General features: G+C 71.3%; 48 protein-coding genes and 2 tRNA genes (2 of these 50 only partly in view). 41 read left to right on the plus strand and 9 right to left on the minus strand.

Going from position 1 to position 57,671, the window contains the following annotated elements; all coding sequences use genetic code 11:
• The 5 genes from OG933_RS28640 to OG933_RS28660 all read left to right on the plus strand — a co-directional run.
• Positions 1–846, plus strand: partial view of an alkaline phosphatase D family protein gene (locus OG933_RS28640; RefSeq protein WP_405629515.1) — the 3' portion only. 693 nt of this gene lie to the left of the window's left edge; the window shows 846 of its 1,539 coding nt (coding positions 694–1,539); the start codon falls outside the window, past its left edge; its stop codon occupies positions 844–846.
• Between the two features lie 112 nt (positions 847–958).
• The gene (locus tag OG933_RS28645) at positions 959–2,182 is read left to right on the plus strand and encodes a hypothetical protein (protein ID WP_405629516.1); all 1,224 of its coding nucleotides are present in this window, start codon (positions 959–961) and stop codon (positions 2,180–2,182) included.
• 259 nt (positions 2,183–2,441) lie between these two features.
• Entirely contained in the window at positions 2,442–3,941 is a 1,500-nt protein-coding gene (locus tag OG933_RS28650) for an SDR family NAD(P)-dependent oxidoreductase (RefSeq protein WP_405629519.1), read from the plus strand.
• A gap of 156 nt (positions 3,942–4,097) precedes the next feature.
• Positions 4,098–6,197, plus strand: a complete 2,100-nt coding sequence (locus tag OG933_RS28655) for a hypothetical protein (RefSeq protein ID WP_405629521.1) — start codon at positions 4,098–4,100, stop codon at positions 6,195–6,197.
• A gap of 176 nt (positions 6,198–6,373) precedes the next feature.
• Entirely contained in the window at positions 6,374–7,600 is a 1,227-nt protein-coding gene (locus OG933_RS28660; protein WP_267019942.1) for a glycosyltransferase family 2 protein, read from the plus strand.
• A gap of 54 nt (positions 7,601–7,654) precedes the next feature.
• Here OG933_RS28660 and OG933_RS28665 read toward each other — a convergent pair whose 3' ends face one another.
• Positions 7,655–9,055, minus strand: a complete 1,401-nt coding sequence (locus tag OG933_RS28665) for a polysaccharide pyruvyl transferase family protein (RefSeq protein WP_362524765.1) — start codon at positions 9,053–9,055, stop codon at positions 7,655–7,657.
• A 237-nt stretch (positions 9,056–9,292) separates the two neighbouring features.
• Between OG933_RS28665 and proB the strand changes: the two genes are divergently transcribed.
• The 5 genes from proB to OG933_RS28690 all read left to right on the plus strand — a co-directional run bounded on the left by proB (position 9,293) and on the right by OG933_RS28690 (position 14,294).
• Positions 9,293–10,399, plus strand: coding sequence for a glutamate 5-kinase (gene proB, locus OG933_RS28670; RefSeq protein ID WP_020127792.1), 1,107 nt, complete (start codon positions 9,293–9,295; stop codon positions 10,397–10,399).
• Between the two features lie 138 nt (positions 10,400–10,537).
• Complete coding sequence (locus OG933_RS28675) at positions 10,538–11,095, plus strand: hypothetical protein (protein WP_362524763.1); 558 nt, start codon at positions 10,538–10,540, stop codon at positions 11,093–11,095.
• A 95-nt stretch (positions 11,096–11,190) separates the two neighbouring features.
• Positions 11,191–12,477, plus strand: coding sequence for a glutamate-5-semialdehyde dehydrogenase (locus tag OG933_RS28680; RefSeq protein WP_142264289.1), 1,287 nt, complete (start codon positions 11,191–11,193; stop codon positions 12,475–12,477).
• Positions 12,478–12,545: 68 nt separating this feature from the next.
• On the plus strand, positions 12,546–13,157 hold the full coding sequence (locus tag OG933_RS28685) for a hypothetical protein (protein ID WP_362264502.1): 612 nt from the start codon (positions 12,546–12,548) through the stop codon (positions 13,155–13,157).
• A 66-nt stretch (positions 13,158–13,223) separates the two neighbouring features.
• A complete protein-coding gene (locus OG933_RS28690) occupies positions 13,224–14,294 on the plus strand; it encodes a hypothetical protein (protein WP_405629526.1) in 1,071 nt (356 codons plus the stop codon).
• 24 nt (positions 14,295–14,318) lie between these two features.
• On the opposite strand, the gene OG933_RS28695 is transcribed toward OG933_RS28690, so the two are convergent.
• Positions 14,319–15,461 carry a M48 family metallopeptidase gene (locus tag OG933_RS28695; RefSeq protein ID WP_405633549.1) on the minus strand — a complete coding sequence of 381 codons (1,143 nt, stop codon included), beginning with the start codon at positions 15,459–15,461 and terminating at the stop codon, positions 14,319–14,321.
• Positions 15,462–15,616: 155 nt separating this feature from the next.
• Here OG933_RS28695 and OG933_RS28700 point away from each other — a divergent pair, with 155 nt between their 5' ends.
• The 7 genes from OG933_RS28700 (at position 15,617) to OG933_RS28730 (ending at position 20,054) form a co-directional block, all read left to right on the plus strand.
• A complete protein-coding gene (locus OG933_RS28700; RefSeq protein ID WP_020127786.1) occupies positions 15,617–15,778 on the plus strand; it encodes a hypothetical protein in 162 nt (53 codons plus the stop codon).
• A gap of 107 nt (positions 15,779–15,885) precedes the next feature.
• Positions 15,886–16,050 (plus strand): hypothetical protein, encoded by a 165-nt coding sequence (locus OG933_RS28705; RefSeq protein ID WP_020127785.1) that lies wholly within the window; start codon positions 15,886–15,888, stop codon positions 16,048–16,050.
• Positions 16,051–16,147: 97 nt separating this feature from the next.
• Complete coding sequence (gene nadD, locus OG933_RS28710) at positions 16,148–16,774, plus strand: nicotinate-nucleotide adenylyltransferase (RefSeq protein WP_054244897.1); 627 nt, start codon at positions 16,148–16,150, stop codon at positions 16,772–16,774.
• 16 nt (positions 16,775–16,790) lie between these two features.
• The gene (locus tag OG933_RS28715; protein WP_405629531.1) at positions 16,791–18,644 is read left to right on the plus strand and encodes an LCP family protein; all 1,854 of its coding nucleotides are present in this window, start codon (positions 16,791–16,793) and stop codon (positions 18,642–18,644) included.
• A 121-nt stretch (positions 18,645–18,765) separates the two neighbouring features.
• Positions 18,766–19,218: a ribosome silencing factor gene (gene rsfS, locus OG933_RS28720; protein ID WP_020127782.1), complete on the plus strand. Its 453-nt coding sequence runs from the start codon at positions 18,766–18,768 to the stop codon at positions 19,216–19,218.
• Entirely contained in the window at positions 19,215–19,889 is a 675-nt protein-coding gene (locus OG933_RS28725; RefSeq protein ID WP_362524755.1) for a histidine phosphatase family protein, read from the plus strand. The genes rsfS and OG933_RS28725 overlap by 4 nt, the downstream gene beginning before the upstream one ends.
• Before the next feature lie 92 nt (positions 19,890–19,981).
• Positions 19,982–20,054 (plus strand) — tRNA-Ala (locus tag OG933_RS28730).
• 90 nt (positions 20,055–20,144) lie between these two features.
• Here the strand turns inward: OG933_RS28730 and OG933_RS28735 are convergent.
• The gene (locus tag OG933_RS28735) at positions 20,145–20,915 is read right to left on the minus strand and encodes a helix-turn-helix transcriptional regulator (RefSeq protein ID WP_362524754.1); all 771 of its coding nucleotides are present in this window, start codon (positions 20,913–20,915) and stop codon (positions 20,145–20,147) included.
• Between the two features lie 391 nt (positions 20,916–21,306).
• Here OG933_RS28735 and OG933_RS28740 point away from each other — a divergent pair, with 391 nt between their 5' ends.
• The 4 genes from OG933_RS28740 to OG933_RS28755 all read left to right on the plus strand — a co-directional run bounded on the left by OG933_RS28740 (position 21,307) and on the right by OG933_RS28755 (position 23,379).
• Complete coding sequence (locus OG933_RS28740; protein ID WP_405629533.1) at positions 21,307–22,695, plus strand: MFS transporter; 1,389 nt, start codon at positions 21,307–21,309, stop codon at positions 22,693–22,695.
• A 69-nt stretch (positions 22,696–22,764) separates the two neighbouring features.
• Positions 22,765–22,938, plus strand: a complete 174-nt coding sequence (locus tag OG933_RS28745; RefSeq protein WP_199920286.1) for a hypothetical protein — start codon at positions 22,765–22,767, stop codon at positions 22,936–22,938.
• Positions 22,939–22,941: 3 nt separating this feature from the next.
• Positions 22,942–23,175 carry a hypothetical protein gene (locus OG933_RS28750; RefSeq protein ID WP_003976229.1) on the plus strand — a complete coding sequence of 78 codons (234 nt, stop codon included), beginning with the start codon at positions 22,942–22,944 and terminating at the stop codon, positions 23,173–23,175.
• A 131-nt stretch (positions 23,176–23,306) separates the two neighbouring features.
• Positions 23,307–23,379: transfer RNA gene (locus OG933_RS28755), tRNA-Ala, on the plus strand.
• A gap of 160 nt (positions 23,380–23,539) precedes the next feature.
• On the opposite strand, the gene OG933_RS28760 is transcribed toward OG933_RS28755, so the two are convergent.
• Both OG933_RS28760 and OG933_RS28765 read right to left on the minus strand, forming a co-directional pair.
• Entirely contained in the window at positions 23,540–25,150 is a 1,611-nt protein-coding gene (locus OG933_RS28760; RefSeq protein WP_028806510.1) for an NADH-quinone oxidoreductase subunit NuoF family protein, read from the minus strand.
• Complete coding sequence (locus tag OG933_RS28765; protein ID WP_405629536.1) at positions 25,147–26,463, minus strand: ferric reductase-like transmembrane domain-containing protein; 1,317 nt, start codon at positions 26,461–26,463, stop codon at positions 25,147–25,149. Before OG933_RS28765 ends, OG933_RS28760 begins: the two co-directional genes overlap by 4 nt.
• Before the next feature lie 428 nt (positions 26,464–26,891).
• On the opposite strand from OG933_RS28765, the gene leuS reads away from it, so the two are divergent.
• The 8 genes from leuS (at position 26,892) to OG933_RS28805 (ending at position 38,012) form a co-directional block, all read left to right on the plus strand.
• Positions 26,892–29,786 carry a leucine--tRNA ligase gene (leuS, locus tag OG933_RS28770; protein WP_405629538.1) on the plus strand — a complete coding sequence of 965 codons (2,895 nt, stop codon included), beginning with the start codon at positions 26,892–26,894 and terminating at the stop codon, positions 29,784–29,786.
• 309 nt (positions 29,787–30,095) lie between these two features.
• On the plus strand, positions 30,096–30,836 hold the full coding sequence (locus tag OG933_RS28775; RefSeq protein ID WP_362264518.1) for a hypothetical protein: 741 nt from the start codon (positions 30,096–30,098) through the stop codon (positions 30,834–30,836).
• A gap of 157 nt (positions 30,837–30,993) precedes the next feature.
• Positions 30,994–31,839 (plus strand): DegV family protein, encoded by an 846-nt coding sequence (locus OG933_RS28780; RefSeq protein WP_057600032.1) that lies wholly within the window; start codon positions 30,994–30,996, stop codon positions 31,837–31,839.
• Between the two features lie 476 nt (positions 31,840–32,315).
• Positions 32,316–33,227: a helix-hairpin-helix domain-containing protein gene (locus OG933_RS28785; RefSeq protein ID WP_405629540.1), complete on the plus strand. Its 912-nt coding sequence runs from the start codon at positions 32,316–32,318 to the stop codon at positions 33,225–33,227.
• Between the two features lie 62 nt (positions 33,228–33,289).
• Positions 33,290–35,935, plus strand: a complete 2,646-nt coding sequence (locus OG933_RS28790; protein ID WP_405633551.1) for a ComEC/Rec2 family competence protein — start codon at positions 33,290–33,292, stop codon at positions 35,933–35,935.
• 227 nt (positions 35,936–36,162) lie between these two features.
• Positions 36,163–36,408, plus strand: coding sequence for a hypothetical protein (locus OG933_RS28795; RefSeq protein WP_057600029.1), 246 nt, complete (start codon positions 36,163–36,165; stop codon positions 36,406–36,408).
• Positions 36,409–36,515: 107 nt separating this feature from the next.
• Positions 36,516–37,505, plus strand: a complete 990-nt coding sequence (gene holA / locus OG933_RS28800) for a DNA polymerase III subunit delta (RefSeq protein WP_362524739.1) — start codon at positions 36,516–36,518, stop codon at positions 37,503–37,505.
• 111 nt (positions 37,506–37,616) lie between these two features.
• A complete protein-coding gene (locus OG933_RS28805; protein ID WP_054244957.1) occupies positions 37,617–38,012 on the plus strand; it encodes a nuclear transport factor 2 family protein in 396 nt (131 codons plus the stop codon).
• A 272-nt stretch (positions 38,013–38,284) separates the two neighbouring features.
• On the opposite strand, the gene rpsT is transcribed toward OG933_RS28805, so the two are convergent.
• Positions 38,285–38,551, minus strand: a complete 267-nt coding sequence (gene rpsT, locus OG933_RS28810) for a 30S ribosomal protein S20 (RefSeq protein ID WP_020127768.1) — start codon at positions 38,549–38,551, stop codon at positions 38,285–38,287.
• 268 nt (positions 38,552–38,819) lie between these two features.
• On the opposite strand from rpsT, the gene lepA reads away from it, so the two are divergent.
• The 5 genes from lepA to hemW all read left to right on the plus strand — a co-directional run bounded on the left by lepA (position 38,820) and on the right by hemW (position 48,101).
• The gene (gene lepA / locus OG933_RS28815; protein ID WP_362524734.1) at positions 38,820–40,688 is read left to right on the plus strand and encodes a translation elongation factor 4; all 1,869 of its coding nucleotides are present in this window, start codon (positions 38,820–38,822) and stop codon (positions 40,686–40,688) included.
• A gap of 247 nt (positions 40,689–40,935) precedes the next feature.
• Complete coding sequence (locus OG933_RS28820) at positions 40,936–42,810, plus strand: AMP-dependent synthetase/ligase (RefSeq protein WP_405629543.1); 1,875 nt, start codon at positions 40,936–40,938, stop codon at positions 42,808–42,810.
• A 224-nt stretch (positions 42,811–43,034) separates the two neighbouring features.
• On the plus strand, positions 43,035–45,137 hold the full coding sequence (locus tag OG933_RS28825; RefSeq protein ID WP_405629545.1) for a SpoIIE family protein phosphatase: 2,103 nt from the start codon (positions 43,035–43,037) through the stop codon (positions 45,135–45,137).
• 426 nt (positions 45,138–45,563) lie between these two features.
• On the plus strand, positions 45,564–46,655 hold the full coding sequence (locus tag OG933_RS28830) for a Dyp-type peroxidase (protein WP_405629547.1): 1,092 nt from the start codon (positions 45,564–45,566) through the stop codon (positions 46,653–46,655).
• 213 nt (positions 46,656–46,868) lie between these two features.
• Positions 46,869–48,101, plus strand: coding sequence for a radical SAM family heme chaperone HemW (gene hemW / locus OG933_RS28835; RefSeq protein ID WP_362264537.1), 1,233 nt, complete (start codon positions 46,869–46,871; stop codon positions 48,099–48,101).
• A gap of 31 nt (positions 48,102–48,132) precedes the next feature.
• Here hemW and OG933_RS28840 read toward each other — a convergent pair whose 3' ends face one another.
• A complete protein-coding gene (locus OG933_RS28840) occupies positions 48,133–48,936 on the minus strand; it encodes a DUF3097 domain-containing protein (protein WP_362524724.1) in 804 nt (267 codons plus the stop codon).
• A 42-nt stretch (positions 48,937–48,978) separates the two neighbouring features.
• A complete protein-coding gene (locus OG933_RS28845; RefSeq protein ID WP_362524721.1) occupies positions 48,979–49,695 on the minus strand; it encodes an MBL fold metallo-hydrolase in 717 nt (238 codons plus the stop codon).
• A 159-nt stretch (positions 49,696–49,854) separates the two neighbouring features.
• Between OG933_RS28845 and hrcA the strand changes: the two genes are divergently transcribed.
• The 5 genes from hrcA to OG933_RS28870 all read left to right on the plus strand — a co-directional run bounded on the left by hrcA (position 49,855) and on the right by OG933_RS28870 (position 54,461).
• Entirely contained in the window at positions 49,855–50,871 is a 1,017-nt protein-coding gene (gene hrcA, locus OG933_RS28850; protein WP_020127761.1) for a heat-inducible transcriptional repressor HrcA, read from the plus strand.
• Positions 50,872–52,008: a molecular chaperone DnaJ gene (gene dnaJ / locus OG933_RS28855; protein WP_020127760.1), complete on the plus strand. Its 1,137-nt coding sequence runs from the start codon at positions 50,872–50,874 to the stop codon at positions 52,006–52,008.
• A 202-nt stretch (positions 52,009–52,210) separates the two neighbouring features.
• Positions 52,211–53,299, plus strand: coding sequence for a nitronate monooxygenase (locus tag OG933_RS28860; protein WP_362524717.1), 1,089 nt, complete (start codon positions 52,211–52,213; stop codon positions 53,297–53,299).
• The gene (locus OG933_RS28865; RefSeq protein WP_362524715.1) at positions 53,296–54,042 is read left to right on the plus strand and encodes a 16S rRNA (uracil(1498)-N(3))-methyltransferase; all 747 of its coding nucleotides are present in this window, start codon (positions 53,296–53,298) and stop codon (positions 54,040–54,042) included. Before OG933_RS28860 ends, OG933_RS28865 begins: the two co-directional genes overlap by 4 nt.
• A 26-nt stretch (positions 54,043–54,068) precedes the next feature.
• On the plus strand, positions 54,069–54,461 hold the full coding sequence (locus OG933_RS28870; protein WP_020127757.1) for a VOC family protein: 393 nt from the start codon (positions 54,069–54,071) through the stop codon (positions 54,459–54,461).
• Here OG933_RS28870 and OG933_RS28875 read toward each other — a convergent pair.
• A complete protein-coding gene (locus tag OG933_RS28875; RefSeq protein ID WP_362524712.1) occupies positions 54,403–54,798 on the minus strand; it encodes a hypothetical protein in 396 nt (131 codons plus the stop codon). The two genes, OG933_RS28870 and OG933_RS28875, sit on opposite strands and share 59 nt — an antisense overlap.
• A 79-nt stretch (positions 54,799–54,877) precedes the next feature.
• Between OG933_RS28875 and OG933_RS28880 the strand changes: the two genes are divergently transcribed.
• Both OG933_RS28880 and OG933_RS28885 read left to right on the plus strand, forming a co-directional pair.
• The gene (locus tag OG933_RS28880; RefSeq protein WP_362524710.1) at positions 54,878–55,381 is read left to right on the plus strand and encodes a hypothetical protein; all 504 of its coding nucleotides are present in this window, start codon (positions 54,878–54,880) and stop codon (positions 55,379–55,381) included.
• Between the two features lie 45 nt (positions 55,382–55,426).
• Positions 55,427–57,671, plus strand: the 5' portion of a protein-coding gene (locus tag OG933_RS28885; protein ID WP_405629552.1) for a S41 family peptidase. It continues 962 nt past the right edge of the window; only the first 2,245 of its 3,207 coding nucleotides appear in the window; it begins with the start codon at positions 55,427–55,429; its stop codon lies off the right edge, out of view.

Genomic DNA, 57,671 nt, shown 5'->3' on the forward strand with positions numbered 1-57,671 from the left:
CCCTGGGTGGTCACCTTCGACGACCACGAGGTCGACAACGACTACGCCGGGGAGATCCCGCAGGATCCCGGCCGGCAGACCCACGACGCCTTCGTGGCCCGGCTGACCGCGGCCTACCAGGCGTACTACGAGCACATGCCGGTCCGGGCCACCGCGATCCCGGACGGGCCGCACATCCGCATGCACCGCCGCTTCCAGTTCGGCCGGCTGGCCCGGCTCAACGTGCTGGACACCCGGCAGTACCGCACCGACCAGGCAACCGGCCAGGCGGGCGCCCAGGACCCCGCGCGCACCATGCTCGGCGCCGAGCAGAAGCAGTGGCTGCTCGACTCGCTGCACGGCTCGGGCGCCCGCTGGAACCTCGTCGCCTCGCAGATCATGCTGGCGGAGACCGATCTGCTGGCCGGCCCCGGCAAGCAGTGGTACTACGACGCCTGGGACGGCTACCAGGTCGAACGAGGCGCCCTCCTGCAGGAGTTCGCCTCGGTCCGCAACCCGGTCGTCCTCAGCGGCGACCGGCACCTGACCATGATCAGCGACCTGAAGAAGGACTTCGCCGACCCGGGCTCCGCCGTCGTCGGCGCCGAGTTCGTCGGCACCTCCGTCTCCAGCAACGGCGACCAGGACCAGGCCGCCTTCCACGCCCAGTGGGACCCGCTGAAGGCCGACAACCCGCACTGGAAGCTGATCGACGCCCACCGCGGCTACCACCTCTTCGACATCCGGGCCGACGCCGTCGACGCGACCGTGCGCGTCGTCGACACGGTTCTCAAGCCGAAGGCGACCGCCCGTACGCTCGCGAGGCTGCGGGTCGCGGACGGTAAGAGCGGAGTGCGGCGGGTGTGAAACCCCCGAGGGGGAAATCGCCGACCGGCGCCCGGGACCACGCCCGGGACTCATCTGTGCCCCAGGCTCCTCTCAGCGTCCCCTAAGGAATCCCTCTTACCGTCTTCTGACCATGGAGACGGACTGTACGAACCCCGCGGACTGTACGAACCCCTCGGACCGTGCGAGCGACGGCGCCCCGGCCCCCGGGCCACTCACCCCGCTGCCCGCGGGCACCCGCCTGCTGCACATAGGGCCGCACAAGACCGGGACCACCTCGATCCAGGGCGCCCTCTTCGCGGCGAAGGAGAAGCTGCCGGCGTACGGCGTCGCGTACCCGGCGCAGAGCAGACACCCCATGCAGGCCGTGCTGGCTGCCTGCTCGCGGACCGGGATGATCGGCGACACCACGCCCACCGAGCGGCACTGGGCGCGGCTCGTGGACCAGGTGCACGCCACCGGCCGCCACACCTGCGTGATCAGCAGCGAGTTCTTCGCCGACGCCCCGGACGACGCGACCGCCGAGCGGATCGTCGAACAGCTCGGCGGAGAGTCCGTGCAGGTGCTGGTCACCCTGCGCCCGCTGGTGCGGATCATGCCCTCGCAGTGGCAGCAGTACGTGCAGAACGGCCTGCGCATGGGCTACGAGGACTGGCTGGAGCACATGCTCCGCAAGGCCCCCTACGAGAAGCCCAACCCTAGCTTCTGGCGCCGGCACCGGCACGACCGGCTGGTCGAGCGGTGGGTGCGGGTGGTCGGGGCCGACCGGGTCACCGTCGTCGTGGTGGACGACCGGGACCGGGGCGGGCTCATGCGCGTCTTCGAGGGACTGCTCGGACTGCCCGCCAATCTCCTTCAGCCCGTTCCGGACACGGCGAATCGCTCACTCACCCTCGCCGAGACCGAAATGCTGCGCAACCTCAACAAGGAATTCCGCGGTAATGGCCTCCCCGACGAGCTCTATTCACTGCTGGTTCGTAACGGCGCGGTCATGCATATGAAGAACACGTGCAGTCCCACCTCACAGGACGTGAGGATCTCCACACCCGACTGGGCCATCCGGGCGGCCGCCGGGATCGGCGCCGAGATGGCCGACCGGATCGGGTCGACGGGGGTGCGGGTGATCGGTGACCCGGCCCTGCTGTCCGCTCCGTCCGCTGTGCCCGAGCCCGCCGGGCAAGGGCCGGGGGAGGCCCGGATCGCTCCCGAGGTGGCCGCTCAGGCCCTGTACGGGGCACTCGCCGCGGTGGCCGCGGCGCCCGGCGGGGGCTCGGCGCGCGCGGTCCACCAGACCTCGTCGAAGGAGCTCGTACGGGTTCTCGGGCACCGTTGCCTCAAGCGGTTGCGGCGGCACTGACGCCGTCCGGCGCCGCTCGTGTCCGTGGTTGCCCGTGGCGCTCCGTCACTCTCGGCAATGACATACTCCTTGTGGAGTAACTCACAGGATTTCCAGGGACCATCCATGGGAAGCCGCGTCGGTGTGCAATCAATCACCGGCGACGCAAGGTGAATGGCGGGTTGCGTGCACATTTGCAGCGAACGGCGCTCACCTTGCATCGCGGTTACCGCAAGTGGGACCATTTCCCCGTTCCCTGTCGCCCCAAGGTAGGTCCTCTGTGTCCCAGCACATAGCCAAGCCCCGTACCACCGCAGTGATCCTGGCCGGTGGCACCGGTCAGCGGGTGGGTCTGTCGATCCCCAAGCAGCTGCTGAAGATCGCCGGCAAGGCAGTCATCGAGCACACCCTGACCACCTTCGAGAAGGCCGACTCGGTCGACGAGATCATCGTGCTGATGGCACCGGGCTATGTGCCGGACATCGAGAAGATCGTGTCCAAGGCCGGTTTCAAGAAGGTCCGGAAGATCATCGAGGGCGGCTCCACGCGGAGCGAGACCACCGAGCGCGCCATCGCGGCCCTGGGCGAGGGGCTGGCCGACGGCGAGGACCTCAACGTCCTCTTCCACGACGCCGTGCGCCCCCTGCTCTCGCAGCGGGTCATCGACGACTGCGTCACGGCGCTGGAGCGCTACCAGGCGGTCGACGTCGCCATCCCGTCCGCGGACACCATCATCGTCACGCGCACCCACGGCGAGGACGGCGAGTTCATCACCGAGATCCCGGACCGCTCCCGGCTGCGCCGCGGTCAGACCCCGCAGGCGTTCAAGCTGTCCACCATCCGCCGGGCCTACGAGGTGGCGGCGGGCGACCCCAACTTCCAGGCGACCGACGACTGCACCGTCGTGCTGCGCTACCTGCCCGACGTGCCGATCCACGTCGTGGCGGGTGACGAGTACAACATGAAGGTGACGCAGCCCGTCGACGTCTTCATCGCCGACAAGCTCTTCCAGCTGGCCTCCTCGGCCGCCCCCGAGCAGATGGGCGAGGAGGTCTACCGCGAGCTCCTCACCGGCAAGACCGTGGTCGTCTTCGGCGGTTCGTACGGCATCGGCAAGGACATCGCCGAGCTCGCCGAGTCCTACGGCGCCACGGTCTACGCGCTGGGCCGCTCCACCACCGGCACGCACGTGGAGAACCCGGAGGAGGTCGACGACGCCCTGTCCAAGGCGTACAGCGAGACCGGGCGCATCGACTACGTCGTCAACACGGCGGGCGTCCTGCGCATCGGCAAGCTGGCCGAGACGGACAACGCGACCATCGAGGAAGCGCTGAAAGTCAACTACCTGGCACCGGTGCAGATCGCACGTTCGGCGTACAAGTACCTGGCGGAAACGAAGGGCCAGCTGCTGCTGTACACCTCCAGCAGTTACACCCGGGGACGTGCCGAGTACAGCCTGTACTCCTCGACCAAGGCGGCCATGGTGAACCTCACCCAGGCGCTCTCCGACGAGTGGGCCGGTGACGGCATCCGGGTGAATTGCGTCAACCCGGAACGCACGGCCACACCCATGCGTACCAAGGCTTTCGGGCAGGAGCCCTCGGGCAGTCTGCTCTCCTCCGAGGCCGTCGCCCGCACCTCGCTCGACGTGCTGCTCTCCGAGCTCACCGGGCATGTGATCGACGTCCGCCAGCAGGACCCGACGGCGGCCGCCGGCCGGGCGTCGGGCTTCGAGGCGGCCCTGGCCGGAGTGCTCGACCGACAGGATGGCATGGCATAATCCAGCGTAAATAGCCATCGATTTTTCAGGCCTCTGTGACTCCCTGTTTACGGAGAATTCACAGAGGCCTGAGCCGTAAAACTCCCGAAACCTTCACAAAGGATTTTCCGGACTTTTAGTACCTCTGACCGGCCCCCTCCCAGAGCAGGTTTCTCCGTGATATCCACCGCTATTCGCGTAGCCCGGGTGGGCAGCGCGGCCGAACTGGCCGCGGCGGTCCTCATGATGCTGGGCTACCCCGGCCTCATGGCGGCCGCGCTCGTTCCGAGCGCCCCCGCCTTCGCCGCCGCGGCCGCCGTGACGTACCTGGCGGACCTTTACCTCCACCGCAAAGGCAGTCGCCTCATCGCCCTCCTGGGCAAGGTGCGGGCCGGTCTGTCCACCCGGTTCCTGGTCCGCGAGCTGCTGCTGATCCTGCTGCTGGCGAGACTCGACCTCTCCCAGGAGCCGGTCTTCTACGCGGCGATCGCGTGCTTCACGGTGTTCTTCGGTCTCCAGGCCCCGCACGGCGCGCTGATCACCCTGATCGGCAAGCGCCGTCAGATGCCGGTCGTGACCAGGAACGTCGACCTGGCCTCCAGGCTGCGCATTCCGGACGCGCCGCCGCGCCGGCTGCTGAGCCGAGCCACCGTGAAGATGCTCCACCTCGACCTCGCGGCCGTCGTGGGTCTCCTCGTCAGCGCGGTCACCGACTCCGAGGCCGCGGGCTTCGCCGGCATCGGCGTCACCCTGGGCCTGGGCGCGCTGTACGTGCTGGTGCTGGTGCCGCATCTGCGGGCGAAGCGGCTGCCGCCGAAGGCCGACAAGGTGCTCGGCACGGTCAGCGCCTGGCTGCGCGAGTACCGGCCGCAGACGGTGCTGTACTTCTCCGGCTCCGACGACTCCGCCTACCAGGTCAACATGTGGCTGGAGACCATGGAGCAGATGGAGTCCCGGCCCCTGGTCATCCTGCGTGAGCGCACCGTCCTGGAGAAGATGGCGCCCACCTCGGTCCCTGTCGTCTGCGTGCCCGGGGGGGTGCACCTGATGAACATGGACCTGTCCATGGTGCGGGTCGCGTTGTACTGCGCGAACGTCGGCAAGAACATCCACCTGCTGCGGGTGCCGACCATGAAGCACGTCTTCATCGGCCACGGCGACAGCGACAAGCTCGCCAGCGTCAACCCGTTCAGCAAGGTCTACGACGAGGTGTGGACCGCCGGCCGCGCGGGCCGCGACCGCTACGCCATCGCCGACGTCGGCATCCGCGACGAGGACATCGTGGAGGTCGGCCGTCCGCAGCTGGCGCCGATCAGGACCTCGCAGGGCACGCCCGCGGGTCGCATCGCGACGGTCCTGTACGCGCCCACCTGGGAGGGCTGGGACGACAACCCGGGCAACACCTCGCTCCTGCTGGCCGGCGAGAACATCGTGAAGAAGCTGGTCGCCGCCGATCCCCCGGTCCGCGTCCTGTACAAGCCGCACCCCTTCACCGGCACCCGCAGCGCCAAGGCGGGCGCCGCGCACCGGCGGATCACCGCCCTGATCAAGAAGGCCGCCGCCCAGCGCGCGGGCGACCCCCGTTTCATCGCGGACCCGGCGTCCGAGGCCAAGGCGAAGGCGGAACTGACCCGCCTCAAGGCCCGGCTGGACGGTCTCTCCCTCGCGTTCGACGAGCGCGCCGACGAGGCCGTCACGAGCCGTGACGGCATCGTCGACGTCCGCAAGCACCAGGAGGCCGCCCGGCTGCGCGCCGAGTGGAACGAGGCCTACTGGCGCTCCTTCCCCTCCTTCGAGCACCGGGTGATCACCGGCGCCGGACCCCGCCTGTACGACTGCTTCAACGCCTCCGAGGCGATGGTCTCGGACATCTCCAGCGTGGTCTCCGACTTCATCGCGAGCGGCAAGCCGTATGCGGTCGCGGACTCCGCGGAGCTGGGCGCCGAGGAGTTCAGGCGGCAGAACACCGCCGTGCGCGCGGCGGTGATCCTCACCAACAGCGCCGCCGAGCTGGACCAGCTGCTCGACGCGGTCGGCAACCCGGCCGCCGATCCGCTGGCCAAGGACCGCAAGGAACTCAAGGAGTACCTGCTCGGACCCGACGAGCCCACCTCGCTCGAACAGTTCGACACCGCGATCACCGACCTCGCGCTGAAGGCCGAGGCACGCAACGTCGGCCAGGAGTCGCACGCCTCCGCGGCGGACAGCGCGGTCGGTGCCGCGCCGGACGACGCGACGGAACTGCCCAAGGATGCCAAGGGTGTTACGGCCGGCTGACGCCTGTATTTCCTGAGGCCGGGCCCCCGGAGAGTTCTCTCCGGGGGCCCGGCCTCAGTTGCGTTCTGTGATGTGGGACACGTACCGAAACCCAGGCAACCCACCCCGTTCATCCATCGTCTACCGGGTATCCAAAGTGTTCATGCGGGGGAACCGGTGCGTGATGAGAGGGAAAAGTGACCACTGCGCAGCCTGACGTCACGGTGGTCATCGGGGCGTACGAAGCGATGCCGTACCTGGTCGAGTGCCTGGCATCGGTCGAGGCACAGACCCTGGACGCGGCGCGCCTGGAGGTCATCGCGGTGGACGACGGCTCCCGGGACGGCACGGGGGAGTACCTGGAGGAGTTCGCCGCCCGCGTGCCCATGGCCGTCACCGTGATCCGCCAGGAGAACTCCGGCGGCCCCAGCGGCCCGCGCAACGTCGGCCTCTCCAAGGCCACCGGGCGCTACGTCTTCTTCCTCGACGCCGACGACCGGCTCGGCGCCGAGGCCCTGGAGCGCATGGTGGCCATGGCCGACCGCAACGGCACGGACGTGGTCCTCGGCCGGGTCGAGGGCATCAACCGCAAGCCGCCGAAGTCGATGTGGGGCGAGACCCTCGACCGTACGGACGTCTACTCCTCCAACATCAAGTTCACGCTCAGCGCGCAGAAGCTGTTCCGCCGGGAGTTCCTGGAGCGCCACGGCATGCGCTTCGACGAGTCGCTGTGGACGGGCGAGGACGCCCTGTTCACGATGGAGGCCTATCTGCGGGCCGACGGCGTCTCCGTGGTCGCCGACTACACCTGCTACTACCTGGTGGGCCGCACCGACGGCAAGCATGTGACGAAGAGCGGGAGCTACACCCTGCGCTTCGACTCCGCGCGCGCCCTGATGGGCCTGCTGGAGCGGCTCGTCCCGCCCGGCGCCAAGCGGGACGTGCTCATGGTCCGCCCCTTCCTCGTCACCGTGCTGCCGCAGTTCGGGCCCGTCTTCCTCAGGAACGACGAGGAGATCCGGCGCACCAAGATGGAGCTGGCCAAGCCGCTGATGGACGCCTACTGGAACGAGGGCGTCGCCCAGCGGCTCCGGGTCCACGAGCGGCTCCGCCTGGAGCTGGTGGCCCGGCAGCGCTCCGAACTCCTCGTGGACGTACTCGAGTTCATCAAGGCCAAGAGCGAGCCGGTCCCGGTCCTGAAGAAGCGCAACACCCAGCTCTACCTGGCCTACCCGCACTACGGCTCCCGTACGGCCGGTCTGCCCGACCGGATCTACCTGGCCGAGCCGCGCGAGGCGAAGGACTTCCCCGGCTGGCGCAAGGACCCGACCGAGACCTTCCTCCGCGGCTTCGTCCGCAAGGTCCGCCGCAGGCTTCGCCGGCTCCGGCGCCCGATGCGACCGGGCGGCACGGCGGCCGCGTGAGCCCGCGTGGGATTCCGCCCGCCCGTGGTGTCGCCCGGTCCTGCTCGGTGGGGCCTACTTGCTCGGCTTCAGCGCCCGGCGCAGCGGGCCGCCCACGGCGCGCTTCGCGCGACGGTAGATCGACGGGGCGGGGATGACCGCGGCGGCCTTGGCCGCGGCCTTCGCGCCGGGCCGGTTCTTCGCCAGGTCCCGCTTCAACTGGGCGTTGTGGGTGTCCAGTTCGGTGATGCGCTGCTGGAGCCAGCCGAACCGGCCGGCCAGCGAGGCGAGGTCCGCGTCGTTCCAGGGGCGCACGCCCGGCGGGAAGGACAGCGAGCGCAGCTTCTTCTCGAAGGCCACGCCGCCGTCGCCGTGGGTGAAGGTGTTCGGCAGCCCGTTCTTGTCCAGGAACGCGGTGAAGCGGTCGAAGCGCTCCTTGTGGTTGCCGGTGAGCCCGCTGAAGTCGGCCTCCTCGTACAGGTCGGCCGGGTCGAGGTCCGCGGGCACCTCGCTGAGCAGCCGGTGCGGTATCTCGAAGTAGCGGCACAGCTCCAGCGTGCGCGAGTCGAAGGCCAGCACCGTCGCGGGCGTGCCCGCCAGCAGCGCCGCGATGTTGCCGTGGATGCGCGAGCCGAACGAGTAGTCGAAGTCCCGCAGGTCGTCGATCCAGGTGATCGGGTCGATGTAGACCCGGGCCTTGTCCTCCCGGTACATCGGGTGGTCGGGGTGGGTCGGCATCTCGGTGATCCGGCCGGCCGGGGAGTCCACGTCCCGCCAGTGCAGCTGCTTGGCGTCGGTGAGGTTCTGGCCTATGTAGCGCAGGTTCGGGTAGCGCTCGTGGGTACGGGTGATGACCTTGTGCAGACCGCCGCCGCGCACCGCGGTGTGCGAACCGTTGACACCGATCCGCGACTCCGCGGTCAGTGTCGGCGTCTTCTTCTCGACGGGCAGTCGGTCGCCGTGCATGAACATCGACGGGCAGCCGATGACCTCGACGTCCCGGAAGCCCATGTCGTTCAGGTACTGCTCGGTGAACTCGCCCCGTACGCCTATGGAGGCGCTGTGCTCCAGCACCGCCGCGCAGAAGGCGCGCACGCTGGCCTCCATGGGCTTCAGCCGCGCCGGGTCGTAGGTCACACCGGTCTGCGCGCCGACACCCATCACCACGACCGGGATCTTCAGCTTCCCGATGAGCCTGGTCAGCCGCTGCAGCGGCTGCTCGAAGGTCGGCCGGAAGGCGTTGGCGAGGGGCACGACGAAGGCGTCGTACTCCTCGTTGATCCGGGCCGCCGCGCTCACGTCCGTGCGCATGCCGTTCGAGAAGACCTCGGAGTCCGGCGTCGTGAGGATCTTGTGGGCGGCATCACTGAAGATCAGGTTGCCGGAGTTGGTGGCGATGACGTCGCGGTGGAGGGCTTCCTCGACGGGGACGACGTCGAAGGGGCTCTTCCCCGATCTCAGGAGTATGCGCTTCACAGGGCGAACTGTAGGTGACACAAACTTCAAAATAAATTTGTGTTCTCTTCAAATCAGATGGGGAACCAGTACAACCTTTTTGCCGTACGCAAAGCGTGAGCGAACGGTTACACCGGCGCACCGTCCGCGAGGTGAAACTCCTGCGCGGCCTCCGCCCCTGTTCGCGTAGATTGCCAGGCGGGCAGCCGTCGACCTACACAAGGGGCGAAGAACAAGGTGGCAGGGGCAAGGCAGGCCGTGAGCGAGGCCCGCAGGATCGTCGTCAAGGTCGGCTCCTCGTCGCTGACCACCGCCTCCGGCGGGCTCGACGCCGACCGGGTCGACGCGCTCGTCGACGTCCTCGCCAAGAGCCGCAGCGGGGGCGAGAAGGAGATCGTGCTCGTCTCCTCGGGCGCGATCGCCGCCGGCCTCGCCCCGCTGGGCCTGCGCCGCCGCCCCCGGGACCTCGCCCGCCAGCAGGCCGCCGCGAGCGTCGGCCAGGGGCTGCTCGTCGCCCGCTACACCGCCTCCTTCGCCCGCTACGGCGTCCGTGTCGGACAGGTGCTGCTGACCAGCGACGACATGAGCCGGCGGGCCCACCACCGCAACGCCTCCCGCACCCTCGACGAGCTGCTCGCGATGGGTGCGTTCCCGATCGTCAACGAGAACGACACCGTCGCCACCGACGAGATCCGCTTCGGCGACAACGACCGGCTCGCCGCCCTCGTCGCCCACCTCGTCCACGCCGACCTGCTGATCCTGCTGTCCGACGTCGACGGCGTGTACGACGGCGACCCCGGCAGGCCCGGCACCTCGCGGATCGCCGAGGTGCGGCGCCCCGAGGACCTGGCGCACGTCGAGATCGGCAGCGCGGGCAAGGCGGGCGTCGGCACCGGCGGCATGGTCACCAAGGTCGAGGCCGCCCGGATCGCGGCCGCGGCCGGCATCCCGGTGGTCCTCACCAGCGCCGTCCACGCGGCCGACGCCTTCACCGGCGGGGACACCGGCACCTACTTCCACTCCACCGGCAAGCGTTCCGCCGACCGGCTGCTGTGGCTCCAGCACGCCTCCACCCCGCAGGGCTCGCTGACGCTGGACGACGGGGCGGTGCGCGCGGTCGTCGAGCGGCGCACCTCGCTGCTGCCGGCCGGGATCGCCGCCGTCGAGGGCGAGTTCAGCGCGGGTGATCCCGTCGAACTGCGCGACACCCGGGGGCGCGCGGTGGCCCGCGGGCTCGTCAACTTCGACGCCAAGGAGATCCCCCAGCTGATCGGGCGGTCGACCAGGGAACTGGCGCGGGAGCTGGGCGCGGAGTACGAGCGCGAGGTCGTCCACCGGGACGACCTGGTGATCCTGCACCCGTAAACCCGATCGAACGGTCCGTACCGGTGGGGGACGTTCCGTGAAACCGCCCCGCGGAGCCGTGCGGCCTGCTCAACTTTGTTCCAGGGACAAGAGAACGCGGGACACATTCCGCACGAGCGCTGCGTAAAGGAGGCCGTCGTGAGACGAGTGCGCCCTGGGGTGGCAGCGACCCGTGGGAGTACCGGCGAAACCGGTTCGGCGGCGCCGCGTGCGGCCGCTCCGGCGTCGTCACGCGCCGCGAGTCCGGCACCCTCGCGCGCGCCGGGTGAGGAGCGCGCCCTGACCAGCGTGGCGGCGGGCGACCGGTACCTGGCCCAGGAGGGCGCCGAGTCGAAGGGCGGACAGCCCGTGGACGTCCCGCGGCTGTGGCATGTCACCCTCAGCGTCTCCGGTGAGGAGGCCCCGCTGAAGGAGGTCCGGCGGGCCCTCGAGCAGCTCGCCCACGACCATCCCTTCCTCCTGACCAGCAGGTACGCGGGCGATCACGCCGAGATCCGGTACTGGGAGGAGGCCCGCGACCTGCACGACGCGGCCGCCGTCGCCCTGCGGCTGTGGGGGGAGCACCGCCAGACCGCCGGGCTGCCGCCCTGGGAGATCGTCGGCCTGGAGGTCATCGACCGCCAGACCTACCACCAGCGCATCGCGGAGGGCTACGGACCGGCCCCGGCGACCCCGGTCGGCGTCCACCCGTACTGAGCCGCTCGCCGACGCGCCCCGGGGTGTTCCGGCGGCACATCTCGGGGTGTGGAACGAACGGTGGACCGGCCCGCGCGGCGCACTACCCTTCCCTTATGACCACGCTCTCGCCGTACGACTCCATGTCCCCGGTCACCCGCGCCGCCTACCGCGCCAAGGCGGCCGCCGCCGACCTCGCGCCGCTGCCCAGGGCCGCCAAGGACGACGCGCTGCTCGCCATCGCGGACGCGCTGGAGGTCCGTACGAGCGAAATCGTCGAGGCCAACGCGAAGGACATCGCCAAGGCCCGTGAGGCGGGCACCAGCGAGGCGATCGTGGACCGGCTGACCCTCACCCCGGAGCGGGTGCGGGCCATCGCCGCGGACGTCCGGGACGTCGTCGCGCTGCCCGACCCGGTCGGTGAGGTCGTCCGCGGTTCCACCCTCCCCAACGGCATCGACCTGCGCCAGGTCCGCGTCCCGCTCGGCGTCGTCGGCATCATCTACGAGGCCCGCCCGAACGTCACCGTGGACGCCGCCGCCCTCTGCCTGAAGGCCGGCAACGCGGTCCTGCTGCGCGGCTCGTCCTCCGCCTACGAGTCGAACACCGCCCTCGTCCGGGTGATCCGCGACGCCGTCGGCGGGGCCGGTCTGCCCGCCGACGCCGTACAGCTGGTGCCCGGCGAGGGCCGCGACAGCGTGCGCGAGCTGATGCGGGCCCGCGGCCTGGTCGACGTCCTCATCCCGCGCGGCGGCGCCTCGCTCATCCGGACCGTGGTCACGGAGTCCACCGTCCCGGTCATCGAGACCGGCACCGGCAACTGCCACGTCTATGTCGACGCCCACGCCGACCTCGACATGGCGATCGACATCCTGATCAACTCCAAGGCGCACCGGGTCAGCGTCTGCAACGCCGCCGAGACCCTCCTGGTCCACCAGGACATCGCCCCCCGGTTCCTGCCGCGCGCCCTCGACGCCCTCGCGGAGGCGGGCGTGACCGTGCACGCCGACGAGCGCGTGCTGGCCTATGCCAAGGACTCCAAGGCGACCGTGGTCGAGGCCACGCCCGAGGACTGGGAGACGGAGTACCTCTCCTACGACATCGCCGCCGCCGTCGTCGACTCGCTGGACCGGGCCGTCGAGCACATCCGGCTGTGGACCTCCGGCCACACCGAGGCCATCGTCACCACCTCGCAGCAGGCCGCCCGCCGCTTCACCCAGTTGGTGGACTCCACCACCGTGGCCGTGAACGCCTCCACCCGCTTCACCGACGGCGGCCAGTTCGGCTTCGGTGCGGAGATCGGCATCTCCACCCAGAAGCTGCACGCCCGGGGCCCGATGGGCCTCCCGGAGCTGACCAGCACCAAGTACATCGTCACGGGCGACGGGCACGTACGGCGCTGAACCGCCCTTCGGGGCTGTCGTGAGAGGTGTCTCATCCGGCGGATGAATTTCCCTACCGACTGCCCAAATTGACCCCCCAGGTCTACTCTGGATTTGTGCCGGAGGACGTGGGGGGTACGCCGTTCCCTGACGGCTGGGAGCCCGACGACGACCACGACCGCGGGGTGTCGGACGAAGAGTTCGCCTCCGTGGTCTTCGACGAGGCGTTCGTCAAGGCGGCCGTGGTGCACGAGCCGACCGCCGTGGAGCGCCTCCTGGCCGCCGCGGAGGCGAGAGCCGAGGCCTCCGAGGCCGAGGCCCGCCGGGCCCGCGCCAGAGGCGACCACTACGACGATGCCTACGGTTCCGACGGACCCGGCGATTTCGGCCATGATCCCGACCTCGACGAGCTGGACGACGCCGACCTCCCCGAGGCGTGGGAACGCCGCTACGGCGCCCCCGGGGCGTACGGCAGGCAGGTCCGCTGGCATCGGCCCGTCGCCTGGATGCTCGCCCTCGTCATGGGCGTCGGCATGGTCGCGCTGGCCTTCGCCGCGGTCTACCGGGGCGCCTCGTCGAGCAGCCGGGACCAGTTGCCCTCGCCCGCCACGACCGGCCTCGAACAGGGGAGCGTGCCGCCTCCCTCGGCGTCCGCCGACCACTCCCAGCCACCTGTCTCGGCGGTTCCGCGCACGCCCTGAGCGTCTGTCAGAAGTTGTCGTGCGGCAGGGCGTTTACCTGAGGTCCCTGCGACCTACTCTGAAAGTATGGCCGGGCCTGGAGACCCACCGGAGGGGACACCCGAGGGCACTCCCGGAGGTGGAGAGGACGAGTACCGATCCGTCGTCTTCGACGAATCGTTCGTCCGTGCTGCCCGCATCCAGGAGTACTCCGCGCAGGAGCGCATGGCCGACCACGCGCCCGCCGTCCGTCGCCGGCCGCCCCGGCGCCGGGGCCTGTCGCGGCAGGTACTGATCCTGGTCATGCTGATCGCCGTCGCCTTCGGGACGGCCATCTACATGGGCGTACGCAACCCCTACCAGAGCGCCGTGGCCCGTCGGTCCGTCGAGCCCCTGCGGATGACCGTCATCCCGCTCTCCCCGCAGGGCGTCGTGCCCGGCGCGGCCGACGCCGAGTCGCTGTTCGCGCGCAGTCCCGCCGCGCAGTTCCGGATCGGCGCCGAGGGCATCCCGCTGCCCGCCTCGCGGCGCACCGCCCACTTCTCCGACAGCCAGGTCGTCACCGCCCTGACCGCGGCCAAGGAGTACATCGTGCACTCCTCCCTCTACCCGGAGGTGCTCACCCGGCAGCAGGTGCGGCCCGTGCGGGCCCTGGTCGCCGCCGAGCAGCTCGACCAGTTCGACGAGAGCTTCAGCCACCCGGCCGCCGACGGCCGGCACGCGCCGACCGGCTGGCTGGTCCGCTTCGACCCCGCCCAGGCCCGGCTGGCCGACAGCAACATCCGCGTCCAGGGCACGCTCCAGGCCGCCGAGACCGACTCCGCGACCCTCGAGGTCACCGCGGACCACACCTTCGTGTACGCGCTGCGGCCGGCCGGCGCGGGCGCCGACACCTCGGCCTCCCTCTTCACCGTCCGCCGCGAGCTGCACTTCCGCTTCGACCGCACCGACCTGCGCACCCACCAGGTCCAGCTGATCGTGTCCTACGTCCAGGCCGGCCCGCTGTCCTGCGCCGAGGACTCCACGAACCACCTGAGTCCGCTGCTGGCCGGCCAGACCGCGAAGACGGGCGGCCCGGCCGGCACGGACCCCTACGCGACGGGCGGCGCGACGGCCCTGTGCGGATCCCTCGCGACGAGCGCACAGCCGAAGGTGTGAATCCGCTCAGGGCCGTGCTCCGGATCAGCTGTCGGCGCGCGGCGGCGTGTCCGTAGTCCCGTCCCAGCCGTCCGAACCGTCCGAGCCGTTCCTCGGCGGCTGGTCCTCCGCCGGAGCCGAGCCCGCGAACCCGCCGAAGCCGCGCCGCACCCGGCCGCCCAGGTCGCCCGCCCCGCCCGCGATGTCGCTGACCAGCTTCATCAGCGGGTCCTTGGAGCTCTTGACGCTCGTCGCGTAGTGGCTCGCGGACTCGCGGAAGGAGTCCGTGACCGAGGTGTCCTTGTCCTCGGTGCGCCGCGGGTAGTGGCCGTCCATGATCCGCTGGTGGTCGCGGGACTCGGCCCACTTCTTCAGCTCGGCCGCGCGCACGGTGGTGAAGGGGTGCGTGCGGGGCAGCACGTTGAGGATCTTCAGCACGGAGTCGCGCAGGTCGCCGCCCGCCTCGTACTCCTCGGCCTGTTTCAGGAACGCGTCCACGTTCATCTCGTGCAGGTGGTTGCCGCCGGCGATCTTCATCAGGCCGCGCATCGAGGCCTTCAGGTCCTGGCCGACGAGAAGACCCGCCCGGTCGGCGGACAGCTCCGACTTGCGGAACCACTCGCGCAGCGCCGTGACGATCGCCATGATCGCGAGGTTGCCCAGCGGGATCCACGCGATCCGGATCGCCAGGCTCGTCAGGAACAGCAGGATCGTGCGGTACACGGCGTGCCCGGAGAGGGCGTGGCCCACCTCGTGGCCGACGACCGCGCGCATCTCCTCCTCGTCGAGCAGCTCGACGAGCCCGGTGGTGACCACGATGATCGGCTCGTCCAGACCGATGCACATCGCGTTGGGCTGCGGGTCCTGGGTGACGTACATCGGCGGGACCTTCTCCAGGTCCAGGATGTAACAGGCGTCCCGCAGCATGTCGTTGAGGTGCGCGAACTGCTGGTCGGAGACCCGCACCGAGTCGGACAGGAACATCAGCCGCAGGCTCCGCTCGGGCAACAGCCCGCTCAGCGCCTTGAACACGGTGTCGAAGCCGCTCAGCTTGCGCAGCGCCACCAGGGCGGAGCGGTCGGCCGGGTGCTCGTACGCACGGGAGGAGATTCCCGGGAAGCGCCTGCGCTGCCTGCTGGGCACGCTCTCGTGGCCGGTGCCGTTCTGCTCGTGGCCGTCGTCGGACATGTCTTCCCCCATGTGCGTCTGTGTGGCCGCTACCTGCTGTGTGGCCTCTGCCTGACCCTTTACGGACCCTTGTGCGGCCCTTTGCGCCCCCGAAGCGGATCCCAGCCTAGGCGGAGTTACCGTGGACGGGCACTACACCGAAGGAGTCCCGCCCCATGGAGCATCACCCCGCAGCCGCCTGGCTCACCGAAGCCGCCGGCGCCGCTCAGCAGCAGGGGGCGGGGAATCTGCTCCGCGTCGTACTGGTCGTGATGATCCTGGGCTGTGTGCTCACCGCGTGGTTCCTGCTGCGGGGCTACAAGCGGAAGGACGACTGAGCCGCCGGGAAGGTTCCCAATGGCGGAGTCGGCGTGATCGCCGCGCGGGCGCCCGCTTACCATGGGCCGACATCTTTATCCCGCCCACCGGATAGGTCCTGCCGAAGATGAGCCTTCACAGCACCGCTGCCCAGCTGGTCACCCTCGCCGCCGAGGGCGAGGAGCACGGTGGCAACCACGAGAGCCTCAGCCCGTACATCACCGGCGGCGCGGCTTTCCTCATCCTGCTGCTCCTGCTGTGGATCACCACCCGCTTCAACCGCGACCGCTGAGACACGACGTGTTCACCGACGGGCAGTCCGGCATAGCGGGGCGCTCCGGGCATCCGCCGGCCGGGACCCCGGAACCGGGCCGGTAGGGTCTGCACGCATGGGAGAGCAGGACATGCCTACCGGCCCGTCGAACCCGGGAAAGCGCCGTCTCGGCGTCATGGGCGGAACGTTCGATCCGATCCACCACGGACACCTCGTGGCGGCCAGTGAGGTCGCCGCGCAGTTCCGCCTGGACGAGGTCGTGTTCGTCCCGACCGGCCAGCCCTGGCAGAAGAGCCATCGCAGTGTCTCCCCGGCCGAGGACCGCTACCTGATGACGGTCATCGCGACCGCCGAGAACCCGCAGTTCTCGGTGAGCCGTATCGACATCGACCGCGGTGGCCCCACGTACACCGTGGACACCCTGCGCGACCTCCGGGCCCTCAACCCCGAGAGCGACCTGTTCTTCATCACCGGCGCCGACGCCCTGGGTCAGATCCTGACCTGGCGGGACAGCGAGGAACTGTTCTCCCTCTCGCACTTCATCGGCGTCACCCGGCCGGGACACAACCTGACGGATCCCGGTCTGCCCGAAGGCGGTGTCTCGCTCGTCGAGGTGCCCGCGCTCGCCATCTCCTCCACAGACTGCCGTGCGAGAGTCGCCAAGGGCGACCCCGTCTGGTATCTGGTGCCGGACGGAGTCGTGCGCTACATCGACAAGCGCGAGCTGTACCGCGGCGAGTGAGCCGAGAGGGGTACCGGTGAACGACCGATACGACGCGGGGTACGGGGGCGACCAGTACGAGCTCGTCGGCTACGACGAGTTCGGGCAGCCCGTCTACCGACAGGTCCCGGCGCAGCAGGTGCCGCAGCAGTCCTACGACCCGTACGGGCAGCAGGGGCAGCAGGTTCCGCAGCAGGGTCAGCAGACGCAGCAGCCCCAGGGGCAGCAGGGTTACGGCTACGACCCCTACGCCACGGGCGGGCAGCAGCAGACGCCTGCCTACGACCCGTACGACACCGGTCGGCAGCCGCCCACGCCCGCGTACGACCCCTACGACACCGGCCGGCAGGCTCCCGTCGGCTACGACCCCTACGGCACCGCGACGCAGGCCCCGTACGACCCCTATGGGCAGACCGCCACCAGCGGACAGCAGCCCCGGGTCGAACAGCCCCGCGCCGCCGAGCAGACCGCCTACATCCCGCAGCAGGGCGGTCCGGTCGAGACCGGGGCCGAGGCCGAAACCGGCATCGACGCCGACGGACGCCCCGGTGCGGCGGCGCCGGGGCGTGGCGCGTCCGCAGCCCCCGGGCAGCCCCAACGGGATTACGAGACCGAGCAGTTCGCGTTCGTGGAGGAGCCCGACGGCGACTCCGAGGACGTCATCGACTGGCTGAACTTCACCGAGAACCGCACCGAGCGCCGCGAGGAGGCCAAGCGCCGCGCCCGCGGCCGACTCGTCGCCCTCGCCGTGGTCCTGGCGCTGGTCGCGGTCGGCGGAGTGGGCTACCTCTGGTACGCCGGGAAGCTGCCCGGCCTGTCGTCGTCCTCGGATTCCGACACCGGCACCACGACCGCCACCGCGGCGCAGAAGCGTGACGTGGTCGTCGTCCACCTGCACAACACCACCGGCGGCGGCACCTCCACGGTGCTGCTCGTCGACAACACCACCACCAAGCAGGCCGCCACGGTCCTGCTGCCCAACTCCCTCGTCGTCACGGACGAGGACGGCACCACGACGACCCTCGCCAAGTCCGTCGACGACGACGGCTCGGCCGGTACGCGCGACGCGCTGGACACCGTCCTGGGCACCGACATCGAGGGCACCTGGCGGCTCGACACGCCCTACCTCCAGAACCTCGTCGACCTCGTCGGCAACATCGACGTCGACACCGACGTCACCGTGCCCGACCCGGCCGCCAAGAAGGGCGGGGCGCCCCTCGTCAACAAGGGCGAGAAGCAGACCCTCAGCGGCAAGATGGCCGTCGCCTATGCCACCTACCGCGCCACGGGCGAGGCCCAGAACGCCCAGCTGGAGCGGTTCGGCCAGGTGATGCAGGGAGTGCTGCGCAAGGTGTCGTCCGACGCGCAGGGCGCCACCGTCACCGTCCAGACCCTGGCGCAGATCCTCGACCCCTCGCTGACCGACAAGGACCTCGGCACCTTCCTGGCCAAGCTCGCGGACCTCGCCAAGGGCGGCGACTACAAGACCGCGCTGCTGCCCGTGCAGACCGACGGCACCCTCAACGCGGAGGCCAGCGCGAGCGTCGTCAAGGACGTCCTCGGCGGCGCCGCGAAGAGCCCCGACAAGGACGCGGCCGTCAGCGTCTCCGTCCAGAACGCCAGCGGCACCAAGGCCAACACCGAGGACGCGCGCGTGGTGCTCCTGAACGGCGGTTTCACCTTCTCGGAGGCCGGCACCCCGTCGAACTCCAAGGCCACCTCCCAGGTCCTCTACGCGGACGCCGCCGGCAAGGAGAACGCCACCGAGGTCGCCAAGACCCTGGGGCTCGACGCCGACGCGGTGAAGAAGGGCACGGTCTCCGCGAACGCCGACGTCGCGGTCGTCCTGGGCGAGGACTACCGGCCCTCGTCGGCCGGGTCGGCCGACTGAGAGCACGCGTGGGGGCCGGGCCGAAGCGGCCCCCGCGCGGGTGATCCCTCCATCACGTGGGGTGCCGTCGGCGGACCGTGAGACCCTTGGGGACAAGTGTCCGCCGACGGAAAGCCACGTAGTGACCGCCACCGACCGCTCCATCGAGCTCATCCAGTCCGCCGCCCAGGCGGCTGCCGACAAGCTCGCGCACGACATCATCGCGTACGACGTCAGCGACGTGCTGTCGATCACGGACGCCTTCCTGTTGGCCTCCGCGCCCAACGACCGCCAGGTCAAGTCGATCGTCGACGAGATCGAGGAGCGCCTCAACAAGGAGCTCGGCGCCAAGCCGGTACGCCGTGAGGGCGACCGCGACGCCCGCTGGATCCTGCTCGACTACGTCGACATCGTCGTCCACGTCCAGCACAGCGAGGAGCGCGTCTTCTACGCTCTCGAGCGGCTCTGGAAGGACTGCCCCGAGCTGGATCTGCCCGCCGACGCCAAGGCGACCCGCGGCAAGGCCCAGGAGCACGCCAAGCTGCAGGCCGAGGCCGAGGAGGACGACACGGCCGGGTTCGGGGAGCTGCGGTGAGTGCTGCCGCGGAGAACGCCGCCGACCCTAAGCCGGGCCGTGGCCGCCGGGTCATCCTGTGGCGGCACGGCCAGACCGCCTGGAACGTGGAGCGCCGCTTCCAGGGCACGACGGACGTGGAGCTGACGGAGACCGGTGTGGCCCAGGCCCGCCGCGCCGCCCGGCTGCTCGCCTCCCTCCAGCCCGATGCGATCGTCTCCTCGGACCTGTCGCGGGCCGCGAACACGGCCGCCGAGCTCGTCGCCCTCACCGGCCTCCAGGTGACCCACGACGAGGCCCTGCGCGAGACGTACGCGGGACTCTGGCAGGGGCTGACGCACGACGAGATCATCGCCGGCCACGGCGACGAGTACGCCGCGTGGAAGCGCGGTGAGCCCGTCCGTCGAGGCGGCGGCGAACTGGAGTCGGAGGTCGCCGACCGTGCCGCTCCCGTGGTGCTGCGGCACGCCGAGAAGCTGCCCGAGGACGGCACGCTCGTCGTGGTCAGTCACGGCGGCACCATCCGCACCACCATCGGCCGTCTCCTCGGCCTGGATGCCCACCACTGGGAGGCCCTCGGCGGTCTCTCCAACTGCTGCTGGTCCGTCCTCGGTGAGGGCGCTCGGGGCTGGCGCCTGCTCGAGCACAACGCCGGCACCCTGCCCGAGCCGGTGCTCGGCGACGACGACTGAGCGCCGTGCGGCCGCCGGGACCCGGATTTCACTTTCCGGCAGGTCGCAGGCTAAAGTTCTTCTTGTTCGCCCGCCGAGCGGGAAGAACGCAAGGGGCTATAGCTCAGTTGGTAGAGCGCCTGCATGGCATGCAGGAGGTCAGGAGTTCAATTCTCCTTAGCTCCACGGATCACCTGGTCTGTCGGTCGAAACTCTGTTGAGTTGTCAAAGATCGGTAGCGGCCGGTTGAGGTCTGTTCGCGAAGATCCCGTCCCCTCAGGGGGCGGGATTTTTCGTTGCTCCGCTCCGCAGCATGGCCGCGCGGCGCTCCGTCTCCTCGTCGTTAGGCGTGTACACGACGATCCGGCACTCCGGCATCCCGTTGATCGACAGGGACGTCGACGTCATCCGCAGCTCGCCCACCGCCTCGTGCCGGAAGACCTTCACGCGGCGGCCGGGCTCCGCCACGTCACCGGACTCCCACAGCCGCGTGAACAGCGGGCTCGCCTGCGACAGCCGGCGTATGAAGTCCTCCCAGCCGGGCTCACCGGCGTGCAGCCCGTACGACGCCCGCAGGGTCGCCACCATCACCGGCAGCTCCTTGTCCCGGAACAGCAGCGGGCAGTCCTGCTCCCGGACCGTGAACAGCCGCCACAGCGCGTTGGCGGGCCCCGGCGCACAGTCGTCCACCGGCGTGATGAACAGGTCGTGGTAGACGGGGTTGGTGGCCAGGATGTCGTAGCGCGAGTTGTAGACCACCGCCGGTCGGGGCGCCAGGGCGTCGATGATGCCCTGGATCTCCGGACCCACGCTCTGCGCCAGGGCTTCCGGCACGTACGCGTAGGGCACCTCCGCCAGGTGGTACAGATGCTCCCGCTCCGGCGGATCGAGCCGCAGGGTGCGCGCCACGGCGTCCAGGACCTGCGCGGAGGCGTTGATCGGCCGACCCTGCTCCAGCCAGGTGTACCAGGTCACGCCCACGCCCGAGAGCTGCGCGACCTCCTCGCGCCGCAGTCCCGGAGTGCGGCGCCGCAGCCCGGGTGGCATCCCGACGTCACCCGGTGTCACCCGGGCCCGCCTGCTGCGCAGGAACGCGGCCAGCTCGGGTCGGCGTCGATGCGACGACCCCGCCGCGGGCCTCGGCGCCGGTCCCGGCTTTGTCTTCGTGCCTGTTCGCGTCACCGTCGTCACGTCCCCCGTCGTCACGTCCCCCGTCGTCACGTCCCCCATGGTCGCTCCCCCGTCCGTCTCCTGCCAGGTGCCGTCAGTACCAGCATCAGCGGGCTCTCGGCACCCGTACCGGATCCCCCTCACGCTCGACGGCATGACGACGACACCCCGGCCGAGCCCGGTCCCCGCGCCCGTTCCACCCGCTTCAAGTCCTGCTGCCAGTAAAGACCCTGGCACTGACAATCGGCCTCGGCTGCTGCTGGCGGTCGTGCTCGCAGCCCAGTTCATGGCACTGCTCGACGTCTTCATCGTGAACGTCGCGGCCCCCACGATCGGTTCCGACCTGAACGCCTCCGGCGCGGACCTCCAACTGGTCGTCGCCGGATACGCCATCACGTACTCGGTGCTGCTGATCACCGGCGCCCGCCTCGGCGACCGGTTCGGGCACGGTCGTGTCCACCTCGTCGGGCTCGCTCTCTTCACGACCGCCTCGCTGGCCTGCGGGCTGGCTCAGGGCAGTACCGAACTGATCGTGTTCCGGCTGGTGCAGGGGGCCGGGTCGGCGGTGATGATCCCGCAGGTGCTCAGCCTGATCCAGCGCACGTTCACCGGCGAGGCACGGGTGCGGGCGCTGGGCGTCTACGCGGCGGTCCTCGCCGTCGGTGCGGCGGCCGGGCAGGTGGTGGGCGGTGTCCTGGTCGCCGCCGATCTGCTGGGCACCGGCTGGCGGCCGGTGTTCCTCGTGAACGTGCCGGTGGGTCTGGTCCTGCTGGTCGCAGGCCGGCGCGTCCTGCCCCGTGGTGGGGGAGCGGGCCGCGCGGGGGCGGGCGCGGGGGCGCGGGAAGGGGCGCGCGGAATGGACTGGCCAGGCCTCGTGCTTCTGGGCGCCGCCGTGTCACTGATCACGGTGCCGCTCGTGCTCGGACAGGAGGAGGACTGGCCGCTGTGGTCCTGGGTGTCGCTGGCCGTCGGCGCCCTCGCGCTGCTGCTGTTCCGTGGCTACGAGGCCCGGCTAGCCCGGCGGGGCGGCGCCCCACTGATCGCACCCCGTGTCCTGCGTCACCCCGGGATGGGTCTCGCCGTTCTGCGCGTGCTGGCCGTCATGGCGGTCAACGGGGGTTTCCTGTTCGTACTGACCCTGCACGTCCAGGGCGGCCTCGGCTACAGCGCGCTGCGCGCCGGCCTCACCTTCGCGCCGACCGCCGTGGTCTTCGGGCTGGTCGGACTGACCTGGCGCAGGTGGCCCGTGTCCTGGCAACGGTCCCTGGCCCCGGCCGGGTTCACGCTCACCGCGCTGTCCGTGCTGGGAGTGGGGCTGGCCTTCCGGGGCGGCGACCACGGCGGTGCCTGGCTGTACGCGGCGTACGCCGGCGTGGGTGTCGGGCTCGCCCTCGCCTTCAGTCCGACGCTCACCGGGGCGCTGGCGGCGGTGCGGCCCGAGGACGCGGCGGACGCCAGCGGACTGCTCGCCACGGTCACCCAGCTCGGGCAGCTGATCGGTGTCGCGGTCTTCGGCACACTGTTCTTCGAGCGGCTTGAGTCACTTGGGGCCCCAGAGGCGTATACCTCTTCGGAAGCGCTTCTCACATGCATGTTCGCGCTCGCTACGACAGCTGCCCTGGGTGCCGTGTCCGGACTGGTACTGAGGCGTCGCTGACCGTATTGGCCCGGCCGTGGCAGAATCAAACGGCCGGAAGGGAGCGCGGCCCGACGGGAGGGAGTAGCGATGCCTGCGAGCATCCTCGGAGAGGTCGGTGACCTCTCCGAAGCGGCGGTGACACCGGACAAGGCCACCCGGCTCAGCTGCCCCTCCTGCGGTTCCGGTCATGTGGCCCAGGTTCTTGGTGACAACGGCGGGATTTCCTACGTGTGCACGGCCTGCGGCCACAGCTGGAGCTGATCGATGGGTGCACACAGGCGGAAGTGCGACTGGTGCGGCAGCGGCACCCCGATCGTCCGTGACATGGAGCCGGTCAACCCCGACTACCAGTACTGGTGCGAGGAATGCGCGCGGGCGCTGATCATAAAAGGCGACCCGATCGAGACGTACCGTGAGCTGGAGGGCGAGCCGATCTACGGGCGGCTCCTCGAGGAGCACTGCACGCTCAAGCGGTTCTACTCGTTCGTCACCGCTTGAGCCGCATAAGGGTTGAAACCGGACGGGGCGGAAACGATTTGGTGGTCCACGCTCCGGGCCGGTAATGTTGGCGTCGCCGCCGGGGAAACCGGGCGACACGGTCAGTACGCGGCCTCGCCGCTTGGCCACGAGGGGCTATAGCTCAGTTGGTAGAGCGCCTGCATGGCATGCAGGAGGTCAGGAGTTCAATTCTCCTTAGCTCCACAGCAGATCCCGCCGGATCGGATGCGATCCGGCGGGATCTTTTTTGCGTTCGGCCGGCGTTCCGGTCTTCCCTCTTCGGACATTCCGTCAGGACCGACGCTTCGGGGCCGCCTCGTACGAGGCGGCCCCTTGTCGTCCGTTGTCCGGCGTCGGCCGGCGCTCAGCGGCCGAGGGCGCGGCGGCCGCGGCCCTGGGAGAGGACCGGGAGGTTACGGGCGGGCGCCTGCGCGCGCGTGTCCTCCTCGACGCGCAGGGCGAGGGCCGGGCAGCGGCGTACGGCGCGCAGCGCCTTCGCCTCCGCGTTCTGCGGCACCTTCGCCTGTGCCACCGTCGGGAAGCCGTCGGCGCCGAGCTGGAAGACCTCCGGGAGGATGTCGGCGCACAGGCCGTGCCCGCGGCACAGCGTCCAGTCGACGAAGATCTTCTGGCGGCTCGAGCCGCTGTCCTCCGGCGGGTTGCCGCTCGTGATGGCCGCCGGGGCCATGCCGGCCTCGAAGAGCGGGAGAACGCCCTCCACGGGGCGTCCGCACCCGTTGCCGAGGACATGCGCGGCCAGGTCGTCGGTGAACGCCTTGATGGTCGACTCCAGGAACATCGCGGAGCCGTCCGGGTGCGAGCACGCACCGCGCCGCTTGACGTTCTTGGCGACCTGCTTGAGCGCCTCCAGGGCGGCCGGGCCGCCGCCGTTGATGATGTCCTCCATGCCGCGCGCGGCGGCCGGCAGGCCGAGGTAGCAGGGACCGCACTGTCCCGCGCTCTCGTCGGCCAGCCACTGGGCCACGCGCAGCGACTCGCCCAGCGGGCAGGTGTCCTGGCTGATGGGCAGGATCGCGCCGGCGCCGAGCGCCCCGCCCACCGCGTCGAGGGAGTTGCGGGAGACGATCGCCTCGTTGACCGTCGCGGCGTCGATCCACTTGCCGTGGTAGCCGCCGGTCAGCACGCCCTGGGGCACCGGTGGGGCGCCGGCGAGCTGAAGGACGTAGCGCAGCGGCACGCCCGTGGGCACCTCGATCACCATCGGGCGGGCGACCGCGCCGGAGACCGTGAGCATGACGGTGCCCGGCTCGTCGTACAGGCCGGTGTTGCCGTAGCGCTCCGGGCCGATGCGGGCGGCGATGGCCAGCTGGGCGAACGTCTCGGCGTTGGAGAGCAGGGTCGGCGCGCCGCCGACGCCGTTCTGCGAGGCGCTGACCTTGCGGCCGGGCGGGATCGGCGGGCCGCCGTCGATGGAGCGGATCAGTGAGGCGGCGGCGCCGGTGACCATGCGGATCGGGTTGCGTTGGACGAATGCCTTGAGCGCCGATCTGCGGCCGTTGCTGAGGCCGCGCTCGGCGAGCGCGGCCTCCATGGAGCGCTGAGTGGATTCGCGGGTGACCCCCACCACGAGCGTGCGGGCACCCAGCGCCTCCGCGACCAGCAGCGCGCCGTCCAGGATGAGGTGCGGGGCACGGTTGATGAGCACCGTGTCCTTGCGGCAGGCCGGTTCGTCCTCGCTGCCGTTGACGACGACGACCGGCCGTACGCCGCGCTTGATCGCCGCCTCGGCGACCGAGCGCAGCTTCTTGTGGAAGGGGAAGCCCGCGCCGCCGCGGCCCTTCAGGTTGATGTTCTCGGAGAGCTTCGCGAGTGCCTCTCCGCCCAGGGGTTCGAGCGGCCCGTGCACCTTCAGGTGCATGGGTAGATCAAGTCTTTCGACAAGGTCGAAGCCCGACGTGAGCTGCGGAAGCCCGACCACGCGGACTTCTGGGACGTCGGGCAGGGCCTCGTTCACCTATAGCCTCCGGAAGGCGTGTTCCAAGGTTCGCCCGAACCCGGTGCGTCGAACGACGAGCCAGGTGATGGTTCATTGGCGGGACCGCTGTTGTACGTGTCGTTCTGGTTGTACGTCCCGAAAGGGGGGTTCGTCTCACCGGTGTCGTACACGTCACGTCCGCCGTACCCGCCGGTGCCCGAATTGTCGTAGACCGGGATGTTGAATCCCGTGTCCTGAAGCGGGTCGTAGGCCGACGGGGGTGCCTCGCCGACCGGCGGCGGGGACGGGACCGGCCAGGTGCCGGAGGTGCTGCCGCCGGTGTCGACCCGCGGGATGGCCTCGGTGGCCTGGATGTCGAACGGCAGGTTCATCCGTGCCGTCTGGTCGGCCGCGTAGGGCTGCTGCTGGCCCCGTTGCGGTGTGTTGACGGCGCGATAGGCGGCCGCGAAGCCGTTCGCCGGCTCCGGGGCGGCGGGCGCGGGCGTGTCGTACAGCGGCGACGACGGCGGGGACATCCGGGTGGAGCCCATCGTGTCGGTCAGCGGTGAGCGGCCGGAGCGGCCCTCGTAGCCCGGCAGCGCGGACGATCCGGTCTCCGACCGGCGCGCGCGTGACGCGTCCAGGCCGTCCATCGCCGAGCGTTCCTGGGTGCCGAGGAGCGCGGCGATCCGGTCGGCGACCTTGCGCTTGAACGGGCGCGGGGCGGACCGCAGGGCGAGGGCGGCCATGACGCCGGCCAGGCACAGCTCGTACGAGACCATGAAGAACGGCTTGGCCGCGCGCCCCGCGAACAGGCCGTGGATCAGGGCCGCACACAGCGCCGGGTAGGCCAGCATGTGCATCGCGCGCCAGCGGGCGGCCACCTCGGCGGGCGCGGAGAACCGGTTGCGCAGTGCGCCGGTGATGCCGACGAAGATCATGAGCAGGGCGGCCAGGGAGCCGAGGCCGATGAGTCCGGCGGTGCCCTTGATGCCGAGGCTGAAGGGGATCAGCGCGGCGATCAGGACGGTGTGCTGCAGTACCAGCTTGACGGAGATGTGGACGACGAGGAAGGCGATGGAGCCCACGGCGGTCACGCGGTGGATGGCCTGCGCGATGATCCGCTGACGCGTGTTGAGGATGAGCCGGTCCTGGGCGACGAGGCCCCAGATGACCGAGCAGGTGAGGCATACCAGTGACAGCACGCCCGCACCGAAGTTCAGGAATGCCTGGAACTGGTCGCCGCCGACCAGCACGACCACGGGTATGAGGACCAGGACGACAGCCGTCGCCACCCCATAGGCCGACCGGCCGGGCTTGGGAAGCGAGCTGTTACTAGGACGAGGGTTCATGGGGGCAACTCCGAGCAGTTTCGGGAAAGCGGTCCCGCTGCCGAACTCTAAGTGGCTCCATACCGATGGGTACGAGGTTTGAGTTATTGCGCTGTTATCAAACGACAATGTGGCTGTTGTGATGTCCCTTAGCTACTGTTACGCGAAGTAACCCTTGACCTTGATTCAGTTCCGGCCTCGCCATTCTGGTCGCAGCAACGTTGTCGCGACCATGCATACGTACGAGCGTCGCGGCTTGCTCAAGGCCTGCGGTACCCTAACGCCATGCGTGCTGTACGCCTTCTGCTTAGCGAGCCGCGCTGATCAGTCCCGACCGCCGGTGAACGGACGGTTCGGAATCGGCGCGGCGTCCCCTCCTGTGCGAGGGGATTTTTCGTTTCCTGGACGACGACCCGCTGGCAGAGACGATCGATGGAGCTTTGAGGACCATGAGCGAGACGAACCCCGCTGCCGCCGCTGCACCGGCGGAGGCCGCGCCGCACCGCTACACGGCTGCCATGGCCGCCGAGATCGAGGCACGCTGGCAGGACTTCTGGGACGCCGAGGGTACGTACGCCGCGCCGAACCCGAAGGGCGACCTGGCCGGTGACCCCGAGCTGGTGGCCCGACCCAAGAAGTTCATCATGGACATGTTCCCGTACCCCTCGGGTGCGGGCCTGCACGTCGGCCACCCCCTCGGCTACATCGCGACCGACGTCTTCGCACGCTTCCAGCGCATGACCGGCCACAACGTCCTGCACACCCTGGGCTTCGACGCCTTCGGCCTGCCCGCCGAGCAGCACGCCGTGCAGACGGGCGAGCACCCTCGGATCACCACCGAGGCGGCGATCAACAACATGAAGTCCCAGCTGCGCCGGCTGGGCCTGGGCCACGACAAGCGCCGGTCGTTCGCCACGATCGACCCGGACTACTACAAGTGGACCCAGTGGATCTTCCTGCAGATCTTCAACTCCTGGTACGACAGCGAGGCGGACAAGGCCCGCCCGATCGCCGAACTGGTCGCCCAGTTCGAGTCCGGTGAGCGCGGCGTACCGGGCCACACGCGCGCGTGGAACGAGCTGACCGCCACCGAGCGTGCCGACGTCCTGAGCGAGTACCGCCTGGCCTACGCCTCCGACGCCCCGGTCAACTGGTGCCCCGGTCTGGGCACCGTGCTGGCCAACGAGGAGGTCACCGCCGACGGCCGTTCCGAGCGCGGCAACTTCCCCGTCTTCAAGGCCAAGCTGCGCCAGTGGAACATGCGCATCACCGCCTACGCGGACCGCCTGCTGGACGACCTGGACGCCCTGGACTGGCCCGAGGCGATCAAGCTCCAGCAGCGCAACTGGATCGGCCGCTCCGAGGGCGCCCGCGTCGACTTCCCCGTGGACGGCGAGCGCATCACGGTCTTCACCACGCGCCCGGACACCCTGTTCGGCGCGACCTACATGGTCCTGGCGCCAGAGCACCCGCTGGTCGACAAGTTCACCCCGGACGCCTGGCCCGAGGGCACGCACGACGTCTGGACCGGCGGCCACGCGACCCCGGCCGAGGCCGTCGCCGCGTACCGGGCACAGGCCGCGTCGAAGTCCGACGTCGAGCGCCAGGCCGAGGCCAAGGACAAGACCGGCGTCTTCACCGGCGTGTACGCCACCAACCCGGTCAACGGCGAGCAGGTCCCCGTCTTCATCGCCGACTACGTGCTGATGGGCTACGGCACCGGCGCGATCATGGCCGTCCCCGCGGGCGACCAGCGCGACTTCGAGTTCGCGCGCGCCTTCGAGCTGCCGATCCACTGCATCGTCGAGCCGACCGACGGCCGGGGCACCGACACGTCGACGTGGGAGAACGCCTTCGGTTCGTACGACGCGAAGATCATCGCCTCGTCCAACGAGGAGATCTCGCTGGACGGCCTGAGTGTCGTCGACGCCAAGGCCCGCATCACCGAGTGGCTGGCCCGCAAGGGCATCGGCGAGGGCACCGTCAACTTCCGCCTGCGTGACTGGCTGTTCAGCCGCCAGCGCTACTGGGGCGAGCCCTTCCCGATCGTCTACGACGAGGACGGCGTCGCCCACTCGCTGCCCGAGTCGATGCTGCCCCTGGAGCTGCCCGAGGTCGAGGACTACTCGCCCCGCACCTTCGACCCGGACGACGCGGACACCTCCCCGGAGACGCCGCTGTCACGCAACGAGGACTGGGTGAACGTCACCCTGGACCTGGGCGACGGCAACGGTCCGCGCAGGTACCGCCGCGAGACCAACACCATGCCCAACTGGGCCGGTTCCTGCTGGTACGAGCTGCGCTACCTGGACCCGCACAACAGCGAGAAGCTGGTCGACCCGGAGATCGAGCAGTACTGGATGGGCCCCCGCGAGGGTCAGCCGCACGGCGGTGTCGACCTGTACGTCGGTGGCGCCGAGCATGCCGTGCTGCACCTGCTGTACGCGCGCTTCTGGTCCAAGGTCCTGTTCGACCTGGGACACGTCTCCTCCGTGGAGCCGTTCCACAAGCTGTTCAACCAGGGCATGATCCAGGCCTACGTCTACCGCGACAGCCGCGGCTTCCCGGTGCCGGCCGCCGAGGTGGAGGAGCGCGACGGCGCGTACTTCTACCAGGGCGAGAAGGTCAGCCGCCTGCTGGGCAAGATGGGCAAGTCCCTGAAGAACGCGGTCACTCCCGACGAGATCTGCGTCGAGTACGGCGCCGACACCCTGCGCCTGTACGAGATGGCGATGGGCCCGCTGGACGTGTCGCGGCCGTGGGACACGCGCGCGGTGGTGGGTCAGTACCGCCTGCTGCAGCGGCTGTGGCGCAACGTCGTCGACGAGACCACCGGCGAGCTGAGCGTCGTCGAGGTCGAGGACGCCGACATCGACGTGGACACCCTGCGGGCCCTGCACAAGGCGATCGACGGAGTGCGCCAGGACCTGGAGGGGCTGCGCTTCAACACCGCCATCGCCAAGATCACCGAGCTGAACAACCACCTGACCAAGGCGGGCGGCGCGGTGCCGCGTTCCGTCGCCGAGCCCCTGGTGCTGCTGGTCGCCCCGCTGGCCCCGCACATCGCCGAGGAGCTGTGGCGCCGGCTGGGCCACACCGACTCGGTCGTCCACCGGGACCTGCCGGTCGCCGACCCGGAGTACGTCGTGGACGAGAGCGTGACCTGCGTCGTGCAGATCAAGGGCAAGGTCAAGGCGCGCCTGGAAGTGTCCCCGGCGATCTCCGACGAGGAGCTGGAGAAGGTGGCGCTGGCCGACGAGGGTGTCGTGAAGGCGCTGGGCGGGGCCGGCATCCGCAAGGTCATCGTGCGGGCGCCGAAGCTGGTGAACATCGTTCCGGCGTGAGCGTGAGCGTGAGTGCAGGCGCGAGCGCAGGCGTGAGCTTGAACGTGACGGGGCGGTACACATGAGCGGGCTGTACGGACGATCATGACCGGGTTGTGGTTGTGCGTATGACCGGGCTGGACATGTGACCGGGCCGTACGCACGGCCGGGCCGGGTGTCGCGGGCCGGTGGGTGCGGCTCCGGGTAGTCCCCTACGGGCAGGTTCGGGGTTCTTCTGGAACTCCGAGCCTGCCCGTCTCGTTTACCGTTTGAAGTGCGGCGTGCCCTGTGCGGCGCCGGATGTGTCGTGGCAGACCGGAGGAGGAGCTCGTGGAAGCAGTGATCGCAGTAGTCGCCCTGCTCTTCGTGCTCTTTGTGGTGCTCGGCGCCTACGCCACCGTGAAGGTGATCGGCGCCGCCAAGCGGGGCGTCGACCGCACCATCGACCAGGCCAGGCGCACGGTCGAGGACCACACTCTGCGGGCCAAGTCCTTCGCCCAGTTCGGACCGGCCGGCGAGATCGCCCAGCTGAGGCTCAAGCTGCGCACCTCGATGCGGGCCACCCAGGACGCGCTGCACGCGGGCGTCACCGAGGACGAGTCCCTCAAGGAGTCCCTCGCCCTGTTCCACAGGCTCAGCGCGCACGGACACGAACTGGACACCGAGCTCAAGCGCCTGGAATCGGAACCGGACCGGGCGACGCTCGCCGCGCGGCTGCCCTCACTGCGCGAGCGCACCGAGCGCGTCGTGGGATCGGCGGACTCGCTGCGCTGGGCGGCCCGCGACCGGGCCCGCCGTTTCGCGGACGACGACCTCGACTCCCTGAGCGCCCAGATCGACGTCGAGGCCGGTGCTCTTCGCCACTGGACCACGTCGGACTCCTCCCCGCAGACGCCGCCGCCCCCGTGGCCCGAGGCACCGGCGGCCGACAGTGCGGCGCAAGGACAGACGTGGCCGGAGACACCCGGCGCACGCACGCCGCAGGAGCCGACCCGGCCCGCCATCACCCCACCGGGACCGCGCCCCGCCTACCCGTGGCAGAAGAAGCCGCGTCCCGAGAGCACCACCTGAGGCCGGGGCCGGATTCCCGCCCTCCGGGGCCCGGTTCGTCAGGTGGCGGGGTCCTGGATCAGGTGCCGTCAGGCGTGGTACTGGATTCGGTCAAGGGCGGTCCAGCTGCGAGGGGCCGGGCTGCCGCACGGGGGCTACGCCAGGTAACCTCCAGGTCATGTCCCGCCATGTCGCGATCGTCACGGATTCAACGGCCTACTTGCCGCAGCGGACGATGGAGCGTCACGGCATCACCTCGGTGCCCCTGACCGTCGTCCTCGGCGACCAGGCTCTTGAAGAGGGCAACGAGATCTCCACCCGTTCCCTCGCCCAGGCCTTGCAGAAGCGACGCTCCGTCACCACCTCGCGTCCCAGCCCCCAGCTCTTCGCCGAGACGTATCGCAGGATCGCCGAGTCCGGTGCCACCGGCATCGTCTCACTGCACCTCTCCGCCGAACTGTCCGGCACCTACGACGCGGCGGTGGTCGCGGCGCGTGAGGCGCCGGTACCGGTACGGGTGGTGGACACCGGCATGGTCGCGATGGCGCTCGGCTTCTGCGCGCTCGCGGCGGCCGAGGTCGCCGAGGCGGGCGGCACGGTCGACGAGGCGGTCACCGCGGCGGAGAAACGGGCCGCCGGCACCTCCGCCTACTTCTACGTCGACACCCTCGAGTACCTGCGCCGCGGCGGCCGGATCGGCGCCGCCCAGGCCCTGTTGGGCTCCGCGCTCGCGGTGAAGCCGCTGCTCCAGCTGAGCGGGGGGCGCATCGACCTCCTGGAGAAGGTACGGACGGCGTCGAAGGCGATCGCCCGCCTGGAGGAACTCGGGGCGGAGCGGGCGGGTAGCGGGTCGGTCGACATCGCCGTGCACCATCTCGCCGCCCCCGACCGGGCGTCCGCGCTCGCCGACCGTCTGCGGTCCCGCGTGCCCGGACTCGCCGACCTGCATGTGAGCGAGGTCGGCGCGGTGATCGGGGCGCACACCGGACCGGGGCTGCTGGGCGTCGTGGTCTCGCCGCGCTGACGGCTCGGCTCACTCGTGTGAGTGGTGGAGTTTTCCACAACTGGGCGTTCATCCCCGGAAATTGAGCAAGATCATCGCGGCGCGGCGAAGTGTCCGATCCTCGTCGCATGGCACTTCGATCACGTCCACGCAGCCCGAACGCGACCAGCGGCCCCGGCCGGGGCCCCGGCTCCGACGGCCGTTCGCACCGCCTCCGTCCCCCTGGCGCCGGTCGATCCGGACCCCGGCACGCCTCGGCGGAGGAGATCCGCCGCCGGGCGAAGGTGCTCTTCGCCGAACGGCCCCGGGAACAAGGGGAGATGGGGATGGGGCCGCCGGGTGGGGACGGCGGGGATGGTGAAGGTGCTGTCCTGGGTGGTGCGTCGGGTGCGTCGGGAGCGTCGGGTGCGTCGGAGTCGGCGGGTGGGGCAGTGTCGGTGGCGGGGGTGCCGGTTGCCCCGGGTGTTCTGAAGGGGTCGGGTGCGCCGCAGGTAGATGTGGCCGACGGCGAGGGCGTACAGCACGCCGGTGTCGATGCCGACACCGACACCGACACCGACACCGGCATCGACAGCGGCATCGGTATCGGCGGCGATGAGATGCGTAAGGGGCGTGCTCCTCGTGTCGGCGGCGACGGCGATGAGATGGGTAAGGGGCGTGCTCCTCGTGTCGTCGGGCCCTGGCAGGAGCGGGTGGGGCTTGGTCTGCGAGAGCGGATGCCGGTGTGGCTGCTGGCGCGCTGCGGACTGGAACGCAGGAGTGTGCTCGCGCTCTCGGTGCTGCTCGTCGTCGCCGCCGCCTTCGCCGTGCAGCACTTCTGGGCCGGCCGGGCTCAGCCGGTGCGGGCACCGGAGGTGGTGCGAGCCGCCGCGCCCTACGAGGCGGGAGAGCTGAACTCGGCTGCCGGGCCTGCCCCTTCCGCAGGTCCGCCGGGCGTCGGCAGCACGGTCGGGGCCGAGATCGTGGTGGACGTCAGCGGCAAGGTGAGGAAGCCCGGCATCCACCGACTCCCGGCCGGTTCACGGGTGGTCGACGCACTGGGCGCGGCCGGTGGTGTGCGACCGGGCACCGACACCGACGGTCTCAACCGCGCGCGTTTTCTCGTGGACGGGGAGCAGGTCGTCGTCGGTGCCCCCGCCCCGCAGACCGGAGCCGCCGGGACGGGAGCGGGGTCGGCGGCGGGTTCCACCGGTGCCGGCACGCGAGCCGGGCCCCCGGCGCCCATCTCCCTCAACACGGCCACCGTGGACCAGTTCGACACGCTGCCGGGCGTCGGCCCCGTGCTGGCGCAGCACATCATCGACTACCGGGCGCAGCACGGCGGTTTCCGATCGGTGGACGAACTGCGCGAGGTCAACGGCATCGGCGAGCGACGCTTCGCCGACCTGCGGAATCTCGTGCGGCCATGAGGCGCGAAGACACCGAGGCCGTCGGTGTTCGGAATGGACCTGGCTCCGCTGCCCGCCGCGCCGTGCACGCGGCCTCCGGGAAGCGGCTGGGCGACGCCCATCCACGTCAGGAAGGGCCGGTGGATCTACGGCTCGTACCGCCCGCGCTGGCGGCCTGGGCGACGGCGGCGCTGACGTTGGACGCGTCTTCGGGGGTGGTGGGTGGCGTCGTGGCCGTCTGCCTCCTGGCCGCCGGTGCCCTTCTGATCGTGAGCCGGCGTGCGGCGGGGCGTGGTGCGGGTTCCGTTGCAGGGGCCGTTGCCGGACCTGTTGCGGAGCCTGTTGCAGGGCCTGTTGCCGGTAGGCGCATGTGGCCCCGGGTCACCGTCGCCGCTTCGATGCTCTGCGTGGGCGCGGCTGCCGCGTCGGCCGGGCTGCACGGGGCCGATCTGCGCCGGGGGCCGGTGCCGGAGTTGGCGCGGGAGTACGCGACCGTCACCGCCGAGGTCGAGATCACCTCCGACCCACGACTCACCCGGCCCCGGGTCAGAGGGGACCACGTGACCCCGGACTCCGTCCTGATCAACGCCGAGGTGCGCACCGTCGAGGGAGCGACCGGGGCGGCCGTGGCGACGCGGGCCCCGGTGCTGGTGGTGGTGGACGTCGGCTCGCGCCGGGCCGAGGGTGGGCCACGGGCGAACCCCGGGAGCCGCGAGACGCCGGGCCGTCTGATGCCCGGCGGTGTGCGGGGATCCGGGATGCGGTCCGGAATGTGGGCCGGGGCGCGGTCCGGGGTTTCGTGGCTGGGGCTGTTGCCGTCCACACGGGTGCGGGTGACCGGGCGGCTGGTGCCCGCGCTGGCCGGTGGGGACCGGTTCGCGGCCGTGCTGCGGGTGCGGGGCCGGGCGGTGCCGTCGGTCGTGCGGGAGCCCTCGGGCGCGCAGCGGTTGGCGGGGCGGTTGCGGGCGGGGCTGCGGGCGGCCACCGACGGACTTCCGGCGGACGCGAGGGCACTGCTGCCGGGGCTGGTCGTCGGGGACACCTCGCGGATCACGCCCGAACTGGACGAGGCGTTCAAGGCGACTGATCTGGCCCACACCCTTGCCGTTTCCGGGAGCAACCTCACGATCGTCCTCGCGCTGCTCCTCGGCCCTCCCGGGCTGGCCCAGCACGTCGAGCGGCGCGGTCTGGCACCTCGCCTCGGCGTCCCGCTCCGGGCGACCGCGCTGCTCGGCGGCGCGCTCACCCTGGGCTTCGTGGTGGTGTGCCGGCCCGACCCGAGCGTGCTGCGCGCCGCGGCCTGTGGAGCGATCGTGCTGCTCGCGCTGGCGACCGGCCGCCGTCGGTCACTGATCCCCGCGCTGGCGACGGCGGTGCTGCTGTTGGTGCTGTACGACCCGTGGCTGGCCCGGAGTTACGGGTTCCTGCTGTCCGTCCTGGCCACCGGGGCCCTGTTGACGCTGGCGCCGCGCTGGAGTGCCGCGCTGCGACGGCGCCGGGTGCCCCCACGGCTCGCTGAGGCGTTGGCGGCCGCGGGAGCCGCGCAGGCGCTGTGCGCGCCGGTCGTGGCGGTGTTGTCGGCTCGGGTGAGTCTGGTGGCGGTGCCCTGCAATCTCCTGGTGGAGTTCGCGGTCGCGCCGGCGACGGTACTGGGCTTCGCGGTGCTGGCGACGGCTCCCGTGGCGATGCCGTTGGCCGAGGCGCTGGCGTGGTGCGCGAGTTGGCCGGCCGGGTGGATCGCGGGTGTGGCGCGGACCGGGGCGGCGCTGCCCGGCGGAGGAGTGGACTGGCCGGGGAGCTGGGGCGGGGCGTTCCTGCTCGCGCTGGTCACGGGCGTGGTGGTGCTGCTCGGGCGGCGGCTGTCGCGGCACCCGTGGCTGTGCGCGGTCTGCGGGGTGCTGCTTCTGCTCGCGGTGGTTCAACCGCCGCCGCTGACCCGGGTGCTCACGGGCTGGCCACCCCCGGGCTGGCGGCTCGCGATGTGCGACGTGGGGCAGGGTGACGCGACGGTCCTGGCGGCGGGCGGGGGCGCCGGCGTGGTGGTGGACGCCGGGCCGGATCCGGCACTGGTCGACCGGTGTCTGCGCAAGCTCGGGATCACCCGGGTGCCGCTCGTCGTGCTGACCCACTTCCACGCGGATCACGTGGCCGGGCTGCCGGGGGTGCTGCGGGGCCGGGAGGTGGGGGCGATCGAGACGACGGGGTTCGAGGAGCCCGTGGACCAGGTGGAGTTCGTACGGAGGGAGGCGGAGGCGAGGGATGTGCCGGTGGTGCGGGCCGCGGCCGGGGAGCGGCGGCGGGTCGGTGCTCTCGACTGGGAGGTGCTCTGGCCGCCACCGCACCCGGCGCCGCGCCCGGACGGGCCGAACGACGCGAGCGTGACATTGCTCGTGCGGGCGGCCGGGCTGCGGATGCTGCTGCTCGGCGACCTCGAACCCCCGGCCCAGCAGGCGTTGTTGCGATCGTCGGCGGCACCGTCGGTGCGTGGGGTGGACGTGCTCAAGGTGGCCCATCACGGCTCGGCCTACCAGGACCCCGACCTCATACGCGCCGTGGCGCCACGGCTGGCGTTGATCTCGTGCGGCGCGGACAACCCGTACGGGCATCCCGCGCCCAGCACGGTCGCGGCGCTGCGCGCGGGAGGGGCGGCGGTGCTGCGGACGGACCGCGACGGGGCGCTGGCGGTCGCCACCGGCACGGACGGGGAGCTGCGGGTGGCACGGGACTGAGGGCCGAGAATCTCTCGGCCGAAGGCTGGTGTGACCGTCCAGGGCGACCGGTTGGGGCACTGTCCGGGGCGACCGGTTGGAGGACTGTCGGGTGACCGCTTGGAGCGCTCTCCGGGGTGACTGGTTGAGGCACTGTCCTAGTGCTGCCCAGGCGCTGCCTGACGCTGCCTGGGCACTGTGTGGGACCGCCTGGGGGCTGTCTCCTGAGCGTGTCGGAAAATGGTGCGGTGAGTGATGTGAGACATGTGCTGGTGCTGCCCGATCGCGATGCCGCGGAGGAGGTGGCCCAGGCGCTCGGGGACCGGTTCGGGGTGCGCGAGGAGCCGAGGGTCGTCCGGGACGCGTTGGCGGGGGAGGACGACGCGGAGGACGCGCAGTGGCTCGTCCTGCTGCGGGACGAGGAGGAACGCCTCGACGCGGCGGCGCTCGACGAGTTCGCGGGGGAGTGGGAGGGCTGGCGGGAGGAGCCGTGACCGTGACCCGTCGGCGGCTCGTCGGTGGGGGGCGGGTTTGACCGTGACCCGTCGGCGGCTCGTCGGTGGGGGTCGGGTTGTCAGTGGCTCGTGGGATGCTTTCGGTGATGGCCAGGAAGACTGCGAATGACGACCCTCTCGCCCCGCTGACGCTTGCCGTGGGCCAGGAGGACCTCCTGCTCGACCGTGCCGTGCAGGAGGTGGTGGCCGCCGCCAGGGCCGCCGACGCCGACACGGACGTGCGTGACCTGACCCCGGACCAGGTGCAGCCCGGCACGCTCGCCGAGCTGACCAGCCCCTCGCTCTTCGCGGAACGCAAGGTCGTGGTCGTACGCAACGCGCATGACCTGTCCGCCGACACGGTCAAGGACGTCAAGGCGTATCTGGGGTCGCCCGCCGAGGAGATCACGCTGGTGCTGCTGCACGCCGGCGGGGTCAAGGGCAAGGGGCTGCTGGACGCCGCGCGCAAGGCGGGGGCGCGGGAGGTGGCCTGTCCGAAGATGACCAAGCCGGCGGACCGGCTGGCCTTCGTACGGCAGGAGTTCCGGGCCACCGGGCGGTCGGCCACGCCCGAGGCGTGCCAGTCGCTCGTCGACGCCATCGGCAGCGATCTGCGGGAGCTGGCCTCGGCCGTGTCCCAGCTGGTGGCCGATGTCGAGGGGACCATCGACGAGGCCGTCGTCGGGCGTTACTACACGGGGCGGGCCGAGGCCTCGAGCTTCACCGTCGCCGACCGGGCGGTGGAGGGGCGGGCCGCCGAGGCGCTGGAGGCGCTGCGCTGGTCGCTGGCGACCGGGGTCGCGCCGGTGCTGATCACCAGTGCGCTGGCGCAGGGAGTGCGGGCCATCGGCAAGTTGTCCTCGGCGCGGGGTGGCCGGCCGGCCGATCTCGCACGGGAGCTGGGCATGCCGCCCTGGAAGATCGACCGGGTGCGCCAGCAGATGAAGGGCTGGACGCCGGACGGAGTGGCGAACGCGCTGCGGGCCGTCGCCGAGGCGGACGCGGGAGTGAAGGGCGGCGGTGACGACCCCGAGTACGCCCTCGAGAAGGCCGTCGTGGCGGTCGCGCGGGCGGCGCGGTCCGGGGGACGCGGGTAGCCGTCCATCCCGGGTGCCACCGGGGTGATCCAGTAGCCGTTCCCCTGTCGGGGAGGAGAATCGGGGGTACCAGCCGCACATCGCCGGCGCATGGGAAAGGTGGCGATCGACATGGCTGAACACCCGCACGCGGCACTTGTCCGCAAGGGATACGACGCCTTCACCCGCGGAGACATGGACACCCTGCGCGGGATGATGACGGGGGACTGTACGCACCACGTGCCCGGTTCCCACATGCTCTCCGGGGACTTCAAGGGCCTCGACGCGGTCATGGACATGTACGGCAGGCTGTTCTCGGAGACGGGCGGATCGTTGCGCGTCGACCTGCGCACCGTACTCGTCGACGGCCGAGGGCACGCCGTCTCCCTGCACCGGATCACCGCCGACCGCAACGGCAAGCACATGGACGACAACGGGGGCATCGTCTTCCGGATCGTCGGTGACAAGATCAGTGATCTCGACGAGTGCGTCGAGGACATCGACACGAGCGACGACTTCTGGTCCTGACGGGCCCTGTCACCCCGGTCGCTCCGGTCACCCCGGTCACTCCGGTCACCTCTGATGGTCCCGGTCCCTGCCCCCGGGGGCGCCCAGGCAGACCGAAGGCCCCCGCGCCCGCCCTGGGGAAGGGCGAGCCGCGGGGGCCTTCGGTTCATGCTTCAAGCTGTTGGATCGCGCCCGCGTGGCGAACGCAGGCCGTGCGCGATCCGTAGGGTGCCGGTCGGGGGCGGATGAGAGAGGGCCCGCCCTGGTCCTTCCGGCGATCAGATCTGAGGGATTCAGCCCTTGAGGGTCTCGACCTTGGAAGCAAGCGCCGACTTCTTGTTGGCGGCCTGGTTCTTGTGGATGACGCCCTTCGAGACGGCCTTGTCGAGCTGACGCGCGGCAGCGCGCTGGTACTCGGTGGCCTTCTCGACGTCACCCGCGGCAGCAGCCTCACGGGCCTTGCGGATCGCGGTCTTCAGGGAGGACTTGACGGCCTTGTTGCGCAGCCGAGCCTTCTCGTTGGTCTTGATCCGCTTGATCTGGGACTTGATGTTCGCCACGAATGAGCCTTTTCAGGTTCAGGCACGGGCCCGTACGGGTCCGTACCGATGAGTTTCCGAGATGCCTCGAAGTTCCCCGAGAAGTGTTGTCCGGGAAGTTCTCCGAGGAGATGTGCCTCGTGCTGAGAGGGCAAGAGACACAGCTGCCCAGACTACCAGTGGCTCCCCGAGTGGCCCAAACCGGTCCCCGGTCGCCACGCGTGGGACCATGGAGCCTACGTATCGATCCGACCCGAGGCACAAGGCGCCTCAAGAGACAGGACCCTGCGTGCCCGCGACCCCTAACAATGTGCCCGAGCCGAGCCGTACCGACCCGGCTCTGATCCGCAATTTCTGCATCATCGCGCACATCGACCACGGCAAGTCCACGCTCGCCGACCGCATGCTCCAGCTGACCGGAGTGGTCGATCAGCGCCAGATGCGTGCTCAGTACCTCGACCGCATGGACATCGAGCGTGAGCGCGGCATCACGATCAAGTCCCAGGCGGTCCGACTGCCCTGGGCCCCGACCGAGGAACCGGGCAAGACCCACATCCTCAACATGATCGACACCCCCGGGCACGTGGACTTCACGTACGAGGTGTCCCGGTCGCTGGCCGCCTGTGAGGGGACCGTCCTCCTGGTCGACGCCGCCCAGGGCATCGAGGCCCAGACTCTCGCCAACCTCTACCTGGCGATGGAGAACGACCTCAAGATCATCCCCGTACTGAACAAGATCGACCTTCCGGCCGCCCAGCCCGAGAAGTTCTCCGAGGAGCTCGCCAACCTCATCGGCTGCGACCCCTCGGACGTGCTCAAGGTCTCCGCCAAGACCGGCCTGGGCGTCGAGGCGCTGCTGGACCGCGTGGTGGCCGAGGTGCCCGCACCGGTCGGTGTCCAGGACGCCCCCGCGCGCGCCATGATCTTCGACTCGGTGTACGACTCCTACCGCGGTGTCGTGACGTACGTGCGTGTCATCGACGGTCAGCTCAACAAGCGTGAGCGGATCCGCATGATGTCCACCGGCGCGACGCACGAGCTGCTGGAGATCGGCGTCTCGGCCCCCGAGATGAAGTCGGCCGACGGCCTCGGTGTCGGTGAGGTCGGCTATCTGATCACCGGTGTGAAGGACGTCCGCCAGTCCAAGGTCGGTGACACGATCACCACCCTGCACAAGGGGGCCACCGAGGCGCTCGGCGGTTACAAGGACCCGAAGCCGATGGTCTTCTCGGGTCTGTATCCGCTGGACGGCTCCGACTACCCCGAGCTGCGCGACGCCCTCGACAAGCTCCAGCTCAACGACGCCGCGCTGGTGTACGAGCCGGAGACCTCCGCCGCCCTCGGCTTCGGTTTCCGCGTCGGCTTCCTGGGCCTGCTGCACCTCGACGTGATCCGTGAGCGGCTGGAGCGCGAGTTCGGGCTCGACCTCATCGCCACCGCGCCGAACGTGGTCTACCGCGTCGTCATGGAGGACGGTTCCGAGCACACCGTCACCAACCCGAGCGAGTTCCCCGAGGGGAAGATCGACGACGTGTACGAGCCCGTCGTACGCGCCACGATCCTCGCGCCCTCCGAGTTCATCGGCTCGATCATGGAGCTGTGCCAGACCCGGCGCGGCACCCTGCTCGGCATGGACTACCTCTCCGAGGACCGGGTCGAGATCCGCTACACGCTCCCGCTCGCGGAGATCGTCTTCGACTTCTTCGACCAGCTGAAGTCCAAGACGCGCGGCTACGCCTCGCTGGACTACGAGCCCACCGGCGAGCAGGCCTCCAGCCTGGTCAAGGTCGACATCCTGCTGCACGGCGACAAGGTGGACGCCTTCTCGGCGGTCACGCACAAGGACGCGGCGTACGCGTACGGCGTGCGGCTCGTCGCCAAGCTGCGCGAGCTCATCCCGCGGCAGGCCTTCGAGGTGCCCATCCAGGCGGCCATCGGCTCCCGGGTCATCGCCCGCGAGACCATCCGCGCCATCCGCAAGGACGTCCTCGCCAAGTGCTACGGCGGTGACATCTCCCGTAAGCGGAAGCTGCTGGAGAAGCAGAAGGAAGGCAAGAAGCGGATGAAGATGGTGGGTTCCGTGGAGGTTCCGCAGGAGGCCTTCATCGCCGTCCTGAGCAGTGACGACAACCCGGGATCGGGCAAGGGCAAGAAATAGCCACGATTCACGCAGGTTTTCAGGGCCCGTCGCGCGACAGCGCGGCGGGCCCTGTGGCTGTATTCAGGAGAAAGTGACTGCCCGGAGCCCCTTACGTGCTGGCCAGTCGCCCTCTACTCTGATCCCTGCTCGGTAGTTACTCGTGAGTTAAACAACAGCCGCCGTCAACAACCGCCGCTGTCAACAACCGCCGCGTCGAACGACGGCGCAATGAGCCAGCCGCATCGTCGCGGGCCCGGAGGATGTCGTGAGCGACACACAGACACTGATCGAGAACCGTCCGCCGTCCGTCGCGGGCCTCTTCCTGGAGCGCGTGGCGGCCACGCCCGACGCCGAGGCGTACCGGTATCCGGTACCGGCCGCGTCCGGCGAGGGCCCCGACGACTGGAAGTCGCTGAACTGGGCGCAGGCCGCCGAACGCGTCTACGCGATCGCGGCCGGCCTGATCGAGCTGGGCGTGCGGGCCGAGGAGCGCGTCGCGCTCGCCGCCTCGACCCGGCTCGAGTGGATCCTCGCCGACCTCGGCATCATGTGCGCCGGGGCCGCCACGACCACCGTCTACCCGCAGACCAACGCCGACGAGTCCGCGTTCATCCTCGCGGACTCCGAGTCCAAGGTGCTGATCGCCGAGGACGCGGCCCAGCTCGCCAAGGCGGTCGAGAAGCGCGCCGAGCTGCCCGCCCTCACCCATGTGGTCGTGATCGACCCGGCCGGGGTGGAGACCGCCGACTGGATCCTCACCCTCGACGAGCTGGAGAAGCGCGGCGCCGCCCGGCTGGAGAAGGAAGCCCAGCTGATCAAGGAGCGGGTCGGCGCGATCACGAAGGACCAGCTCGCCACCCTGATCTACACCTCCGGCACCACCGGCCGGCCCAAGGGTGTCCGCCTGCCGCACGACAACTGGTCGTACATGGCGAAGGCGATCGCCGCGACCGGTCTGGTCGGCCCCGACGACGTGCAGTACCTGTGGCTGCCGCTCGCGCACGTCTTCGGCAAGGTCCTCACCTCCGGCCAGATCGAGGTCGGGCACGTCACCGCCGTGGACGGTCGCGTGGACAAGATCATCGAGAACCTGCCGATCGTCCAGCCGACGTACATGGCCGCCGTGCCGCGCATCTTCGAGAAGGTCTACAACGGGGTCGCCGCCAAGGCCCGTGCGGGCGGCGGGGCCAAGTTCAAGATCTTCCAGTGGGCCGCCGAGGTCTCCCGCGAGTACGCCAAGGCCGCCCAGGACAACTTCCGGCGCACCGGCACCGCCGCCGTCCCCTTCGGGCTCAACGCCAAGCACAAGGTCGCCGACGCGCTCGTCTACGCCAAGATCCGCGAGGCCTTCGGCGGCAACCTGCGCGCGTGTGTCTCCGGGTCGGCGGCGCTCGCCCCGGAGATCGGTTACTTCTTCGCCGGCGCCGGCATCCACATCCTCGAGGGCTACGGCCTGACGGAGTCCTCCGCGGCCTCCTTCGTCAACCCCGGTGAGGCCTACCGCACCGGCACGGTCGGCAAGCCGCTGCCCGGCACGGAGGTGCGGATCGCCGACGACGGCGAGATCCTGCTGCGCGGCCCCGGCATCATGGAGGGCTACCACGGGCTCCCGGAGAAGACCGCCGAGGTCCTGGAGGCCGACGGCTGGTTCCACACCGGCGACATCGGCGAGCTGTCGCCCGACGGGTACCTGCGCATCACCGACCGCAAGAAGGACCTCATCAAGACGTCCGGCGGCAAGTACATCGCGCCCGCCGAGGTCGAGGGACAGTTCAAGGCGGTGTGCCCGTACGTCTCCAACATCCTCGTGCACGGCGCCGACCGGAACTTCTGCACGGCGCTCATCGCCCTCGACGAGCCGTCGCTCCTCGACTGGGCGAAGGACAACGGGCTGGCCGGAAAGTCGTACGCGGACGTCGTCGCCTCGCCCGTCACCGTGGAGCTCATCGACGGCTACGTCAAGCAGCTCAACGAGGGTCTCCAGCGCTGGCAGACCATCAAGAAGTTCCGGCTGCTGCCCCGGGACCTGGACGTCGAGCACGGCGAGATCACGCCCAGCCTGAAGCTGAAGCGGCCCGTCGTGGAGCGGGAGTACAAGCACCTCATCGACGAGATGTACGCCGGATCGCGCGAGGTGTAGCACGCGAGCGCGGGGGCGCGACGGCGCGGAGCGCAGCGCGTCGGCGCGCGGCCGGGGCGGAGTCCGAATGCTCGGATTCCGCCCCTCAAGCGTGCTTCATCGAGCACATGCGGACAGCTGCGTAGCACGGTTCTCGCTCAGGACGGCCCACTTCGGTAACCCAGCGCTCATGGCCGGGACCGGTCTGTCACCCTGTGGGCATCCGACCGCCCGGGGAGCTGCGCATGGGGGCCATTCCGACGCAACGGGAGACCGCGTCCCGTGCCCAGGGCGCGCCCGCGCACCCGAGTACGCACTCGGTCGCGCTCCCGCACATCCGCGCAACCCTGAACGGCGGTCCCCTCGCGCCCGGTGCCGCCCGCGAGCTGGTGCGCGCCGCGCTGGCGGAGTGGGCCGGTCTCGGCCTGCTCGGCGCGAAGGGGGCGGGGGAGACCGGGCACACCGGGCAGACGCGCACCGGGCGCACCGGGCGCACCGGGCAGCCCGGGGAGGCGGGGGAGGCCGGGGAACCCGGAGAGCGCCTGGCCGAGGACACCACACTCGTCGTCAGCGAGCTGGTCACGAACGCCGTCGTGCATGCCGGCACCGACGTCGAGCTGGCGTGCCGACTGGAGGAGGATCCCGAACACCCCGGGCACCCCGGTGGCTGCCGCGCGGTCGTCGTCGAGGTCTCCGACCATCACCCCTCCCGCGCCCCGCGCGACGGCACCGCCGAACCGTCGTACGGGACGCCGGAGTACGGCCGCGGCCTGCGCCTGGTCGCCGCGCTCGCCGATGCCTGGGGGGTGACGTACCGCAGGGGGACGAAGACGGTCTGGGCCCGGCTGCTGCCGACGGCCGCCGAGTCCGACGACGCCGACCGGCCCGGCCGTGCCGACCAGCCGTGTCCCGGCCCTGAGCACGACGTCCCCGGCCACGCGGGACACCTGGGTTGCTTCGGTCACGCCGGCCTCACCGCCCACCCGGACCGCCCGCTCGACTCCGGCCCGGGTCTCCTCGAAGCGCTGGCCCCGGTCCCGCAGCAGGTCGGGTCGCGGGACCGGGACTGGCTCAACCGCGGTGCCCTCTCCTTTCTCGCCGAGGCGTCCGATCTGCTCGCCGGGCAGCTCGACGAGGATCTGGTGGCCGCGCTGACCGGCCAGCTGCTCGTGCCGCGGCTCGCCGACTGGTGCGCGGTGTGGCTCGAGGACGAGGTGAGCGGGCGTGGTGAGTGGGCCGGCGGGCCGGGGCCACGGCTGGCCCGGGTCTGGCACGGCTGCGAGAGCCGCGTCGAGGAGCTGCGCCGGGCCCTGGAGAAGGATCCGCCGTGTCCGCCCGACGGCGGCCCCCGCTCCGGACCGGAGTCCTTTCCATGGCCCGGCGCGGCGCTCGGCCCGCACGGCACGGCCCTCGCCTACCGGCTGATCGCCGGCGGCCGGCCGCTCGGCACCCTGGTCATCGGGCAGGCCGGGCTGCCGGCCTTCGCCGACGAGGTCACCGGGCTGGTCGAGGATCTCGGCCGCCGGGTGGCGCTGGCCATCGGCGCGGCCCGCCAGTACGCCCGCCAGGTCACCATCAGCGCCGTCCTGCAACGGGGGCTGCTGCCCGGCGCGGTCGCCGAGATCCCCGGGGTGCGCAGCGCCCTCGTCTACGAGCCGCGCGAGCAGGGCGGCCCGAGCGGCGACTTCTACGACCTGTTCCCGGCGGGCGACGGCCGCTGGTGCTTCGCGGTGGGCGATGTACAGGGCAAGGGGCCCGAGGCGGCCGTGGTCATCGGCCTGGCCCGGCCCTGGCTGCGGCTGCTGGCCCGCGAGGGCTATGGCGTGGCCGATGTCCTGGACCGGCTCAACCAGCTCCTCCTCGACGACGCGACCGAGGCCGCCGACGCCGCCGCCCGCGCCTTCGTCGGCCCCGCCGGGCCGGGCGACGGCCCGCAGACCCGCTTCCTTTCGCTCCTCTACGGCGAGCTGGCACCCTTCGAGGGAGGGGTCCGCTGCACCCTCGCGTCCGCCGGGCACCCGCTGCCGCTGCTGCTCGGCCCGGACGGCTCGGTCGCCACGGGCGGGCGGCCGCAGACCCTGCTCGGAGTCATCGAGGACGTCACGTACACCAGCGACAGTCTGGAGCTGCGGCCCGGCGACAGCCTGCTGTGCGTCACCGACGGCGTCACGGAACGGCGGTCGGGTCTGCGGCAGTTCGACGACGAGGACGGTCTCGCCGCGGCGCTGGCGGGGTGCGTCGGACTCGACGCGGAGCTGATCGCGGAGCGGATCCGGCGGCTGGTGCACGAGTTCGGCGACCAGCCGCCGGAGGACGACCTGGCGCTGCTGGTACTTCAGGCGGAGTAGCCACCGCTCGTGCCTGTCCGCCGGGGGCGGAGCCGGGCGCGGGCGCGGTGGTGGTGCGGGGCCGGGGCGGTGGTGGTGCGGGGCCAGGTGTGGCGGGCAGGACGGTGGTGGGGCCGGGGCCGGGACGGGCGGCGATGGTGGCAGGGTCAAGGCGTGGCGGCGATGGTGACGGGGGCGGGCGAGGCCCGGCACGGCTGTGGTGGCGAGGTCGGGCACGGCGGTGGCGAGGCCGGACGCGGTGGTGGTGGCGGGCCGGAGCGGGGCGCGGCGGCGTTGGTGGCGGGGCCGGCGGGACGGTGGCGGAGAGGTCGGGTACGGCGGTGGCGGGGCCGGGTGATCGCGGGTGGGCGGCCGGGAGAGGGCTGGGGGTGTCGGGTGGGGCGGGGGAGACCGGGTGGTCGGTCTTGCGGATGTATCGTCCGGTTCGTGCCGAAGGCGACGAATGCCGTATCTGAAACGCCCACCCGTCGACGCGTCCTGATCGCCGGAGCGGGACTCGGGCTGACCGTGACCGCCTGTACGCGTGACGCCGATCCGCCCGAGGACGCCCGCGGGCCCGGCTTCCACGGCCTGCGCCAGGCCGGGGTGACGACCCCGCGGCAGGCCACCGCGCTGCTCGTGGCGTACGACCTCGACCCCGCCCTGCGCGGCGCGGCGGGCGTGCGTGCGCTGAAGGCAGTGCTCGGCGCGTGGACGCACGCCCTCGCCGAGACGCTGGAGTCGGACGGCTCGCGCGCCGCCCGCCTCACCGCGACCCTCGGCATCGGCCCCGCTCTCCCCGCGCGCCTCGGCCTGCGGGCCCCGGCCGCCCTGCGTGAGCTGCCCGCCTTCACCGGTGACCGGCTCGACCCCGACCGCTGCGGCGGCGACGTGTTGGTGCAGCTCTGCGCCGACACCGCGGACGCCACCGAGGCGATCGCCGCGACCCTGACCCGGCTGGCCGGGGAGACCCTGTACCCGCGCTGGCGGCAGGACGGCTTCCTGCCCCCGTCACCCGACGGCGGCACCACCCCGCGCAATCTGCTCGGCTTCAAGGACGGGCCCGCCAACCCGACCCCCGAGGAGTGCGAACGCTGGGTGTGGTCGGGCAACGCCACCTGTCTCGTCGTACGACGAGTCCACCTGCGTCTGGAGGACTTCGCGCGGCTCGCCGTGCACCGTCAGGAGGAGATCATCGGCCGCAGCCGCTCGACCGGCGGCCCGCCGGGCGGCGTTCCGTCGGCCGGTGGCCCCGATGCGGCCGCCCCGCCGCGCTCCCACGTCCGGGCCGTCAGCCCCCGCCTCGACTCGGGGGCGCGAATGCTGCGTCGCGGCTACTCCTACGCCGACGGCCCCACCGACCAGGGCCTGCTGTTCCTCGCGTTCATGCGGGATCCCGCACTGTTCGCACGGGTGCAGCGCCGGATGGCGGCCCAGGACGAGCTGAGCGGATTCACCGAGGCCCGGGGCTCGGCGGTGGCGTACGTCCTGCCGGGCGCACGAGCGGGACGGCCGCTGGGCGCGGAGCTGCTGGGCTGACCGCCCACCGGCGCCCGGCCCGGTATCCGGCACGCGTCCGGCGCCCGGCCCGGTATCCGGCACGCGTCCGGCGCCCGGCCCGGTATCCGGCACGCGTCCGGCGCCAGGCCCGGTGTCCGGCATCGGCCCGGCGGCCGGTGTGCGGGGCCGGTGAGGGTGGTCCGGGTCGGCGGGCATCCCGGGGTGGGGTGGACGTACGGGACAATGGGTTGCATGCCTTCCGCACTTCCCGACGGTGAGCCGGTTCCCGACGACGGCGCGCTCCCCGCGCACGCGCTCGCCGGCGCCGCCGACCGCCCCCTCGGGTTCTATCTGCACGTCCCGTACTGCGCGACCCGCTGCGGCTACTGCGACTTCAACACCTACACCGCCACCGAGCTGCGCGGCACCGGCGGAGTGCTCGCCTCCCGCGACAACTACGCCGACACCCTGATCGACGAGGTCCGGCTGGCCCGCAAGGTGCTCGGCGACGACCCGCGCGAGGTCCGCACGGTCTTCGTCGGCGGCGGTACGCCGACCCTGCTGGCCGCCTCCGACCTGGTGCGGATGCTGGGCGCGATCCGTGACGAGTTCGGGCTGGCGGCGGACGCGGAGGTGACGACCGAGGCGAACCCGGAGTCCGTCGACCCCGCCTATCTGGCCACCCTTCGCGAGGGCGGCTTCAACCGGATCTCCTTCGGCATGCAGAGCGCCAGGCAGCACGTGCTGAAGGTGCTCGACCGCACGCACACCCCCGGCAGGCCCGAGGCTTGTGTGGCGGAGGCCCGGGCGGCGGGCTTCGACCACGTCAACCTGGACCTGATCTACGGCACCCCGGGCGAGTCGGACGACGACTGGCGGGCCTCGCTGGACGCCGCTCTGGGAGCCGGCCCCGACCATGTCTCGGCGTACGCCCTGATCGTCGAGGAGGGCACCCAGCTCGCCCGCCGGATCCGCCGGGGCGAGGTCCCGATGACCGACGACGACGTCCACGCCGACCGGTACCTGATCGCCGAGGAGACGCTCGCCGCGGCGGGCTACGAGTGGTACGAGGTGTCCAACTGGGCGACCTCCGAGGCGGCCCGCTGCCTGCACAACGAGCTGTACTGGCGCGGCGCCGACTGGTGGGGAGCGGGCCCGGGAGCGCACTCGCACGTGGGCGGCGTCCGCTGGTGGAACGTGAAGCACCCCGGGGCGTACGCGGCGGCGCTGGCGGCCGGACGGTCGCCGGGGGCCGGACGGGAGCTGCTGCCGGCCGAGGACCGCCGGGTGGAGCGGATCCTGCTGGAGCTGCGGCTGCGGGAGGGCGTACCGCTGGACCTGCTGCGGCCGGAGGGGCTCGCGGCGTCACGACGGGCCCTGGCGGACGGGCTGCTCGACAGCGGCCCCTACGACGAGGGGCGTGCCGTGCTCACCCTGCGCGGGCGGCTGCTGGCCGACGCGGTGGTGCGGGACCTGGTGGACTGACCGCCCGAGCCCGGACCCGGGGATCCGCGGCTCAGGACACGGTCACGAAGTCGATCAGTTCCTCGACGCGGCCCAGCAGTTCCGGTTCGAGGTCCTTGTAGGTGTCCACCCGCTTCAGGACGGCCTGCCAGACCGCCCCGGTGTTCTCCGGCCAGCCCAGGGCCCGGCACACGCCCGTCTTCCAGTCCTGGCCGTGCGGGACCCGGGGCCAGGCCTCGATGCCGACGGCCGAGGGCTTCACGGCCTCCCAGATGTCGATGTACGGGTGGCCGACGACCAGGGCGTGTTCGCTCGTGACCGACCGCGCGATGCGCCACTCCTTCGTGCCGGGGACGAGGTGGTCCACCAGGACGCCCAGCTTCGCGTCGGGTCCCGGCGCGAACTCGGCGACGATCGCCGGCAGGTCGTCCACGCCCTCCAGGTACTCCACGACCACGCCCTCGACGCGCAGATCGTCGCCCCACACCTTCTCGACCAGCTCGGCGTCGTGCCGGCCCTCGACGTAGATGCGGCCGGCGCGGGCCACACGCGCGCGCGCCCCGGGGACGGCGACCGAACCGGAGGCGGTACGGGTGGGACGTACGGGACCGCCGGACGCAGGCCGTACGAGGGTCACGACCCTGCCCTCTAGCAGGAAGCCGCGCGGCTCCAGCGGGAACACCCGGTGCTTGCCGAAGCGGTCCTCCAGGGTCACCGTGCCCGCCTCGCAGCGGATCACCGCCCCGCAGAACCCGGTGCCGGGCTCCTCCACCACCAGCCCGGCCTCCGCCGGGACCTCGGGGACCGGTTTCGGCCGCTTCCAGGGAGGGGTCAGGTCGGCGGAGTACTGGCGCATTCGCATGACGATAGGAGAAGCGCCGGGCCGAGGGACACACGATCAGCGCGACACGCCGAAACGGGCCGCCAGCGCGTCGCGTTGCGCCCGTACGAACGCCGCGTCCACCACCGCCCCGTGACCGGGCACGTACAGCGCGTCCTCGCCGCCGAGTTCGAGGAGGCGGTCGAGGGCGGCGGGCCAGTGGGACGGTACGGCGTCGGGGCCGGCCTGGGGCGCGCCGGACTCCTCGACCAGGTCGCCGCAGAACACCGTCTCGGGGCTGCCGGGGACCAGGACCGCCAGGTCATGGGCGGTGTGACCGGGGCCGACGTTCGCCAGCAGGACCTGCCGGCCGCCGCCCAGATCGAGGGTCCACTCGCCGCAGACGAGATGCCGGGGCCGGACGAGCGTGTCCGCGGCCTCCGTCGCCGCCGTCTCGTCGAGACCGTTGCGCACCGCGTCCGCCCGCAGCTCCTCGGCCGGCACGGTGTCGACCCCCACCGCCCCGAAGACCTCCGCGCCCGCGAACGCCGCAGCCCCGAACACATGGTCGAAGTGGGGGTGGGTGAGGGCGAGATGGGTCACACGGGAGCCGGTGAGTTTTTCGGCCCACGTCCGCAGCCGCGCCCCCTCGGCCAGGCTCGACCCCGCGTCGATCATCAGTACCGCGCCCGCCCCGACGACCAGCCCCGCCGTGCAGTCCCAGCCCGGCAGCCGTACCCGTCCCACCCCGGCCGCTACCCGCTCCCACCCCAACTCTTCCCAAGTCACCGTCATACCGCGACGCTAGCCCTACGACGCTGCGCCGGGGGCCGACCTTGCCCCGGGTGTACCCCACAGCCGTACACTGGGCCGGGGAACGCTGGCACTCGGATGTGAAGAGTGCCAGACGGGGCTCCCAGGGGACTGGGGACGACTGCTGGAGGTGTGCGCGCGATGCTGAGTGAACGCAGGCTCCAGGTGCTGCGCGCCATCGTCCAGGACTACGTCGGCACCGAGGAACCCGTGGGGTCGAAGGCGCTCACCGAGCGGCACAGCCTCGGCGTGTCCCCGGCGACGGTCCGCAACGACATGGCCGCCCTGGAGGACGAGGGGTACATCGCCCAGCCGCACACCAGTGCCGGGCGGATCCCCACGGACAAGGGCTACCGGCTGTTCGTCGACAAGCTGGCCGGCGTCAAGCCGATGACCGGTCCCGAGCGGCGGGCCATCCAGAACTTCCTCGACGGCGCCGTCGACCTCGACGACGTGGTGGCCCGGACCGTACGGCTGCTCGCGCAGCTCACCCGGCAGGTCGCCGTGGTGCAGTACCCGTCGCTGACCCGCTCGACCGTGCGGCACGTGGAGCTTCTCTCGCTCGCGCCCGCACGCCTGATGCTCGTGCTGATCACGGACACCGGGCGGGTCGAGCAGCGGATGGTGGACTGCCCGGCGCCCTTCGGGGAGGCCTCGCTGGCAGATCTACGCGCGCGGCTCAACAGCCGGGTCGCGGGCCGGCGGTTCGCGGACGTGCCGCATCTGGTGGAGGATCTGCCGGACGCGTTCGAGACCGAGGACCGCGGCACGGTCACAACGGTGCTCTCCACCCTGCTGGAGACGCTCGTCGAGGAGAACGAGGAGCGGCTGATGATCGGCGGAACCGCCAATCTCACCCGCTTCGGACATGACTTTCCCCTCACCATCCGACCCGTCCTGGAGGCACTGGAGGAGCAGGTCGTGCTCCTCAAGCTCCTTGGCGAGGCGGGGGATTCGGGCATGACCGTACGCATCGGTCACGAGAACGCCTATGAGGGACTCAACTCCACTTCGGTGGTGTCGGTCGGCTACGGTTCGGGCGGCGAGGCAGTCGCCAAGCTGGGCGTGGTCGGACCGACCCGCATGGATTACCCGGGAACGATGGGAGCGGTACGAGCGGTGGCACGGTACGTCGGACAGATCCTGGCGGAGTCGTAGGTGGCCACGGACTACTACGCCGTTCTCGGCGTGCGCCGCGATGCGTCGCAGGAAGAGATCAAGAAGGCCTTCCGGCGGCTCGCGCGCGAGCTGCACCCGGACGTCAACCCGGACCCGAAGACCCAGGAGCGGTTCAAGGAGATCAACGCCGCCTACGAGGTGTTGTCGGACCCGCAGAAGAAGCAGGTCTACGACCTCGGCGGCGACCCGCTGTCGCAGTCGGGCGGCGGAGGCGCGGGCGGCTTCGGCGCGGGCGGCTTCGGGAACTTCTCGGACATCATGGACGCGTTCTTCGGTACGGCGTCGCAGCGCGGTCCGCGCTCGCGCACCCGGCGCGGCCAGGACGCGATGATCCGGCTGGAGATCGACCTCGAGGAGGCGGCCTTCGGCACGACCAAGGACCTCCAGGTCGACACGGCGATCGTCTGCACGACGTGCAGTGGCGAGGGCGCGGCCCCCGGCACCAGCGCGCAGACGTGTGACATGTGCCGCGGCCGCGGCGAGGTGTCGCAGGTGACGCGGTCCTTCCTCGGGCAGGTCATGACCTCGCGGCCGTGCCCGCAGTGCCAGGGCTTCGGCACCGTCGTGCCGACCCCGTGCCCGGAGTGCGCGGGCGACGGGCGCGTGCGCTCGCGCCGCACCCTGACGGTGAAGATCCCGGCCGGTGTCGACAACGGCACCCGGATCCAGCTCGCGGGCGAGGGCGAGGTCGGCCCCGGCGGCGGCCCCGCCGGCGACCTGTACGTGGAGATCCACGAGCTGCCGCACGCGCAGTTCCAGCGGCGCGGCGACGACCTGCACTGCACGGTGACCCTGCCGATGACGGCGGCGGCGCTCGGCACCAAGGTGCCGCTGGAGACGCTGGACGGGCTGGAGGAGGTCGACATCCGGCCCGGTACCCAGTCCGGCCAGTCGATCCCGCTGCACGGCCGCGGTGTCACGCATCTGCGCGGCGGGGGGCGTGGTGACCTCATCGTGCATGTCGAGGTGCAGACGCCGAGCAAGCTCGACCCCGAGCAGGAGCGGGTGCTGCGGGAGCTGGCCAAGCTGCGTGGTGAGGAGCGGCCCACCGGGCAGTTCCAGCCCGGGCAGCAGGGGCTGTTCTCCCGGCTGAAGGACGCGTTCAACGGGCGGTGACGGTGGGTGTGCGGGGGCCTTCTCGCCCCCGCCGCCCCTTCCCTTTCCCGTCCCTGGGGGCTGCGCCCCCAGGCCCCCGTACCGGCCCTGAACGGGCCTCGTCCTCAATCGCCGGACGGGCCGGATCTGCCGGCACGTGAAAGCACGTGCCGATGGGAAGGGTCGATTCGGACTTGTTCGGAGGACGTGACAACATGCCGTCATGTCCTCCGCACTGACCGATCTCTTCCCGTATCCGATCGTGCAGGCCCCCATGGCGGGCGGTGTCTCCCTCCCGCGGCTCGCGGCCGCCGTGTGCGAGGCCGGCGGGCTCGGATTCCTGGCCGCCGGGTACAAGACGGCCGACGGCGTGTACCAGGAGATCAAGCAGCTGCGGAGCCTCACCACCCGCCCCTTCGGCGTGAACCTCTTCATGCCGCAGCCCGAGTATGCGGAGACGGGCGCCGTCGAGGTCTACGCCCACCAGCTGGCCGGTGAGGCCGCCTGGTACGAGACCGAGCTGGGCGACCCGGAGAGCGGCCGCGACGACGGCTACGACGCCAAGCTCGCGGTGCTGCTGGACAACCCGGTGGCGGTGGTCTCGTTCCACTTCGGCATCCCGAGCACCGAGGTGCTGGAGTCCCTGCGGCGCGCGGGAACGTTCACCCTGGTCACGGCGACCACCGCCGCGGAGGCCCGCGCGGTGGAGCGGGCCGGCGCGGACGCGGTGATCGTGCAGGGTGTGGAGGCCGGCGGCCACCAGGGCACCCACAAGGACAACCCGGAGAACGACCGCTCCGGCATCGGGCTGCTCGCGCTGATCGCCCAGGTCCGCGAGTCCGTGAACCTGCCGATCGTGGCCGCGGGCGGGCTCATGCGCGGCAGCCAGATCGCCGCGGCCCTCGCGGCCGGTGCGAACGCGGCCCAGCTGGGGACCGCGTTCCTCGTCACACCCGAGTCCGGCGCGCACGCCGTGCACAAGCAGGCGCTGACCAACCCCCTCTTCGTACGCACCGAGCTGACCCGTGCCTTCTCCGGCCGCCCGGCCCGCGGCCTGGTCAACCGCTTCCTGCGCGAGCACGGCCCGTACGCGCCCGCCGCCTACCCGGAGGTCCACCACCTCACCTCGCCGCTGCGCAAGGCGGCCGCCAAGGCGGGCGACGCACAGGGCATGGCGCTGTGGGCGGGACAGGGACACCGGCTGGCCCGCGAGCTGCCCGCCGGGCAACTGGTGGAGGTCCTGGTGTCCGAAATCGCCGAGGCGCGGACAGCGTTGTCGGATTTCCAGGCCCGTGAGGGCGGTGCCTCGTGACGGCGCCCGTCTTCGTCGTCGACGCACTCCCCGCCTCCCGCTCCGCGTTCGTACTGGACGGTCCCGAGGGCCGGCACGCCGTCTCCGTGAAGCGGCTGCGGACCGGTGAGGAGGTCGTCCTCACCGACGGCGCCGGGCGCTGGGCGCGGGGCGAGGTCGTCGCCGCCGAGGGCAAGGACCGGCTGGTGGTGAGCCTGGGGGAGGTGGTCGAGGAGCCCGCCGAGGAGCCCCGGATCACCGTCGTCCAGGCGCTGCCGAAGGGCGACCGGGGCGAGCTGGCCGTCGAGACGATGACCGAGACCGGCGTCGACGCGATCGTGCCGTGGGCGGCCGCGCGCTGCATCACCCAGTGGAAGGGCGAGCGCGGCGCGAAGGCCCTCGCCAAGTGGCGGGCCACCGCCCGCGAGGCCGGCAAGCAGTCCCGTCGGGTCCGCTTCCCCGAGATCGCCGACGCGTCGACGTCCCGGCAGGTGGCGGAGGTGCTCGCCCGCGCCGACTTCGCCGCCGTCCTGCACGAGGACCGTGACTACGGCAGCGAGCCCCTGGCCACCGCCGCACTGCCCACCACGGGCGAGATCGTGCTCGTCGTGGGCCCCGAAGGAGGCGTCTCGCCCGACGAGTTGGCGCTCTTCGCGCAGGCGGGCGCGAAGGCGTACCGGCTCGGGCGGAGCGTCCTGCGCACCTCGACCGCCGGTACGGCGGCCGCGTCCCTGATCCTGGGCAGGACCGGTCGCTGGTCCTGACCCCGCCCGTCCTCCGGGAGGACATCGTGGAATTCGTCCAGGTAAGGCTGCTGGTCACCGACTTCGCCGCCTGCTACCGCTTCTACGCCGACGTCCTCGGTCTCAAGCCGCAGTCGGGGGCGGAGCGGGGACCGTACGAGAAGTTCTCGCCCGCCACCGGTTCGACGGGAATAGCCATTCAGGACCGGAAGATGATGGCGGAGGTGCTGGGCGAGCTGGGCGACACGGCGAACGGCCACCGCTCCCTGGTGGCCCTGCGCGTCGACGACCTGGACGCCCTGTGCGCGCGGATCACCGCCCGCGGCGCCGCCCTGATCCACGGCCCCGCCCCGATGGCCGACCGGATGCGCGTGGCCTACCTCAAGGACCCGGAGGGCAATCTGGTGGAACTTCAGGAGTGGTTGCTGCTGCGCGGCTGAGCGCGACGGCGGTGAACAGCTCCCAGCCGTCCAACTCGCCGTCCAGGGGCAGCAGTTCCCTTTTGACGGCCTCGTCGACGAAGGCGCGCACCACACCGGGTCGGTTGAGGTTGAGGTGATGGTGGCGGTCGCCCACCCCGCCGCTGTGCCCGTAGGCGACGCTGCCCACGTAACGCCCTTCACCGTCCTGGAAGACGATGTGGGTGCGCACCCCGTCCCGGTGGAGGGTGAGCACCTCCTGGCAGGGCCCTGGGTCCCCGTGCCGGTGGCGGACCGTCCACACATAGGTGGTCGTCCCGTCCACGACGAGGGTTCTCCGGCGGCGCTGATCGCTCATGCGTCCAGCGTAGGACCGGCGCGGAACGTGACCGCATACGGGCTACCGCACCGCCCGCCCGAGTGGCACGCTGCCGTCCATGGGGGCGTTGAGGCGCATTTGGCTTCTCCCGTCGGTGGCCGTGGCGGCGGTGGGCGTCGTGGCGTGCGAGCCGGGCGGGCTGAGCAGCATGTCCGTGGCGTACACCACCGACGAGGCCGCGACGGCCGAGATCCAGCGGCGGGACGTGGACGTGCGCTGGCTGACCTGCACGGCTCGGTACGAGGACCAGGAGAGGGCGGGGACCGTCGCCGCCGTGGACTGCCAGGGGAAGACCGCCGACGGGCGGGACATCACGGTCGAGGGGCAGGTCGCGCGGGCGGTCGACGGGGCCTGTGTGCGCGGGGATCTCACCGCCGTCGTCGGGAAGAAGCAACTGTTCCGGGTGAGCGGTCTCGGCGACTGCAAGTCCGCGACGCCGTCGCCGGTCGAGCCGTCCGACTCCGACCGGCCCGGCGGGCGGCCGACGGTCACCGTGACCGTCACGGTCACCGAGACGGTGAGCGGGGACGGAGGCGGGGGCGGGGGCGGCGGAAAGAAGTGATCGAAACCCCTGACCTGCGGTCCCGCCGGTGCATACAGTGATTCGGTGACACAGCCCGCGACGCCTGCCGCATACCTCCGATACCCCCATCTGCACGGCGAGTCGGTGGCCTTCGCCGCCGAGGACGACGTGTGGCTGGCCCCCCTCGACGGCGGCCGCGCCTGGCGGGTCAGTGCCGACAACGTGCCGGTCACCCTGCCGCGTATCTCGCCCGACGGCACCACCGTGGCCTGGACCTCCACCCGCGACGGCGCTCCCGAGGTGCACATCGCCCCCGTCGACGGCGGCCCGTCGACCCGGCTGACGTACTGGGGGAGCTGGCAGACCCGGGTGCGGGGCTGGACCCCGGACGGCCGAGTCCTCGCGGTCAGCACCTACGACCAGGCGACCCTGCGCCGCAGCTGGGCCCGCGCCGTCCCGGTCGACGGCGGACCGGCGACGACGCTGCCGTACGGGCCGGTCGGCACGGTCGCGCACGGCCCGCACACCGTGGTGCTGTCCGCGCCGATGGGGCGCGAGGCCGCCCACTGGAAGCGCTACCGGGGCGGTACGGCGGGCAAGTTGTGGATCGACCGGGAGGGCGACGGGGAGTTCGTCCGGCTGCACGAGGAGCTGGACGGCAACATCGAACACCCCGTCTGGGCGGGGGAGCGCCTCGCGTTCCTGTCGGATCACGAAGGCACGGGAGCCCTGTACTCCTCCCTCGCCGACGGGTCGGACCTGCGGCGGCACACCCCGCTCGAAGGCTTCTACGCCCGGCACGCCGCCGGTGACGGTACCCGGGTCGTGTACATGTCCGCGGGTGAGCTGTGGCTGCTCGACGACCTCGACGGGGCCGAACCGCGCCGGCTCGACATCCGCCTCGGCGGGCAGCGCACCGACCGCCGCCCGTATCCCGTCGCCGCCTCCCGCTGGCTGGGCGGGGCAGCGCCCGACCACACCGCGCGGGGCAGCGCGGTGGAGGTGCGCGGCGCCGTCCACTGGGTGACCCACCGCCTCGGACCCGCCCGCGTGCTCGCCGCCGAACCCGGCGTCCGGGCCCGGCTGCCGCGCACCTTCCGCACGGAGGGCGAGGAGTGGGTCGTATGGGTGACCGACGCCGAGGGCGAGGACGCGCTGGAGTTCGCCCCGGCCACCGGCACGGCACCCGGCGCCACTCCGCGCCGGCTCGCCGCCGGACGGCTCGGACGGGTCCTGGAGCTCGCGATGGCGCCCGACGGCAGCCGGGCCGCCGTCGCCGCGCACGACGGGCGGCTGCTGCTCGTCGAGCGGGAGACCGGTGAGGTCCGCGAGGTCGACAGCAGCCCCGACGGCGAGGTGTCCGACCTGGTCTTCTCGCCCGACTCGGCCTGGCTTGCCTGGTCCCACCCCGGGCCGCGCCCGCTCAGCCAGCTCAAGCTCGCCAACGTCACCGACCTGTCGGTCACCGAGGCGACCCCCCTGCGCTTCCGCGACTACGCGCCCGCCTTCACCCTCGACGGCAAGCACCTCGCGTTCCTCTCCGCGCGCGCCTTCGACCCGGTCTACGACGAGCACGTCTTCGACCTCTCCTTCGTGGCCGGGGCCCGCCCGCACCTCATCACCCTCGCGGCGACGACCCCGTCCCCCTTCGGCCCGCAGCGGCACGGCAAGCCCTTCGAGGCCCCCGACAAGGACGAGACACCCGACAGCGAGGGCACCCCGACCACCCGTATCGACCTCGAAGGCCTCGCCGACCGGATAGTCCCCTTCCCGGTGGAGGCCGGCCGGTACTCCGGGCTCGCCGCGGCGAAGGACGGCGTGCTGTGGCTGCGGCATCCCGTGCGCGGTGTCCTCGGCGCCTCCCGGGCCACCCCGGACGACCCCGACCCGCACACCGAACTGGAGCGCTACGACCTCGCCCAGCAGCGCATCGAGCACCTCGCCGCCGACGCCGACGGCTTCGAGGTCAGCGGCGACGGCAAGCGGCTGCTGCTGTGGACCGACGGCAAGCTCAAGGTCGTCCCGAGCGACCGGCGCGCCTCCGGCGACGAGGACAGCGACAGCAACATCACCGTCGACCTCGGCCGGATCCGCCGCACCGTCGACCCGTCCGCCGAGTGGCGGCAGATGTTCGACGAGACCGGCCGGATCATGCGGGACAACTTCTGGCGCCCCGACCTGGGCGGCGTCGACTGGGACGGCGTCCTGGACCGCTACCGGCCCGTGCTGGAACGGGTCGCCACCCACGACGACCTCGTCGACCTGCTGTGGGAGGTGCACGGCGAACTCGGCACCTCGCACGCCTACGTCATGCCGCGCGGCGGCCACG

Origin of the sequence: Streptomyces sp. NBC_00016 (genome assembly GCF_045040885.1) — a bacterium.
In the GTDB taxonomy this organism is placed as follows: Bacteria; Actinomycetota; Actinomycetes; order Streptomycetales; family Streptomycetaceae; genus Streptomyces; species Streptomyces coriariae.

Excerpts from the sequence above, each read along its gene's own strand:
- OG933_RS28805 (WP_054244957.1), top strand. The coding sequence starts at position 37,617 with ATGGCTGAACACCCGCACGCGGCACTTGTCCGCAAGGGATACGACGCC.
- holA (WP_362524739.1), top strand. The coding sequence starts at position 36,516 with ATGGCCAGGAAGACTGCGAATGACGACCCTCTCGCCCCGCTGACGCTT.
- OG933_RS28745 (WP_199920286.1), top strand. The coding sequence starts at position 22,765 with ATGCCTGCGAGCATCCTCGGAGAGGTCGGTGACCTCTCCGAAGCGGCG.
- nadD (WP_054244897.1), top strand. The coding sequence starts at position 16,148 with ATGGGAGAGCAGGACATGCCTACCGGCCCGTCGAACCCGGGAAAGCGC.
- OG933_RS28690 (WP_405629526.1), top strand. The coding sequence starts at position 13,224 with ATGGCCGGGCCTGGAGACCCACCGGAGGGGACACCCGAGGGCACTCCC.
- OG933_RS28845 (WP_362524721.1), bottom strand. The coding sequence starts at position 49,695 with ATGACGGTGACTTGGGAAGAGTTGGGGTGGGAGCGGGTAGCGGCCGGG.
- OG933_RS28875 (WP_362524712.1), bottom strand. The coding sequence starts at position 54,798 with ATGAGCGATCAGCGCCGCCGGAGAACCCTCGTCGTGGACGGGACGACC.
- OG933_RS28880 (WP_362524710.1), top strand. The coding sequence starts at position 54,878 with ATGGGGGCGTTGAGGCGCATTTGGCTTCTCCCGTCGGTGGCCGTGGCG.
- OG933_RS28780 (WP_057600032.1), top strand. The coding sequence starts at position 30,994 with ATGTCCCGCCATGTCGCGATCGTCACGGATTCAACGGCCTACTTGCCG.
- OG933_RS28700 (WP_020127786.1), top strand. The coding sequence starts at position 15,617 with ATGGAGCATCACCCCGCAGCCGCCTGGCTCACCGAAGCCGCCGGCGCC.
- OG933_RS28645 (WP_405629516.1), top strand. The coding sequence starts at position 959 with ATGGAGACGGACTGTACGAACCCCGCGGACTGTACGAACCCCTCGGAC.
- OG933_RS28735 (WP_362524754.1), bottom strand. The coding sequence starts at position 20,915 with ATGCCACCCGGGCTGCGGCGCCGCACTCCGGGACTGCGGCGCGAGGAG.
- OG933_RS28695 (WP_405633549.1), bottom strand. The coding sequence starts at position 15,461 with ATGTCCGACGACGGCCACGAGCAGAACGGCACCGGCCACGAGAGCGTG.
- OG933_RS28825 (WP_405629545.1), top strand. The coding sequence starts at position 43,035 with ATGGGGGCCATTCCGACGCAACGGGAGACCGCGTCCCGTGCCCAGGGC.
- OG933_RS28705 (WP_020127785.1), top strand. The coding sequence starts at position 15,886 with ATGAGCCTTCACAGCACCGCTGCCCAGCTGGTCACCCTCGCCGCCGAG.
- OG933_RS28765 (WP_405629536.1), bottom strand. The coding sequence starts at position 26,463 with ATGAACCCTCGTCCTAGTAACAGCTCGCTTCCCAAGCCCGGCCGGTCG.
- leuS (WP_405629538.1), top strand. The coding sequence starts at position 26,892 with ATGAGCGAGACGAACCCCGCTGCCGCCGCTGCACCGGCGGAGGCCGCG.
- OG933_RS28680 (WP_142264289.1), top strand. The coding sequence starts at position 11,191 with ATGACCACGCTCTCGCCGTACGACTCCATGTCCCCGGTCACCCGCGCC.
- OG933_RS28750 (WP_003976229.1), top strand. The coding sequence starts at position 22,942 with ATGGGTGCACACAGGCGGAAGTGCGACTGGTGCGGCAGCGGCACCCCG.
- OG933_RS28840 (WP_362524724.1), bottom strand. The coding sequence starts at position 48,936 with ATGCGCCAGTACTCCGCCGACCTGACCCCTCCCTGGAAGCGGCCGAAA.
- hemW (WP_362264537.1), top strand. The coding sequence starts at position 46,869 with ATGCCTTCCGCACTTCCCGACGGTGAGCCGGTTCCCGACGACGGCGCG.
- hrcA (WP_020127761.1), top strand. The coding sequence starts at position 49,855 with ATGCTGAGTGAACGCAGGCTCCAGGTGCTGCGCGCCATCGTCCAGGAC.
- OG933_RS28860 (WP_362524717.1), top strand. The coding sequence starts at position 52,211 with ATGTCCTCCGCACTGACCGATCTCTTCCCGTATCCGATCGTGCAGGCC.